The sequence below is a fragment of the Gilliamella sp. Imp1-1 genome (genome assembly GCF_001690415.1).
GTDB lineage: Bacteria > Pseudomonadota > Gammaproteobacteria > Enterobacterales > Orbaceae > Gilliamella > Gilliamella bombi.
This window is the reverse complement of sequence record NZ_LZHK01000095.1, coordinates 1-48,102: the sequence shown is the minus strand read 5'-3', so window position 1 is coordinate 48,102 and position 48,102 is coordinate 1. Positions and strand designations below refer to the sequence as shown.

Genomic DNA, 48,102 nt, shown 5'->3' with positions numbered 1-48,102 from the left:
TATGACAATGCGGTAGCGGAAGCGACATTTAAAACAATTAAAACGGAATTTGTAAAAGGCCAACGTTTCAACTCAACGGCTGAGTTACAACGCGCTTTTTCGGCTTATGCCTATTGGTATAATCATAAACGATTACATTCTTCGTTAGGCTACTTGCCTCCCATTGAATTTAAAAAACACTTACCCCTTAATTTTTTTGTTTGAAAATGTGTTGCCATTCCAACTCGGCATTATGGAGTGGTGCTGGTTATAAGGAGGTTAATCGATTTCGTGTAGGATTTATAGCCGAGTCATTTCGACCTATCACTGGTTTCAAAGGGATTAAGTTTGACTTAATAGGTTCAGGGAATGAACAGTCAAAATACCGTTGTAGACTTGATGCTAGCAATATCAATAATTGGGTAACTTTATCAGGAAACGGAAGGGAAAGGTTGTCAGGTTGTTTATAATAGTCGTCTTAAACCGAAGACTCCATTAACCATTAATATGGAGTACACAGAAGATAACGGTAACAGTTGGAAAAATATTGGTAAAGTGACTCTTCCGATACCTAAAAAATGGGCAATTCTTATTGATCATAATAAGGATGATACAAGTAAAGGTTTTGTTACATGGACAGGTGGTAGCTACCCGGCGTTTGATGAATGTCGTAAAATTATTGATGGTCATGCAATACCAGCAACAACACGAGAACAAGTTAATGATTTTTCTGACGAGGGAAAATCTTGGCGACAAAAATATATGTATAGAAGGAATGAATTAATTAATTCACTTGATGCTGATTTACCAGAAGGTACTGCTACACTTCCTACACCAAGGACATATAGACCTTCCCGTGATTTAGGTACATTTCTAGGAGAATGGGGAGGCGTCTACCGATATCATAACGGTGGGTCTTTTATTTGGACATCTGAAATGTATCGAGCCGATAAGCCTTTTGCTGTTGATGGATCGCCTCTAAAAAGTTGGATTATTGGTGATCAATATATCCTCGATAATGGACAGTCCTCTCAAACATTTTGTCGAGGTGAAAATTTACCATAAAAACTTTATAAATCAAATCGATGTTTAAAATAGGATTATTGCTCTGTTTGTTTTATAGCCATTCATTAATTGATGATTATCTTATTGGTTTATGTGTGTCACTCCAAGATTTGAGGATGTTCAGACGTATTAATAATATTTCATTGTTCACAACCCACAGGGTAGTCTGTGTAGCACCTTAAAAGATAGTGAGTAATGAGTAGTATAGTGTTATAAAATAATTACTAAAACCGTAATGGGCAACTAATGTTGTTGTCTATTACGAGTATTTGAAAATGATTATGCTTTTTATAAAGCCTTTTTCTTATAGATATTAAATCTATTTCTTTATTTTTTCCACAACCAGATTAATTAGCGCAAGTCTTATAAAGCTTAACATAAAAGTTATTTTTTACTTCAACGTCGCATTTTATTTTGATCATATTAGTCTTGGATATTTATCAGTCGTTATGGGTTAAATAAATGCTATCAAATTTAAAAGTCATTTTTAAATTGATAGCTAACTAATAAATGGGAAAACGGTTTTTAATGATCAACTGGACTATGACATTATTGAGTTGAGGGATACAAAAATTTCTGGGTATCTCTATTACATGCTAAAGGTTATCTATAAGGGTGTTATGTCTATCTTTTGATTTCCAGAGATGGTGTCGGTATGTGACCCTCTTAAAAGCGTAGGCGTTAGATTAGAAATTATTCCTATTTTTTCACCGTTACCATTATGGTCATTGTGGCGAAGCATGAATATGCATATACAAGTCCTACATTAAGTTTTGTGTATAGCGAATATTGATTTACCTATATTCTCAAAAATAACCCTAGACCCGATGCTCAGAATCATTACAATATATGCCATCAATTATATAGCAACTGATATGGTTTGCTATTTTTAAACAAAATTAACGGATGATGTTTTATGGCGCAATATGTTTATACCATGAATCGCGTAGGGAAGATTGTTCCCCCTAAACGCTATATTTTAAAAGATATTTCTTTAAGTTTTTTTCCGGGTGCAAAAATTGGTGTACTCGGTTTAAATGGAGCGGGTAAATCCACTTTACTACGAATTATGGCGGGTGTTGATACCGAAATTGAAGGCGAAGCACGCCCACAACCTGATATTAAAATTGGTTATTTACCCCAAGAACCGAAATTAGATCCTAAACAAACTGTGCGTGAAGCCATTGAGCAAGCGGTTAGTGAGGCTAAACAAGCATTGGCTCGATTAGATGAAGTATATGCCGCTTATGCTGATCCTGACGCCGATTTTGACAAATTAGCCAAAGAACAAGCGGAGCTTGAAGCCATTATTCAATCGCAAGATGCTCACAATCTGGATAACCAGTTAGAGCGAGCCGCTGACGCACTACGTTTGCCAGATTGGGATGCGAAAATTGAAAATTTATCAGGTGGTGAACGCCGTCGAGTAGCAATTTGTCAATTATTACTTGAAAAGCCTGATATGTTATTAATGGATGAACCGACCAACCACTTAGATGCCGAATCGGTAGCATGGTTAGAACGATTCTTACATGACTACGAAGGTACGGTTGTTGCAGTAACTCACGATCGCTACTTCCTAGACAACGTTGCAGGTTGGATTTTAGAACTTGACCGTGGTGAAGGCATTCCATGGGAAGGCAACTACTCATCTTGGCTTGAACAAAAAGATCAGCGCCTAGCGCAAGAAGCCTCGACCGAATCGGCACGTCGTAAATCGATCGAAAAAGAACTCGAGTGGGTACGACAAAATCCGAAAGGGCGCCAAGCAAAAAGCAAAGCCCGCCTAGCTCGCTTTGAAGAACTCAACAGTAACGATTACCAAAAACGTAACGAAACTAACGAGCTCTTTATTCCAGCTGGACAGCGTTTAGGCGATAAAGTGATTGAAGTAAGCAATCTAACTAAATCGTATGGTGATCGTGTGCTGATTGATAACTTATCTTTTAGTATTCCTAAAGGGGCAATTGTTGGCATTATTGGTCCAAATGGAGCAGGGAAATCAACCCTATTTAGAATGCTATCAGGCAAAGAACAACCTGATTCAGGCACGATTACTTTGGGTGAAACAGTGCAACTTGCATCAGTTGATCAGTTCCGTGACAGTATGGACGACAAAAAAACAGTTTGGGACGAAATTTCAAACGGTCAAGATATTATGCGTATTGGTAATTTTGAAATACCAAGTCGTGCTTATGTTGGTCGTTTTAACTTTAAAGGTGTTGATCAGCAAAAGCGTGTAGGTGAACTTTCAGGTGGTGAACGTGGGCGTGTACATTTAGCTAAATTATTGCAAGTGGGTGGTAATGTATTACTACTCGATGAACCAACCAATGATTTAGATGTTGAAACGTTACGTGCGCTTGAAAACGCATTATTAGAGTTTCCGGGTTGTGCTTTAGTGATATCACATGACCGTTGGTTCTTAGATCGTATTGCGACCCATATTTTGGATTATCAAGACGAAGGACATGTGGAATTCTTTGAAGGTAACTTTACCGAATACGAAGAATGGAAAAAGCGCACATTGGGTGCTGAAGCATTAGAGCCTAAACGTGCTAAATATAAACGAATCTCCAAATAGAATTAATTTTTATTTTATTCCGCCGATTTATATTGGCGGAATTGTTTTATCTTCTTGATAGCGATTTTAAATATTTTTCAAAATGTAATTATCTAAACTAACCCTTTAGATGAACTAATAATTCTCGAAAAAGTATCCATTAGCAAACGCGGTATAGCGTTTATACCACGTGATTTTGCATCATCACAAATGGCAATCGCAAGATCAGGTTTTGAACTTTTATGAATTGCTTTTTGAATAATTTGATGTACAGGCAGATCAATATGCTGTGTTGTATTATAAGCGGCAAGTTTATAGACATGACTAAAACCATGTTTAAATAAAAAGTTTTCAATGTCTCGCGCAGGTAAAACCGTTAAGTAATCATTAGGATTTTTATCTTCACCACATAACGATTTTACCGTATCGGCATATTTTTTACCCGCCATATCCCCATCGGTAATTACATACCAATGAATTCCCATTTTATTGGCATATTTTATAAGCGGTTTTAAACCACACTGAGCAAACTCAATAAGCTGAACTCCCTCTGAACTCAGATGATAACCACTTTGTTCTGCTAGTTCACGTAACAACCACACTTCGGTTTCGCCCTCGACTAACAACCAACATCGTGCAAATAAGGCATTTGATCGGCGATAAAGAATATGAAACGCAATACGACGATTATCACTAACGCTTAATAAATAAGGTTCAATGTATTTGGCAATAATTTTATCTGGCAGACGAATTAAACGATAAAGGTGTTCTAATGAAAATAACGATACCAGATCACTTGAGTTAGACGTGATAATTTTTTGTGTAGGGAAGTTTTTTAGTAAGCGAAATGCAACGGATAAAATGATTGGATGTAACAAACTTTCAGGCTCTTCTAAAATTAAAATAGGCATTGAACTTTGTGAAAGTGAATAATTCCCTTTAGCATCAATAATAGAGCCGAAAACTCCTAAAAATACCGTTCGTAAATAATCATTATCAAGATTATCCAATACATCATTAATTTGTTCCAAAACATTCCAATCTTCTGCTCTTGGTGTACTTTTGGCATTTTTTTGTTTGTAATGATTGCGGTGTGCTTGATCGACAAAATAATACTCTAATAATGAGCGTGCGGCTTGTAGGCCTCGAGCTAATTCATCTTGGGTTAATTCGGCTGAATGGGCTTTTAGTTGGTTTGAAAGTTGGCTAATGTAGTGTTCGGATAATGGTTCGTTAGTAACAGTTAATTGCTCTGGATTAATTGCGTTTTTAAGTGTCATTACTGGATTTAGTTTGATTAATGTTGCAATTAATAATTTTTCGTTTTCTATATTAAAAGGATTGCCTTGTGCATTGAGCAATTTATGTTGTGTTATAATTTGGTTATTTTGTTTATTGGCAGAAATTTGATAAGTGATACGATGCAGATTATCTTGGTGTGATTGATACGAAACCGAGCGTAATGGTTGATAATCTTGATTATTTAATTCATGTAAGTGTGATTGGCAATAAGTGATTTTAATAATAATATTATCGCCATAACATTGGTATTGATCATGATAAAAATCGGAATCGACAAATTGGTAAAATGTGTTATCTAGTGATAACAATTGCAAAGCGCTGATTAAACTTGACCGCCCCCAACGATTTTCACCCATTAGTACGCTAGAACTTGCATTTAATTTTAAAGATAGTTGACTAATACCTTTAAATCCGGAAATATCAATTTGTTCAATAAACATAGCGTATCCTTATTGTTAAAGATGATACTTTTCTGTCCTTTTACGAATTCGTTCAACTTTTTGATGCGTACTAGTAATTAACTTAGCTTCATTACGCAAAATCGTTTTTAAAGGTTGATTAAAATACACTTTCAAAAAACGCCAAATATCACGATCAGTTAGCCCAATATTCATGGCTGAAAAATAAAGCCCAATTAAATCTTTATCACGCCAACGAACAGGAACGGTTTTACGGATTTGAGCTCGGTGTAAATCAATCACCGATAATTTTATTTGCTGATGATTTTCAAAAAGCAGAATATCAAGCAAAAAGTGACACAAATAACAATCACGATGATTAACCCCAGCGGCATGCATTCGAGCCACCATTTTTGCCAAATAAATAACTAAAGAACGCTTTATATGATAGCTAGGTGGGTTAGTTAACCATGGCTTAGTAAAATCTTCTAAACTCACAGTCGGGTTAAGATCTTTGGTCACAATAAATGAATGACGAGTCAGCGGATTTAGCCCCTTACGACCAAATGCTCGCCCATCCATCGTACTAACGCCAACTTGCTCCAAACGCTCAATCGCATTCCATTCCTGCTTAGCATCCAAAACAGGCAAACGTAACGAAATAAGATTTTTAACAATCTCTTTCACTGTGGTGCCTCGATGAATTTTAATAAAATATGATTCGCCACCAAGCTCAAAATTCAACGTCTTACGTTGCTTAACCGCTCGATAGACTTTGCCTGATATTAACTCAACTTCTGCAAAGGGATCTTTATCAGCCCATAACTGCTCAAAAGGCGATTTTAACTTAATTTCATTCATGATTATCACAACCTAAAATAATCTCTGTGGCACGCTGTGCTAAATGGTATAAATCAGCGGTTTTACCATAATGTATTGCGTTTTGATGCCATGTTAATAACTGATCGTGATTTGTTATAGCATTTTGCAAGGCCTCATTTAGCGCCGATTGTACAAAAGGCTCATCAAGCACAACACCAGCATTGGCATCATCAATATGATAAGCATAGCCCGAAATGCTTGACACAATCACCGGCACCCCAGCGGCTAACCCTTCAATAAGCACCATACCGGCTGCTTCTTGCCTTGCAGGGTGCAATAGCAAATCTGCCGCAAATAAAAAGTCAGGGATATCATTACGCCCTGCAAAAAAACGGACTTGATACTCAATGCCGAGTTGCTTAGCCAGTTTTTGATAAGCTTCGGGATTATCTTGCCCCACCACTAAAAAAGTCACTTTTTGCTTCAAATCGCAAGGTAGTGCGGCAATGGCGGTTAAAGAACGATCCACTCCCTTACGCTTAAAATCTGATCCAATTTGCACAATAACAAAATTGTGCTCATCAATTTGGTTGGCTTGCCTAAATTGCTTACCTTTAGCCGTTGATTGGGAATGATATTGACGATCTTGCGCAATACCGGGTGGCAATAGGTAAAAGCGTGATCGATCAGTATGGTAATAGCGCTCAAAGTCACTAATTTGCTGTTTTGTTAGTACCATAACTTTAGTGTGGCTTTGTTGATTAAATACTGCATCTTCAAAAGCTAAATAGTGCTTACAGCGTTTTGACCATTTATATAAAAAGCCCTTGTGTGACACCTTTTCGGCATAACAAGTATCACCCGCAAAATAAACATCCAAATCAGGCATTTTATTAAAGCCAACCACACAATCAACAGGATTTGCTTGTAAATGAGCTTTCACCCAACGGTAATAAGATTGATTACGGCTATGGTTGGATAAGCCCTTTTTAGGTACCCAAATAATGTCAAACCCACAAGGTACATCGCCTTGCCAATCCATGACATAAACACGAACATTATGTCCTCGATTTTGACAAGCTTTAGCTATTTGCAAAAAATCACGTTGCAAACCACCAAAAGGAAAATATTTATAAATACAAAAAGCCAGTTGCATGCAGATTGTCTCAAGTTTGAAAGGAGTATTATATACTTAGTATTTATTTGGGTGCAAAGTTTGATTTTTATAAAACCAAATTTGCTAGAAAGTTTTGCTCATTGTGACAGTTGATTAAGCATACTGTCATTTGTAAAAATAATTCAAGAGTCTATACCATTATAGTTTTGTTTTATTCTTAGTGTGGGTGCGTTGCGCTATTGATAATCTCCCAAGCTATAATAATTTTAAATAAAATTGTTAACACCATTGAAAACGTAAAAAGAATGACCAAAAACAATAAAGAATAGCAAGGGACAAATAGATATATCTTATTTTTCTATTTTTGATAAAAAATAAACTCAAAATTAAGGGAATGGTAAGGATAAGAAAAACGTCCTCACTATTTCTTCCACCTAATGGTAACGTGCAAAAGTTGTCTGGATCATCTGTAAAAATCATCCATTCATATTTATCGGTTGAAAATAAATTAATAATTATTAATAAAAGGACAAAGTAGATAAATGAAAGAATGCCCTTTTTCATAATCATTAAATCCACTTATGATTTAAAAAAGTAACTATCACCAATAGCACTACCTTGAGCACCAAACTGGCGTAAATTGTGATCAACGGCATTCATCGATTGCCAATGGTTTTCACACCAATCAGGGGCGAGTAAAGTTGGTTTTCTGGCATTAGCTGATATGCGATGATACAAAATATTTGCTGGAGTTTGGCGAATGATATCACCAGCAATATCGACATATTCAGCTAATGACAATACAGCAATCCGCCCAGCTCGCCAAGATTTTGCCATAATACTGCCTTCAACAATATGTAAAGGATGCAGTTTCAAACCATCCACGCCACTTTCAAGTACACGCTCAAGAGTTATAAAATTATCCTGTTTGGTTTCTTTGGGTAAACCAATAATTAAGTGAGTACAGACCTTAATGCCAAGCTTGCGTGCCTTTTGTACGGTTTGATAATAATCATCAAAAGTATGCCCTCGATTAATATCGTGTAAGGTTTTGTTATGAGCAGTTTGTAAACCAAGTTCTAACCAAACTTCATAGCCATTGGATTGATAATGCGCAAGCAAATCAAGCGCTTCATCAGGAACACAATCAGGGCGAGTACCAACACAAAGCCCAACAATCTCCGCACTATTCAGGGCTTCTTCATACATATTTTTTAGAATTTCAACTTCGGCGTAGGTGCTGGTATAAGCCTGAAAATAAGCAAGGTATCGTTTAGATTTTTTCATTTGTTGGGCTTGCGAAGTTAATTGCTCAGAAATTGATTTAACCTGAATAGATTCATCAATGATTGAGGCAACATTACAAAAAGTACAACCACCTTGACCAATAGTGCCATCTCGATTGGGACAGCTAAAGCCACCATGTAAAGTAAGTTTATAGATCTTTTCGCCATAGCGACGTTGTAAATCGGAACCAAATGTATTAACGACTAAATGAAGTTGCATTATAAACCAAATAAAATTTTAATTATTTTATCAATATGTCTTGTAAGCCATATCCTATCCATAATACTACATTTCAACAATATATAAATATTTTTTATAACTCAAAAAAAGATTGAAATTGAGCGCTGATTAAGTAAGGATAATTAGTGTTGTTTTTTTATACTGTAGTGTACGACAACGTTTAAGGTTTGTTGCGATTAATAACTAGGAGTTAACATGTAACTCACCAATAAATATGCTGAAGGTTATTCTGGTAAACGTTATTATAGTGGTTGTGAATATGTTGATGTTGTTGAAAAATTGACAATTGATCGTGCTAAATGTTTCTTTAAATTTATTTACATTTCTTTACAAAAAATTCCGCCAAAAAACTAGCCAACTATTTCTTAAGCGGCTATACTTTAATCGCTTTAGAAAGATAAGCTTATTAAATAAGCGGATAATTATAAAAAAATCGAAATAAAACAAAATATCACTTGACAGGAGGAGCAAAATGTAGTACCATTTTAGGCACAAGCAAACCTATGTCTCAAATTTATCAAATAATCCTATTCGACGAGTTTTTACACGAAACTCATTTATATCATCGCAATTATCACTCGAATTATCATCGAAATTATTCACAAAACTATCTTTAAAAATCCCATTGGCATTAGTGCCGTTGTTGTTATTGCCGTACTCCTTAGAATCGCAGGCATTATCAGCCACAACTTCTGAGCGCATTCACGGTACTGCGCCTTATTTAACCTTTGATGGCGGTGTTACTAAAGTGACTAAAACAGAGGATTTATTAGGTATTAAGTTATCAGATGGTCGAACATTTACATCGCAAAATAATTCTTCATCACCGACAGCGCCAATCAAGTTACCGAATATAGGGGATACTTTGGCTGATATTGAAATGATAGTCCCGCCATCAAGCGACTCAATAAATATAAATGATTTAGTGACCCAAGGTAAATGGGGAGATGATGATGGTGATGGACAGGGTGTAAACGGTGTTGTAGCATCGGGAAGTATATCGGTATTATTTACGGATAAAGATGGTAGTGCCGTTAGTCGTGGTGATGCATTAGATATATGTAAAGCACCTTATAAGGTAACTTTAAGTAGTACTGAAGGGAATTTAGCTACGCAGTATGGTGAGCCAAGAAGTAGTACTTTTAGTGGAGGAACAGCGGAGTATTATATCACTTTACCGTCACCGCCCGTTATTTGTGCGGTCAGGCCGAATTTGTTGTTGGGTGGAACAACTGGCTTGGGTTGGGACGACCAAATCTACGCAGGTCCTGCTAACATATGGGATCCAGCTAAGGGTTTTTTAGTTCAGTCAACAAGTCCATCATCTTACGACAGAAATTTTCCTACTACAGGTTCAGATGGCTTGTATTTTGATTTGGATATAGGTGGGCTTGATGCAAGCCTGTTGGGTTGGACAGTTACCACACGTGGTGATATAACGGCAACGGTGAATTGGAGGTTGCCAGTCTCAGACCAAAATAATTCTGACATTGATAGATGGATTAGGGATAAATCAAAATATGTAACAAGGGTAACGTTGCATGGTCCTAAAGCTGATAGTGCTCAAATAAGTTCAAGTCTTCCAAGTTCACTAGCACGTCCATCTTTTCCACAGACCTTTGAGTTAGTCGGTAGGGATAGAAGTGGTAATGAAGTGAAGTATGGATTTGTCTTAAAGCAGTGGTTCGTTAATCGTGGTGCTCAAAAAACTAACGTTTCTAATCAAACAGCATGGTGTAATAGTTTGGGTTATCGAATGCCTAGGGTAAGTGATTTAACCAATGCGGTCAGAAGAGCTAGTCTTCCTATTTCAGGCGCAGCACCTAGTTCATCAGGTAATTATTACCAGCGTCACATAGGTGCTGGATTTTTCACGGAGTGGGGCAGCATGTACAACTACGCTGATGCGGGCTTCGTCGACGACCTCTACTGGACAAGCGACGCGGCAGGTAGCAATCAGTTTGCTATCACCTCGGGCGACGGCGGCGTCCTCGACGGCAGCGCCAGCTACAGCAATTACGCTGTTTGCACCGCACTTTAGCTTTTAGCGTTTAATTCTTAATCCTTAGGCGCGGGGGGGGGACGGTGCTTGAGAGGATAATATAGACAAGAATAAAGCCCCCGCGTAAGTTGGGGCGTTTCCCTTAGGGTTGCGCCGTTGTGGCACAGCCACAATAGCGCCGCCCCCCGCCGCCGACGCAGAAAGCGCGGCAGGTAGTCCAGTATTACGCTGTGGCGGTTTAAAGCTGTGGTCTATTTTAGTTCGGCAAGGTTTCGGACGTATTGACCTTTGGGGAATAAAATAGCTATCTTGAATACTTCCTAGCAAGGGGAATTAGAGCGAACTCCTTTTGCAATCCCACGCTTTAGCGTATAATGTGTCTACGGCGCCCCTTCGCCGTCGATCGGTCTTAACGCACCGTTTGTGGGATTACTTGTATCATCCTGACACTCGCCTTTTCGAGACCATCTTCGCTTTGGCTTTGCTAAGATGGTCAAATTTGTTTCAGACAAATTTGTCAGACGTAGTGCAAACTCGCCAAACATCCCTGTTTGGCGTGCTAACCTCACTCTGTTGTCGGCACATTCAGACGCCGAAACAAAACAGACAACATAACCTTGAGTGGTTTTTATAAGTTACTTTTTATAAAAAAACAATACAGTGGAATGGCAACACAGTTACCCTCCAAAAGCTGGTTATGTAAACCTATTGATTTTATTGTTTTTTTAAATATGCTAAATAAAATCAGTATTCTTATGACTAGATTTGAATTGTTCAAATGATGCTATTAAGCAATGTTATTTATGTGAGTTATTTCTTTTAAAAGTTGCAGTACTATTTTATTGCAATGTATTAATATTACTTATAACTCATAAAAAAAGATTGAAATCGTTTGGTTGTTAAGTAACCATATAAGTGTAATACCCATTTTTGCAAACGATAAAGCAAAATCTGACAAACTAAATAATTGATGATAAGGATCCAACATGTTTAGTAAAGATATGACTATTGCCGATTATGATGCGGAATTGTGGAATGCTATTAAAGGTGAAGAACAGCGCCAAGAAGATCACCTTGAACTGATCGCATCAGAAAACTACACCAGCCCACGAGTAATGCAAGCGCAAGGTTCGCAATTAACCAATAAATATGCCGAAGGTTATCCCGGAAAACGTTATTATGGTGGTTGTGAGTATGTTGATGTTGTTGAAAAATTAGCAATTGATCGTGCTAAGGCTTTATTTGGTGCTGATTATGCTAATGTGCAGCCGCATTCAGGTTCACAAGCTAATTTTGCCGTTTATATGGCGCTTTTAAATACAGGCGATACTGTTTTAGGTATGAATTTGTCTGAAGGTGGGCATTTGACGCATGGTTCGCCCGTTAGCTTTTCGGGTAAACTTTATCATGTTGTGGATTATGGTGTTGATGAATCAGGGCGTATTGATTATGACAAGTTAGCTAAAACAGCCCAAGAATCTAAACCTAAAATGATTATTGGTGGATTTTCGGCTTATTCTGGTGTAGTGGATTGGCAACGTATGCGCGAAATCGCCGATAGTGTGGGGGCTTATTTGTTTGTGGATATGGCGCATGTGGCAGGGCTAGTTGCGGCAGGTGTTTATCCAAATCCAGTTCCTTATGCTCACGTTGTTACTACTACAACTCATAAAACTTTAGGTGGTCCTCGTGGCGGTTTGATTTTGGCTAAAGGTGGTAGTGAAGAATTATATAAAAAGTTAAATTCGGCTGTCTTTCCAGGAGCGCAAGGTGGTCCTTTAATGCATGTAATTGCCGCTAAAGCAGTTGCGTTAAAAGAGGCGATGGAGCCTGAGTATAAAATCTATCAACAACAAGTGGTGAAAAACGCTAAAGCTATGGTCGAGGTGATTTTGCAACGTGGCTATAAAGTAGTTTCTGGTGAAACACAAAACCATCTGTTTTTAATTGATTTAGTCGATAAAAATATTACAGGTAAAGAAGCTGATGCGGCTTTAGGTAGTGCTAATATTACCGTTAATAAAAATAGTGTACCAAAAGATCCACAAAGCCCATTTGTAACATCTGGTGTGCGTATCGGTACGCCGGCTATTACTCGCCGAGGCTTTAGAGAAGCCGAGTCGCGAGATTTAGCTAATTGGATTTGTGATGTTTTAGATAATATCGATGACGAGCAAAACATCCAAGCTGTGAAAGAAAAGGTGCTTGCAATTTGCTGTCGTTTGCCGGTTTATCAGCATTAATGGTTGTTTCATTTCGCCGACGGTTGTCGGCGAAATGGTTTTTTGATTTTATTTACCAATATTGGCATTTGTGTCAGTTTTGTTTTGGGTTTGTGCTTGTTTGTGCTGTTCGATATAGCGGTCAAGGTAACCTTCATGCCATAACCAGCCTCCTGTAACTCCAATACTAAGTAAAATTGCTAACCAAAAAATAATAACTAATTTGTTGTGACGTTGTTTCATTGGATCGTGCAAATTACGTTTTGCATTGGTAGGGAGCTGGGCTTTGCTAGTGAGCAAGCTTCCTAGCATTAAATTAATTTTGACTTGCCCATTAATTGCCCAACCAGATGCTTCTAGTAATGGCCCAAGCGTTCTTCGACGTAATTTTAACCATGCTAAAATAACAGAAGGTCCTGAAATAATTAGAAATAACCCAATAAAAACTAAAGGTACTTGCCACCAAGCTAGTGCAAAAATGGCTTGGAATATTGTGGCTAATGCTGTGCCGATTGCGCCAATGGCTAAACCAATTGCAGCAAAAATCCCTACACTTTTACCAATATCAAATTTATTAGCTGGATTTTGTAGTGCTTGTTCACTTGATTTTTCAACATCGGCATCTTTGCTGCTTGCCCATTTGTTAATTTGTTCGGTAATCACACGCCCCATACGTTGATAAGGAGCCCAAATTGCTTGTTGGATGCTGATTGGCTTAGTGATTATTTTAACAACATTGGCATCCCAATCGTTACCTTTATTGTCAATAAACACACCATTGCGACCTTCAATTAATAAATCACCTTGTCCTGCTGTCATTGCTGCTGCAATTAGCTGTTTTTCTCCATGTCTAGTGCATTCACAATAAAGTAAACAGAGTTCAGAATAATTTGCCATGGTTGCGTGTTTGGCAATATTATCGACCGCAACGCAAAGTGTTGCACAGCGACCATCAATGTAGAGTTTACCAAGTTGAAATGCTGCTCGTGTTTCAGGCTGGAAGAAGTCTGCAAAAGAGGCAAAGTTAACTAGCAAACGGTAAAGATGTTTATGAAATAGGACTAATTTTTCTAGCACTAGAATATCTGAGGCAGATATTGGTGTTTGATTATCTTGTTCAACCATTTTCTCAAATTCGGTCAGTAAATCATTGTTAGCTAGGTTGGTAATGATGCTAATAGGAATATCATCTATATTGGCCGAAGGCTCAATTTCAACGGTTAATTGTGCCATTTCGGGCTTAGTGCTAATAAGTGTGGTATATGCTTGCAAGCTTTGTTTTATATTTTGCCATTCTTGTTGTGTTAGTTGGTCTGGGTTGGATAATGATGATTCTATTAATGCCTTAAATCGGCTGATTTTAGCTTTCCAAAGTGGATTTAGCCCATTGACTAGATCTAGAGTATCAGTGGTGTCGATTTTGGATAGCGGTAATTCGGCTAATTCTTCTTCAGATAGTAATCCGTTTTGTGTTGGTACAATATATTTTTCGTCGACATTAAGTGCCGTTTGCGCTTGAGGGGCGTATTGTGCTAATTCAGCACGTAAAAAATAATCATCAATTTTGGGTTTTAATAGCTGAATTAGTTTCCAAATTTCTGCGGTATTTTCACCAAATGGGGTTTGCGTATTACTTATTTTTGTTTGCCATTGTAACCACGTTTGTAGATTTTCAACAAAGGTGGTTGCTATGTTTAAATCAATGCCATCTTGCCCACTCATATCTTTTTGTGCACCAGTAGTTTTGATTGCTGTTGTAATAAACATTTGCATGTTTGGTGACAATTCGCTTGATGGAGGAAAGATTAAATCACCATTATAAAGTTTGTCAGCATTGATTTTTATTGATTGTTGTATATCATCTTGTGTTAAATAATCCACATTTTTTTTATTTAAGCTAGCTAAAATGCTTTGTGCGGTGACTGATAATTTTTTTCCTTGCGGGGTCGATGCGTTAATTTGTGATAATAGTAATGTTTCACTTGTACTTAAGATACTATCAAATGAATTGATTTTATCGCAAGTCCAGCTAATGGCATCTAAAATATCAGGTATGCGAATACGTCCGTCATTATCTGAATCGAGTAGAGATAAGGTTCGTTCATCAAAATCCAACCCTGTTGTTGGGCAACTTAAAGCCACCCATAATTTAGGATCTAAATCAGGTAAATTGATAATATCACTGGCACTTTTAAATACGACTTGATCAAGCCCACCAACACGTTGAAATGTCCACATATGGCTCATAATAATCTCCACACAAAAATTTGATAATATCTTTGTTAAAAGAAAACAGTGGGTTGTCTACATTTCATGACTAAAATAACCCTCTAAACACTCATAAGGCTTTTTACTGGATATCGCTTGATGAGATTTAATTGTATTATAATAGCTAATAAATCGCTTAAACTTTTGTTTTCTATTTTTTGAATCTTCGGATATTTGCTGATTATGCCATATCTCCATTAAAGTTCGTACCACTCTTTCTGCTTTTCCATTTATTTATTGGTAGTTAGGTTTAGTGACTTTTTGGTTTATGTGATTATTATGCATTTTAACAAATCGGTGAATGCTACGCTTTCTTTATGATATAGTCGCTGTTGAACCTAGTGAAAAATAAAGCCTAATGGAAAAGGAGATTGTTAAATGAATAAAATAGGAAAAGATGAATTAGTAGTTACCTCACTTTTATCTATACTTTTGGATGATACACTTGAATATTATAAAACTCATTTAAGTGATCCGAGTAAATCCACAAACGACAATAACATTGAATGTTCTAAAGCGACGTTGATTACGGCTACTGTCACTCATAAAATCCATTGACCAACATTCACCTTGTTTATTGGGGACTAATAACCTTTCCGGGCATCGTGGATGAATACGTTTTTTACGCTTTATCCTGAGATTAAGCTTTAATTGGCAATACACCCGATACACCCGTTTATGATTCCATTTATAGCCGAGCTTTCTGATACGATTAAAGCATTTAGGAAAGCCCCAGCGTAAATGCCGGTCTGTGATAGCATTCAACACCGAAATAATCACCGAATCATCCTGTAACTTAGGTTGATAATAGTAAGCACAACGGCTTAAGCCAACGATAGCGCAGCTCATAGCTATAGTAACAGAATGATTTTGTTGTAGTTGCTGTGCCCACGTTTTACGTGCCTTTGTGGGCACTAAAGCTTTTTTATGATTTCTTCCTGAAGCTGGGATTTTAAGCTCAGTTCGGCAAACATCTGCTTAAGCTTGCGGTTTTCATTATGTCAGATATTATATGGATCAAACGCATAATAACTCCCGTAAATTTATTTAGAAATTGATTTAGGAATCCAACAAATTGCTAAAATACCGACAATGAAAGTTAGTGCACTTGCCACAAGGATTGCAATGTGCATTCCATCGACAAAAGCAAACTTTGCCTGATTGATTAATGCAATCGATAAATTCGGATAATCCAGTGTTTCATTTAATGTTCCAGCAACATTTGGTCCAGAAACTCTAAAGTAAAATGCAGCTAAAGAACCCAAGATAGTAATTCCCAATGCATTTCCTATTTCGTTACTTGTTTCTGCTAATGAAGCTGCTGCTCCGGCGTTAGCAGGAGGTACTGCTGAAATAGCTATCTCTGCGACTAGGCTAAAAGATAGTCCATATCCAACACCAGCTATAATAGATGAAATTATTACTGCAATAACTCCGTGTTCTATATTTGTAAATAATAGAATAGCTATTCCCAAGCTAAGGAAAAAATGAGTCATGACTAGAGAATTCTTTTTACCAATACGATCAGCTATTTTATTTGTTACGATACAAGTAATGATTAATACAAACGCACCAGGTAGAGCAAATAATGCAGCTGTAAAGACATCAAATCCTAGAACAGATTGAAGATAAATACCCGTTAAATAGCCCGAAGCAGACCATACGACCAAGGATAATAATCCTGTAGCAATTGCAATTGAAAAAACACGATCTTTAAATAAAGATACATTCAACAGTGGATATTTAATATGATTTTGTCTTCTGACAAACCAAATTAAACTTATGATACCAATCAAACCAATTGTGATTTGTAAAGTAGATATACCATAGGCTGCGGCGTTTTTTATTGAATAAGTGAATAATAAAATTCCTGCAAATGATAAAACTAAACTTAATATGTCTATCTTTCCATAGTTTACTTGCTTAACTTCTTTTAGAAAAATAGGAGAAAAGATCAAAAATAAAATAATTACTGGGATATTAATAAAAAATACAACTCCCCAGTCAAATTTACTTAGAAGAAGTCCACCTATTATTGGTCCAATTGCAAATCCCCCAGCAAATGTAGCAGCAAATATTCCAATTGCTTGTGCAAGCTGCTTTGGATTTAAAAATAAGTTACTTAAAATAGCAAGCCCTGATGGCAGTAATGTAGCTCCTCCTAGCCCCATAATCGCTCGACTAATAATTAACATTTCTGGACTTGATGAAAATGCAGCACAAATTGAACCAACACCAAAAGTTATTGAGCCAAATATAATTAATCGTAGTCTTCCATAATGATCTCCTATGTTTCCAAATACGACTAATAAAGAGCCAACAATAAATCCATAAATATCTAATATCCATAATGACTGATCGGCTGTAGGTAAAATTGAAGATGTAATCTTTGGCATAGCCAAATATAGTACAGAACCATCCATTGAAACCAAAAGTACTAACGCTAATATAGTTATTAACCCAAACCATGCTTTTTTATCTGCTTTCGAGTTAACAATTGAACTGTCTTGATTTTTTTCTGTCATAATTAATTATCCTAAGCTGATAAAGTATTTTTTTTAAAAAGTTAATTCTTGATTATCAATAAGAATATTGAATAAGCTTTTTTTAAATATAGATAGTTTTTTTTTGATACTATAGTCTTTGATAGTAGCGAAATATGTTCTCTTTAAAACAAAACTAGCTCCGATTCCGTTGTTAATTTCATTTGAAATGATACTATCTACAAGATTTTTATGTTCTTTATCACTATTACTGTAATGTTCATTTTCGATAAGTAGATTATGATCTTCTATCATTTCTATTATTTTTGTTTGTTGTTTAATTTTCATTACAACAAGAGGAGTTTCGTCATCAACATATTTGAATCCTTTCTCTTTAATTTGTTTAAATGGGATTAATGCTAATACATCATGTAGTTTATTTTGTTTATAATCGAAAGAATCAAACGAAATATCGTCAAGTGTGTCGTAAGTTGCAAAATTGCCAGTAAATACGTCGACTGTGTTGTTGTCTAATTTCGGTCTATAAACGATAGCAAATGAAGTGGGTTGATCTGAAAGAATTGATTCTAAATTCTCGTTCATATTATTTAGTTTCATTTTCAAAAAAATTTAGAAAAAATGTTGCATATCATGAATTAATAATACTGCTCGAGAGCAATTAATTTTCCAATTTGGTATATTTGAGAATAACTCATCTTTTTTGGGGAATGAGTAATTAATTTTAAATGGTATATATTCCATATCAACGGTCCTTTTAATTATGTTAAAAACCCAAACTGTTATATTAAAGCCATACAAGTGAGATAATTACAATTAAGGTGGCATTTTGCGAACTTTATCACTAAGCGACAATTGTCTATTCATGCAATTTGTCATTAAGTGACATATTAAGTATATGAAAAGTATTGCTGCTTGACAAGAATAATTAGTAAAATACTTAGATTTTCTTACATATCTAATATAGCTTTATACTGTTAGAGTCTGTAACTAAAAGGTATGACATATAAGAATGAAGTACTCAATTTAAATTTTAGTGGAGCATTAATACGTGACAAAAACAAACGACTCTCTTCGAGAAAGAAAAAAAATAAAAATGCGAGAAGAGCTAGTTGAAGCCGCATTCAAGTTATTTGTACAAAAAGGGTTTGATAATACCACCGTAAATGATATCGCAGATCTTGCTGATGTATCATCTAGGACGTTTTTTCGTTATTTTTCCTGTAAAGAGGATGTGGTTCTAGATTATCAGCTAGTCGAATATGATGAAATTATCACATCTTTAGAGTTTAGACCCGCAACTGAATCCATATTACTTGCATTACGAAAATCATCGGTAAATGTAACAAAATGCTGTGAAGAGGGAGCTTACGGAATAGATCCAAATAGATTTAAGACACTAAGAGATTTAATTCGGAATCATCCGTCGATTCGTGCAAAAAATAATGAATTATTACAATCAAAAAAACAACTCCTTACCGAATTAATTGCAAAAAAATTAGGGGTAAACCATTTGCATGATATGAGACCAATGATATTATCGACTCTATTAGAGTTTGTATATAGTGCTGCCTATGATATATGGAAAGAGAAAAAGGACTCTGCACCATTTTATGATGTATTAGATGAAACCTTTGTTCTTATAGAAAATGGAATGAACTATCCCTGCGTATATTAAATACATGATGAAGGCACTACCACTACAATTCATCAAAATGAATGGATCGGCTACACTAAGTAGTACCAGTTTTATAAGGTCATTGTTATGATAAACTAAAAAATAAGAGAAGGTAACAACAGTGGCAATCGATTCCTCGCGCAGAGCAACTAACGAGTTCAAAAAACAAATGGTCATACAACTACTTTAATTTATAAAAATCAGACGGCTCTTAGGTCATTTATATTTATTCGTAACCAGTTAAAAGGTTAGAGAATTCATCAAATGACGAAACTAACTTGGTATTTTCATAGGTTTCAATATCTTCTACTTTTAATAAATCTATACATTTTTTATTTGCTGTCATCAATGGAAAATCTGGACCTGCAATAAACATTGGATGTTCATGAATAAGTAAAAAGATGGCTTTTCCTAACTCTAGATGATCAGAAGGTTTAATAATTTCAATCGACTCTATTATTTCCTTGCTACTCTCTTTGAAGGATAGATATAAGGTACAATGATTGCAAATAATCATATCTTCATAAACTTCATCACCATAATCTAATAAATATTCTTCGTCATTTTTTTTAGTACAATACGAGCTAAACGCATTTAAAACAATATCTTGTGTAACACTGTCATCCACTGCAATGATACTATATTCTATTCCCATGAATCAGTCCTTAAATAGTTATAATTCAAATAAAATATTTACGCACTATAAGTATAACAACACAGTTAAATAAAAATAGTAAGTTGTTTACGTATCTATTCTACTGTTACTGATTTTGCCAAATTACGAGGCTGATCGACATCGGTGCCTTTGATCAAAGCAACATGATACGCCAGTAGTTGTGTGGGTACCGTGTAATATATTGGTGCAGTAAATTCTTCAATATGGGGTAGGCTTATGATGTGCATGGTGTCATCACTAACAAATTCCGCATCTTGTTCAGCAAAAACATACAGTTGACCACCACGCGCTCGAACTTCTTCTATATTAGATTTTAATTTTTCTAGCATTTCGTTGGTTGGTGCCATAACAATCACTGGCATATCCGCATCAATTAATGCAAGTGGGCCATGTTTGAGCTCACCAGCAGCATAGGCTTCAGCGTGAATATAAGATATTTCTTTGAGTTTTAGCGAAGCCTCCATAGCGATTGGATACTCATCACCTCGACCTAAGAATAGCGCATGATGTTTATCAACAAAATAACTAGCTAGTTTTTTAATTTGAGGTTCTGCCGTGAGCACTTGCTCAATGCGGTTTGGTAGAATTTGTAGCGCATGCACAATAGCCTGCTCAGTATTTTCAGCCATATTATTTATGCGTCCTAATTTAACAACTAGTAGCAATAAAACCGTTAATTGTGTGGTAAAGGCTTTAGTTGACGCAACACCGATTTCAACCCCCGCCTTGGTTAATAGAACTAAATCTGCTTCGCGCACTAGTGTTGAGGCAGCCACATTACAGATAGCAAGGGTGCTTAGGTAATTATTTTCTTTGGCTAATCGCAATGCAGCGAGTGTGTCAGCTGTTTCACCGGATTGTGAAAGAGTGATAAATAAACTATTTTTGCGACGAGCTGGATTTCGATAACGAAATTCTGATGCAATCTCGACATCACAAGGAATTCCTGCTAAAGCTTCAAACCAATAACGTGCAACCATACCTGCATTATAAGCAGTACCACAGGCAACAATTTGAACATGCTCAACTTGTTTAAAGATGGTTTTGGCCTCATCACCAAGTTCGGAAAAATCAACTTTACCATGTACCATGCGGCCTTCAAGCGTATTTTTTATTGCATTAGGTTGTTCGTAGATCTCTTTTTGCATGTAATGACTGTAGCCAGCTTTACTGCCAGCATCATATTTTGCATCAGATTCTATACATGGCCTTGTTACTTCTTGACGATTTTTGTCTAAGATTGACACCGTACGGTGAGTAATAAGTGCGATATCGCCTTCTTCCAAATAGATAAATTGGCGAGTGACAGGTAGTAGAGCTAGTTGATCGGATGCGATAAAATTCTCACCTACGCCACAACCAATAACTAATGGACTACCTGAACGTGCTGCGACAAGTATATCTGGATTGCGGGTATCCATAATGACTGTACCATAAGCCCCTCGTAGTTGTGGAATGGCTTTTTGTACAGCGTCAAATAAGGAACAATCTTCTGTTGATATGATGTTATGAATTAAATGGGCAATAACTTCACTATCCGTTTCTGAACGAAATTGGTAACCTTTGGAGATTAGCTTTTCACGCAGTGGTTCAAAATTTTCGATAATGCCATTATGCACAACAGCAATAAAATCAGATACATGTGGATGAGCATTGTGTTCGGCTGGTTCACCATGGGTTGCCCAGCGAGTATGAGCAATTCCTGTAGATCCTTTTAGTGGATGCTGTTCAATGGCATCTTTAAGTGCTTGTACTTTGCCAACACGACGAACGCGTTGTAATTCACCTTGTGGTGAAATAATTGCCAGTCCTGCCGAGTCATAACCCCGATATTCTAATCGTTTTAAACCCTCTAATAATATTTCAGAAATATCACGTTTGGCGATAGCTCCTACAATTCCGCACATATTTTATTCCTCATCAGTTAACTTTGTTGGTCTCTTCCAACCAGTAAGTTGTTTTTGTTTAACTCGACTTACGACCAACTCATTCTCATTTACATTATTGGTAACCGTTGTGCCTGCTGCAATAGTTGCACCTTTACCTACTTTTACAGGTGCAATCAATTGCGTATCAGAACCGACAAACACATCATCTTCAATAATAGTTTTAAATTTATTTGCACCGTCATAATTACAGGTGATGGTTCCTGCACCAATGTTAACGTTACTACCAATTTCGCTATCGCCAAGATAGCTTAAGTGCCCAGCTTTACTTGCTTTGCCTAGGTGTGCTTTTTTTAATTCAACAAAGTTACCAACATGGGCTTGTTCATCAAGCTGTGAACCAGGTCGTAGACGGGCGAAAGGTCCGATAGTGCACTGTTTAGCGATAGTTGAATCTTCAATAATGCTATACGGACTGATTCTTGAATTGTCATCAATTGAGCAATTTTTTAAGACACAGCCTGCACCAATAAATACGTTATTGCCTAGTTTGACATTTCCTTCAATAATTACATTACAATCAATCGTAACATCTTTACCATGCAATAGTGTGCCTCGTAAGTCAAAGCGATTTGGATCAAGCAGTGTTACACCCGCTAGTAATAAATTTTGAGCTTGCAGGTGTTGATATTGTCTTTCTAACATTGCCAATTGTAGGCGATTATTAACACCTTCAACTTCAAATTGTTGAACTGGGTGCGAGGTTAAGATTTCATAACCATCTTGGTAAGCAAAAGCAATAATATCGGTTAAGTAGAACTCTTTTTGCACATTATTATTGGTTAAACGTAATAACCAACTTTTCAATAATTTTCCGTTAACTAGCATTATGCCTGTGTTAATTTCGTTGATTCTTTGTTGTTCTGGTGTAGCATCTTTTTGTTCAACAATAGCAACAACTTTGCCATTTTTGCGTTCTATTCGACCATAACCTGTTGGATCTTCAAGAATAACAGTTAATAAAGCGATACCTTGCTGGGGTTTACTGGCAATTAAAGTTTGTAGTGTTTGAGCCGATATAAGCGGAGTGTCGCCATATAAAATTAAGATATCTTCGTCATCTTGAATGTAAGGGATAGCTTGTTGCACAGCATGACCAGTACCTAGTTGTTCAGCTTGATATACCAGTTGCACATGTTGCTCTTTAAGCGCATCTTTAAGCTGTTGTTTGCCATGTCCATAAACAATATTGATGCGATTTGTATTAAGTTGTTGAACTGTATCAATCACATGTTGTAACATCGGCTTGGCGCCAATTTTATGTAAAACTTTAGGTAGGTTGGAATGCATCCGTGTGCCTTTTCCTGCCGCCAAAATAATTGCACTTAGCTTTGGTGGTGAAATTGCCATAATTGGTTCCGATCTGGTTGAATTAGCGTAACACTATAATCAAAATTTTTAATAAAATCATCCCCAATCTTTTAATTTTTATCATAAAAAAAGTAAAATTGATATTTACCAAAGAGTTTAACAAAAGAGGCAGCAAGTTATGAATTCCGCTATAAAAGTTTTATTACTTTATACCACACATGAAAAACAGACATTTAAGATTATGCAACGCATAAAAACACGACTTAATGGTCAATGTGATTGTGATGTTATTGAACTTTTACCTGATACTAAAATCGATTTGACACAATACCAAGCAGCCTTATTGGGAAGTTCGATTCGTTATGGATTTTATAGCAAAGTGATGAAAGCATTTATCGATAAGAATTATCAGCAGTTAAATAGTATGAAGTCTGGATTTTTTGGGGTAAATATGGTTGCAAGAAAACCCAATAAAAATACACCAGAAACAAATTTATATACTAAAAAGTTTTTAGCTAAAATAGCCTGGAAACCAGCTTTTACTGCTGTTTTTGCTGGTGCGCTTTATTATCCTCAATATAATTGGTTTGATCGCAATATGATCCGCTTTATTATGTGGTTAGGGAAAGGTGATACTGATGTAACAAAACCAGTTATTGAATATACAGATTGGGCAAAGGTAGATGAATTTGCCAAACAGTTTTATACTTAAACGTATAGTTACCTGAAACTTTTTTACAAATAAATTGATATTTTTCTAAAGGTATCAAGTGTTCAACTTCTTTTAAAGAAACTTTGTGATATAGATCAACATTTCGGCTAAAAAGGTGTACAATACTGCGCCTATAGAATCTGTCTCCTAATTGGAATTTTAATTGTGATTGAAAATTTAAGAAATATTGCCATTATTGCTCACGTTGACCATGGTAAAACAACATTGGTTGATAAGTTATTAAAACAGTCAGGTACGCTAGATAATCTACGGGGTGACGATAACGAACGCATCATGGACTCTAATGCGCTCGAAAAAGAGCGTGGTATTACCATTTTAGCTAAAAATACTGCTATTGATTGGAATGGTTACCGAATTAATATCGTTGATACCCCAGGACATGCTGATTTTGGCGGTGAAGTTGAACGTGTTATGTCTATGGTTGATTCTGTATTATTGCTCGTTGATGCAATGGATGGACCAATGCCTCAAACACGTTTTGTAACGCAAAAAGCATTTGCTTATGGTTTAAAACCGATTGTGGTTATCAATAAAGTTGACCGCCCAGGTGCTCGCCCTGATTGGGTGGTTGACCAAGTATTTGATCTATTCGTTAATTTAGGAGCTACTGATGAACAGCTAGATTTCCCTATTGTTTATGCTTCTGCATTAATGGGTATTGCGGGCTTAGATCATGAAAATATGGCTGAAGATATGACGCCACTATTTGAAGCGATTGTTAAACATGTTGAACCACCAAAAGTGGATTTAGATGGTCCATTCCAAATGCAAATTTCTCAACTTGATTATAATAATTATGTTGGCGTTATTGGTATTGGTCGTATTAAACGTGGTCGTGTTAAACCAAATCAACAAGTGACTATAGTTGATAGTGAAGGTAACAAACGTACAGGTAAAGTAGGGCAAGTGCTAGGTCATTTAAGGCTGCAACGTTATGAAGCTGAAGTTGCCGAAGCTGGTGATATTATTGCATTAACTGGTCTTGGTGAACTCGGTATCTCTGACACGATTTGTGATAACAGTTGCGTTGAAGCTCTGCCGGCATTAACTGTTGATGAACCAACAGTAACGATGTTCTTTAATGTTAATAGCTCACCATTTGCTGGTAAAGAAGGTAAATATGTAACATCTCGACAAATTCTTGAGCGTTTAAATAAAGAGCTTGTACATAATGTTGCGCTGCGCGTTGAAGAAACTCCAGATCCCGATGCTTTTAGAGTATCTGGTCGTGGTGAATTGCATTTATCAGTACTAATTGAAAATATGCGCCGTGAAGGTTATGAGTTAGGTGTTTCTCGCCCTAAGGTTATTTTTAGAGAAATTGACGGTAAAAAACAAGAACCATTTGAACAAGTTACGCTTGATATTGAAGAACAGCATCAAGGTTCAGTAATGGAAGCCCTTGGTTTACGTAAAGGTGATCTAACAAACATGTTACCAGATGGTAAAGGTCGCGTACGTTTAGATTACGTAATTCCAAGTCGTGGACTTATCGGTTTCAGAACTGAATTTATGACTATGACTTCAGGTACTGGTTTACTTTATTCTACATTTAGTCATTATGATGATATTCGCCCAGGCGAAATTGGCCAGCGTAATAATGGCGTAATGATTTCTAACGGTACAGGTAAAGCATTGGCTTATGCGTTATATGGTTTACAAGACCGTGGTAAGTTATTCCTAGGTCATGGTGCTGAAGTATATGAAGGGCAAATCATTGGTATACATACTCGTTCAAACGATTTAACTGTTAACTGTTTAACAGGTAAAAAATTAACCAATATGCGAGCATCAGGTACTGATGAAGCAACAACACTTTCACCACCAATTAAAATGTCATTGGAACAAGCGTTAGAGTTTATTGACGATGATGAATTAGTTGAAGTAACACCGTTATCTATCCGTCTTCGTAAACGTCATTTGACGGAAAATGACCGAAAACGTGCATTTAGAAGTGGTAACAAAGACTAATTAATATTAGTCCTATCGTAATATGAAAACCTCGCTATTTAGCGAGGTTTTTTTTGGCTTTTACTCTAGCAATGGCATCGGCGATAGACTGTTTTCGGTCGATCGATGTGCTAGTTTTGTTTGCCATCGGTGTGGTCCGAGGAAACAAAATTGTTGGCGGCACCAATTGGTTGTGATTTAATCGCTGTTGCTTTTTCTCAGTTAGCGCTAACTCTTCTGATTCACTTAATACAGTGCCTAAGGTACTTAATGTAATACAGTCTGTTGGACAGGTATTAATACAATTACTACACGAGGTACATAACTGTGGCAAAATAGTGTGTAATACTTGCTTACTGCCGACAATGGCATCAGTTGGGCAAACACGAATGCATTTGCCACAGCCAATACAGTTTTCTTCGTCAATAAATGCTTTATATTGTTCTTGGGTTTGCATAATCACTTCTTGCATTAACTTAAACCTACAATATTACCATCCTTGTCAATATCAATATGCCTATAAGCAGGATTAGTACCAAGCCCTGGCATGGTCATCACATTTCCAGCGTAAACACGAATAAAGCCAGCCCCTGCTGAAATAGCCAAATGGCTGATATCAACGTCAAAATTAGTTGGTACATTTTTTAAGTTAGCATCGGCACTAATTGACATTGGTGTTTTAGCAATACAAAGAGGCAAATGATCCAGTTTTAATTCTTCGATCTCTTTGATGTTTTCCAGTGCAGTGGCTGATAAATTAGCTTTGTTAGCACCATATTTTTTTACCATGGTTTGAATCTTATCTGCGAGTGGCATATTATCAGGATAAGGCAATTTAATTTCACTTGGCATTTCACACGCTTTAATAACATGTTTTGCTAATTTTTCAGCGCCTTTACCGCCTTGAGTAAAGACTTCACTCACTTCACAGGCAAATGCACCGTGTTCAATCGCATATTTTTGTAAAAACGCTAATTCTTCTTCACTATCGTGTGGAAAGCGATTAATAGCGACAATTACTTGTAATCCATAGCTTTTGGCATTGTTGATATGCCATGCTAAATTGGCAGCACCAATTTTAAGTAATTCAACGTTTGACTCAGAAATTTCTTTTGGAATTGCTTGCCCAGGTTTAATATTATATTTACCACTGTTAGATTTTAAACTACGAACTGTTGCAACAAGAACTACACATGAAGCTTTAATGCCAGCTTGGCGATATTTGATATTAAAGAATTTTTCCATACCCATATCCGAACCAAAGCCCGCTTCAGTCACGACATAATCAGCAAGTTGTAAAGCAATGCGATCGGCAATGACAGATGAGTTACCATGAGCAATATTAGCAAAAGGCCCAGCATGAATAAGTACCGGTGTATTTTCAACAGTTTGCATTAGGTTTGGATTAATCGCATTTTTAAGTAACACAGTCATGGCGCCAGCAACTTCAAGTTGTTCTGCGGTGATCGCCTCGCCTTGGATACTATAAGCTAAAATAATGCGTCCAATGCGCGTACGCATATCTTGTAAATCTGATGCTAAGGCTAAAATTGCCATGAGTTCTGACGCTGCGGTAATTTCAAATCCATCTTGGCGCGTAATACCATTAACGCCACCGCCAACACCGACAGTTATTTTGCGAAGTGAACGATCGTTATGATCTATCACTCGCTTCCACACAATGCGATTTACATCAATGTTTAGACGCGGTAAACCTGTTTGTGCAGTAAATTCATCACCTAAACGTTCTTCATGATAAAGCCTTGAATCTAAAGCAGCCGAAGCTAAATCATGTGCGGCAGTAATGGCATGAATGTCACCTGTTAAGTGTAGATTTAATGTTTCCATTGGCAAAACCTCGGCTTTACCACCGCCAGCAGCACCACCTTTAACACCAAATACAGGACCTAAACTTGGTTGACGGATACAAGCGATTGCTGACTTACCAATATAATTTAAGCCCTCACTTAGCCCGATAGTATTAACTGTTTTACCCTCACCAAGTGGCGTCGGCGTGATAGCAGTAACTAATACCAATTTACCGTTAGGTTTGTTTGGTTTGGTTTTAAGAATGGATAGATCAACTTTTGCCACATGCTTGCCGTAAGGCAGGACAAATTCTTCTGGAATGTTGCATTGTTTAGCTATTTCGGTAATTGGATGTAATGGCATATTAATTCTCATCTAACAGTAATTTGGGTTATCAGTATAAATAATTTGATTTGCCGAATAAAGCGACAATTTTATCTTTATCGTTTTTCGGCACAATTCACAATTATCTTGTTATAATTACTAAATCTATTCAATCAACATATATTTCATTAAAGGATAATAATTAAATGAATTGGTTTTCTGAGTATTCACTTTTTTTAGCTGAAACAGCAACAGTTGTTATAGCAATTTTAGCTGTACTTGTTTTTATATTAAGCCAACGCCGTAAATCAGCAACGGTGGCAGGGCGGTTATCGGTTAAAGATATTAGCCAAGAATATGAACAAGTTAAAGACGACATGTTAATGTCAAGCATGGACGAGTTAGAAGCTAAGCTGTTTATGAAAGATCTTAAAAAACAGAAAAAAAATGAGAGAAAGCAAGCGAAATTAGCAGCTAAACAAAAAAAGAAACAAGCTAAAAATCAAGAAAAATCTGCCGAACAAACTTCGTCAGATTCAGATAATGTAGCGAAACCAGTAGAAAGTAATACAAACCAACAAGTTAAACCTAAATTATTTGTATTATCTTTCAATGGCAGCATGAACGCACACGAAGTTGAAGAATTACGCCAAGAAATCACTGCTGTATTAGCTGTTATTAAGCCTGAAGATAAAGTTGTCATTAAGCTTGAAAGCCCAGGTGGCGTGGTTCACGGTTATGGTCTTGCTGCATCGCAATTATTACGGTTTAGACAGCGTGATATACCTTTCACTGTAGTGGTTGATAAAGTTGCGGCAAGTGGGGGATATATGATGGCTTGTACCGCTAACAAAATTGTGGCAGCACCATTTGCAATTGTGGGTTCAATTGGTGTGGTTGCGCAGATCCCTAATTTTAACCGCTTACTCAAAAAACATGATGTAGATATTGAATTACAAACGGCAGGTGCGTATAAGCGTACATTGACGATGTTTGGTGAAAATACCGAAGAAGGACGTCAAAAATTCAAACAAGAATTAGAAGAAACTCATCTTTTATTTAAAGACTTTGTTAAAGAGTATCGCCCAAATGTTGATATCGAACAAGTTGCAACAGGCGAACACTGGTTTGCAACTCAAGCTAAAAATAAAGGCTTAGTTGACGAAATCAGTACGAGTGATGACTTTATTTTATCTCACTTAGAAACACATAAAATTATCTCAGTTTGCTATCAACGTAGGCAAAAGCTATCGGAAAGAATTTCGAAGAACGTGATGAAAAGTGTAGAAAGATTGTTTTTCAGACAAGAAAACGGGCTGTAATAGCCCTTTTTTATTTAGCAAATACTTATATCCTCTTAGACCTAAAATTCAAAAATCATAAATTAAGCTCACTTTTGACGTAAAAGTTTATCAGCAACTGATTAATTTTTAACGATAGCATTAATTGCCAAAACTGAATATCCATTATTCTAAATAGGTTTAATATATAAGCAATCCATAAAAATTAATGGATAAACTCTTTCCTTTAATTACATTTCTTTATGTTTCTCCTTGAGGACAATTAATATGTTTCAATGGCTTTCAAATTGGGTTTTAGATGGACTTAAACACTCCCCAGAAATTCTATTATTTTTATCGTTAAGTTTAGGGTATTTAATTGGTGGCATTCGAATGGGTAAATTCCAACTCGGTGGTGTTGCCGGTTCGTTACTTGTCGCTGTTGCTTTAAGTGTTTTTGGCGTTACTATTGATGCTGGGGTTAAGTCGATTCTCTTTGCACTATTTATTTATGCTGTGGGTTATGAAAGTGGTCCTCAGTTTTTCCGTTCATTAGGTGTGAAAACATTACGCGAAATATTCTTAGCATTATTTATTGCTGTCGCAAGCTTTGTGACTGTTGTAATTTTAGCTAAAATATTCAATTTAGACAAAGGCCTTGCTGCTGGTTTAGCTGCAGGAGGATTGACCCAATCAGCCATTATGGGCACAGCCTCTGATGCATTAAGTCAGCTTGGATTAAGTGCTGAAGAATTAAGTAAAATGCAAGCTAATGTCACTATTGGTTATGCAGTCACTTATATATTTGGTTCACTAGGTGCCATTATAGTGTGTGTCAATATTCTACCAAAAATAATGGGTAGAGATATTGGCGATGATGCAATTAAAGCACAAGCAGAACAGCTTCATGGTTCGCTCTTATTGGGCAATGATCAAAATTTAGCTTTATCTGATATTAGTGGTCGTTTGTATCGTATTACCAATAAAATCAACCAAACTGTTTCCCATATTGAACAAGCTGTAAATGGTATCAGTATTGAACGTATTAAACGTGGCAATAAAATAATAGAAGCAACCCCTGAAACAGTATTAAAGTCAAAAGATATCATTCTGGTTGTGGGTCATCGTGACGCTATGATTAAAGCACAAGATCTACTTGGTAGCGAAGTAAATTCAGCATCAGGTATGGATGTAGTGATGAACAAACTAGATGTTGAAATGCGTAATAGCCGTTATGTGGATCAAAATCTTACTCAAGTACTTCAATCTGACGAAGTTATGAAATTAAAACATGGAATATACCTTTTGGCTATTCATCGTGATGGACAATCCCTTCCACTTAATAACGATATTAATTTAAAACTTGGTGATGTTATTACTATTTATGGTGCTGATGGTGATCTTCGTCGTGTTGTGGATAAAATTGGTGCTCCAATCACTAAAAGTGAAAAAACTGACTGGATATTTCATGGTTTAGGGCTTGTTGTAGGTCTTATTATTGGTTTAATCGTTATACGTGTTAGCGATATTCCTATTACATTAGGAGCTGGTGGTGGTGCGCTTTTATCAGGATTATTATTTGGCTGGTATCGCTCTGTTCATCAAACTATCGGTAACATACCAACTGGTGCTGTGCAACTTTTAAAAGATTTTGGCTTGGCAGGTTTTGTGGCGGTTGTTGGTTTAAGTTCTGGTCTTCAAGCGATTAATACTATTAAAGAACAAGGTTTATCCCTATTTTTAATTGGTGTTGTTGTTACTTTATTGCCAATGTTACTTGCCATTTATTTTGGTAAATATGTACTAGGCTATAAAAATGTAGCGGTGTTTGCTGGTGCTTTAGCGGGTTCGCGTAGTGCTAATCCTGCTTTTGGTGAAGTGCTAAATAAAGCCGGTAACTCAACACCAACCAACTCTTTTGCCATTACTTATGCTTTAGCTAATGTTTTCCTAACTTTATTAGGACCATTAGTTGTTGCTTTTGTTTAATTGATCCATCAAATTAAGGATACAAATGTATGAAAAACAAAACAGAATACAGTCAATATGCTAATTTAAGTCCTTTTGAATTAAAAGATAACTTAATTAAACTGGCACAAAGTCATACCGATCGCGTAATGTTAAATGCAGGTAGAGGCAATCCCAACTTTCTTGCTACTTGGCCTCGCCAAGCTTTTTTCCAATTAGGTGTATTTGCAACCCAAGAATCCGAAATGTCATTTTCATATTTAAATGAAGGTATTGGTGGCATGCCAATTAAAGCAGGACTAACAGGACGCTTTGAACATTTTATTTGCCAAAATTACAACACTCCTGGTGTTGCCTTTTTAGGTAAGGCATTTTCTTATATTCGTGATCAACTAGGGCTTGACGAAAACGCCTTTTTACAAGAAATGGTAGAAGGTATTTTAGGATGTAATTATCCAGTACCAGATAGAATGCTACATTTTAGTGAAGATGTGGTTAAAGCATATGTTTTACAACAAATGGGTGCTCAATATCTGGATCGTAATGATATAGATTTATTTGCTGTTGAAGGTGGCACAGCTGCCATGGCTTATATTTTTAACTCAATGAAAGAAAATGGATTAATCCAAAAAGGTGACAAAATTGCCATTGGCGCACCTATATTCACGCCTTATCTCGAAATTCCTGAACTTAATGATTACCAATTAGTTGAGGTATTAATCAATTCTGATCCTAACTCAAATTGGCAGTATCCTGAGTCAGAATTGCGTAAATTAGAAGATCCAGCAATTAAAGCCTTTTTTGTTGTTAATCCTTCAAATCCACCATCAGTTAAAATTGATGATAAAAGTTTAAAAATCATTGCTGAGATTGTTAAAAAACGCCCTGAATTGATCATTTTGACTGATGACGTTTATGGAACATTTGCCGATGATTTCCAATCTTTATTTGCAATTTGCCCTCAAAATACTATTTTAGTTTATTCATTCTCTAAATATTTTGGTGCTACAGGTTGGCGTTTAGGTGTTATTGCAACAGCACATGATAATGTAATAGATAAAGCCATTAAAGCGTTACCAAGCAAAACCAAACAGATCTTAAATAAACGATATAGCTCAATTGTTACTGACCCTGAAAATCTAAAATTTATAGACCGCTTAGTAGCCGATAGTCGTGCGGTTGCATTAAACCATACTGCTGGACTATCAACACCACAGCAAGTACAAATGGTATTATTTGCATTATGTGAAATGATGGATAGTGATCAAAGCTATAAAACAGCATTAAAATCGCTAATTCGACGCCGCGCAGCATCACTTTATCAACATTTAGGTCTTAAACATCAAACCGATGAAAACAGTGTAGATTATTACACTCTAGTGGATCTTGAACATATTTGCCGAGAATTATATGACGATAAATTTGCTAAATGGATCCTAAAAAATAAAAATCCATCTGAAATGTTATTCAGAATTGCTGATGAAGCAGGTGTTGTATTACTACCTGGTAAGGGATTTGCTGTAGAACATCCTTCTGCTCGAGCATCGTTAGCAAACTTAAATGAATATCAATATGCCGCAATTGGATTATCAATGCGTAAATTAGCAGAAGAATATTATGCTGAATATAAAGCGAAGAATTAATAGTCAAATATTTAAATCAATAAACTTAATTAATACCCTAGCTAGTCTAGGGTTTTATTCAACCAAAATGTTGTAAATTTTCTACTACCGATGTATCCAAAAGTAACAGTATTACGACAATCTATCTTTTGGGAAAAATATAAAATCAATATACTACCTGAGTTATGTAAAACGAAAAATAGACCTATCTTTATAACGTTTAAAGGTTAATATAACCATTTATACGTGTCGTCAAAATATGCCGACAAATAAGCGTGCATAACATGTCAAACAAGCATTTTGGAGGTGGAAGTGTTAGGTATTTTGTCAAGAATAAAAATATAGCTGATTTGTCAAAATCGAAATAAAGTCAAATATTATCATTCAACTACTTTGATCGTTTTTGATAAGTTAACACTAAACTTCTATCTTTAATTTATATATAATGTTGGCTCAATACTTAGATTGTAGATATCAATTTCGGAGCCTTTCATGCAGCAGTTTCGTCCTATCCGTCGTGCTTTACTTAGTGTGTCCGACAAAACCGGTATTTTAGAATTTGCAAAAGCCTTATCAGAACGTAATGTGGAACTCCTTTCGACTGGGGGAACAGCAAAATTATTAATGGAAAACCAAATACCTGTTATTGAAGTATCCAATTACACTGGTTTCCCTGAAATGATGGACGGGCGAGTTAAAACCTTACATCCTAAAATCCATGGGGCAATTTTAGGGCGACGGGGTATTGATGATGCTATTATGCAACAACACCAAATTGCACCGATTGATATGGTGGTTGTTAATCTTTACCCCTTTGCGCAAACTGTCGCTAAACCAGATTGTACGTTAGATGATGCGGTTGAAAACATTGACATTGGTGGTCCGACAATGGTTCGATCTGCTGCCAAAAATCATAAAGATGTTGCCATTGTAGTTGATTGTGGTGATTATGAAAATATCATCAATATGATGGATAGTAACCAAAACTCGCTTTCATTTAAATACCGTTTTAACCTTGCAATTAAAGCCTTTGAACACACGGCTAAATATGATGGTATGATTGCCAACTATTTTGGGCAATTAGTGCCACCTTACATGGGTGAAACCAATCAACCATCGGGCGAATTTCCTCGAACTTTAAATCTACAATTCATTAAAAAACAGAATATGCGTTACGGTGAAAACGCACATCAGCAAGCGGCTTTTTATGTTGAGCAAGATGTCAAAGAAGCCTCGATTGCAACAGCAAACCAGTTGCAAGGTAAAGCCCTTTCTTATAACAATATTGCTGATACTGACGCTGCGCTTGAATGTGTAAAATCATTTGATGAGCCAGCGTGTGTGATTGTAAAACATGCTAATCCTTGTGGTGTAGCGGTTAGTGATAATATTTTACATGCTTATGAAAAAGCCTTTAAAACTGATCCAACTTCAGCTTTTGGTGGCATTATAGCCTTTAATCGACAACTTGATGCAGATACCGCAAAAGCCATTGTTGATAAACAATTTGTAGAAGTAATTATTGCCCCATCAGTTAGCCAAGAAGCTTTAACCATTACTCAAGCTAAAAAAAATGTGCGTGTACTTGAATGTGGTGAGTGGTCAACACCAGCATCAGTAAGTTTAGATTTTAAACGTGTCAATGGCGGTTTATTAGTGCAAGATCGCGATCTAGGTATGATATCGCCAAATGAATTAACTGTAGTAACCAAACGTAAACCAACTGCTCAAGAGCTTTCAGATGCGCTATTTTGTTGGAAAGTGGCAAAATTTGTTAAGTCAAATGCCATTGTCTATGCAAAAGATAATATGACAATTGGTATTGGAGCAGGGCAGATGAGTCGTGTTTACTCTGCTAAGATAGCCGGAATTAAAGCTAAAGATGAAAATTTAAACGTTGCTGGATCAGTTGTTGCTTCAGATGCGTTTTTCCCATTTAGAGATGGAGTCGATGCCGCTGCTGCCGTAGGTGTGACTTGTGTGATTCAACCCGGTGGTTCGATTCGAGATGATGAAGTGATCCAAGCCGCAAATGAGCACAATATCGCGATGATCTTTACTAAAATGCGTCATTTTAGGCATTAATTGTGTGATCACTTTGTTAGTTTTTTAAAAATTAGTTATCTATATATATCTTTATATTATGAAAGGCATCTTAAAAGGATCTTTTATGAAAGTATTAGTAATTGGTAATGGTGGGCGTGAACATGCGCTTGCTTGGAAAGCAGCACAATCTCCATTGGTTTCTAAAGTTTTTGTTGCACCTGGCAATGCTGGTACTGCGCTGGAACCAAGTTTAGAAAATATTAATATCAAAGCCACCGATGTGAGTGGACTGCTTAACTTTGCCCAGCAACAGCAAGTGGATTTGACCATTGTTGGTCCTGAAGCACCACTGGTTATTGGCATTGTTGATAGCTTCCAAAAAGCAGGATTGAAAATCTTCGGTCCAACAAAATCGGCCGCTCAACTGGAAGGGTCAAAAGCTTTTACTAAAGATTTTTTAGCACGTCATAAAATTCCAACAGCTGAATATCAAAACTTTACTGAAGTTGAACCAGCAATTGCTTATATCCGTGAAAAGGGCGCACCGATCGTGATTAAAGCCGATGGACTTGCGGCTGGTAAAGGCGTTATTGTTGCCATGACACTAAAAGAGGCCGAAGACGCCGTTCGTGACATGTTAGCTGGAAATGCCTTTGGTGATGCAGGTCACCGAGTAGTGATTGAAGAGTTTCTCGAGGGTGAAGAATCTAGCTTTATTGTCATGGTGGATGGTAAACATGTAGAGCCAATGGCAACTAGCCAAGATCATAAACGTGTTGGCGATGGAGATACAGGCTTAAACACGGGTGGCATGGGCGCGTATTCGCCAGCTCCTGTTGTAACTGATGCGGTTTTTGCAAAGGTAATGGATGAAATCATTTATCCAACGGTCAATGGTATGGCGCAAGAAGGCAACGTCTATGTCGGCTTTTTATATGCTGGCTTAATGATTGACAAAAACGGCAATCCCAAAGTTATTGAATTCAACTGCCGATTTGGCGATCCTGAAACACAGCCGATAATGATGCGAATGCAATCAGATTTGGTCAAACTTTGCTTAGCGGCGGTAGAAGGCAAATTAGATACGGTCAAATCAAAATGGGATCCAAGATCCGCATTAGGTGTAGTGCTAGCTGCAGGCGGTTACCCGGGTGAATATCATACCCAAGATATAATTCTTGGACTACCGGCAGAATCAACCGAAGATTGCAAAATTTTCCATGCGGGTACTAGTTTAGAAAAAGGGCGAGTCTACACCAACGGTGGACGGGTATTATGCGTAACCGCACTTGGCAACACAGTACTTGAAGCTCAACAACGTGCTTATCAGCAAGCCAAAGACATCTATTGGCATGGTTGTTTTTATCGCCATGATATTGGCTACCGTGCAATTGAGCGGGAAAAAAATAAATAACCGTTTATGAAAAATTGGTTTATTAAAAAACAATAAATAAAAAGTTCAATAAAATCAATAATCTACCTGAATGTTTTTGCCTTGGGTAGAGTGTTTGATAGCGCTAAGTGCTTTATCATTTTGATATAAAATAGCTTAAATAGTATGATGTCACCGTTGCGATTTGCTACTCTCAAAGCTCAAAATATCAGAATTTTAGCTAAATTTTTAAATAAAAAATGTATCCTAAAAGCTGTCATAATCCTAAAACAATAACACTCACTTTTAACAAAAATTAACCAAAAATTATCTAAAAGCTAGCAAAAATTTACATAAACGGTTATAATTTCATCAATTTAAAATTAGTTAATTTAATTATAAGGTTAATATAGAAACCAATAAACTTAATCGACAGGTGGAACGTAATGCAGTATCATTTTAGACACAAGCAGAGGCAAGCCAATGTCTTAAATTTATTAAATAACCAAGCTAGATGTAGTGTTACACAAATCTTGTTTATCTTATCAAAGTTATCTTTAAAATTTTTATCGAAATCACTTGCTAAATTTCCGTTTTCATTGACACTACTACTATTATTGCCGTATTCATTGGAATCGCAGGCATTATCGGCCACGACTTCTAAACGTATTAATGGTACTGTACCTTATTTAACTTTTGAGGATGGTACTACCAAAGTGATTACAACAGATGACTTATTAAGTATTAGGTTATCAGATGGTCGTACACTCACACCGCAAAACAATTCTTCATCATCAACAAATCCCATTGAGCTACCCGCATCAGGTCAAAGTTTTGAAAATATTGACATGATAGTACCGACATCAACCAATTCTGTGAACCTTAGCGATTTAGTCGCACAGGGTAATTGGGGTGATGATGATGGTGATGGACAAGATGGCGGGGTAATGGCAGAAGGAAGTATAACGCTTAGTATCACAGATAAAAATAACCAAACGGTTAGTCGTAATGAAGTATTAACGATAAGTAATGCACCTTATAAAGTAAAATTAAGTAGTACAGGGGGATCTTTAAGCACACAATACGGGGAACCAAAAGCTAATACCTTCACAGAAGGTAGTGAAACATATTACATCAAACCAAAGGTTACAGTAGGCGTCAATTTCGTAAGACCTAATTTGCAATTTGGAACAGACATTTACGCGGGTCCAGCTTACGAATGGAACCCTGATAAAGGATTTTTAGTTCAACCAACCAATTCAGTATCATACGCGTTAAATTTTCCGACTACGGGTGCTGATGGATTATATTTTGATTTAGACATAGTTGGAGTAGATGCAAGTCAGTTGACTTGGGAGCCAGTCACGCATGAAGGAATAACCGCTACGGTGACAAGGACAACCGCTAGCGATAGTTGGATTCCTAATGGTTCAGAAACAGTAACGCGTGTTACTCTAACGGGTCCAGAGGCTAAAGCACAATGGGATAGTGCTAATCCAGATCCAATTACAATCCCAAATTTACCGAAAGAATTTGAATTAAAAGGCAAGGATAGTAGTGGTAATGTGGTGGTAAAATACGGATTTTCTTTGCAGAAGTGGTTTGTCAATCGAGGAATTAGATCAGATATCTATCCTAATAGCGTATCTTGGTGTAGTAGTTTAGGTTATCGAATTCCACAAATAAGGGATCTTACTAATACATACAGTTCTGCTTGGGGAAATGATTGGCAAGGAGCTGTACCGCCATCCTCTAATAATGGTTCTTACCAACGACGAATAGGGGCTGGATTAGCCACAGAGTGGGGTAACATGATGTATTATACTAATACAGGTTTTGAATACAGCATGTACAACTGGACTAGTGATAGTATAGGAGGAACAGGCTACTATATGTACACAGTGGATTTGTCGAATGGTATTGTTAACTACTCCACAAGCTTCTCTTCTATTGTTTGTGTCACTCCTTAGTTTTTTATATTTAACCTAAACTGAGGACACTCAACCAAAGAACAAGGTCCTGTGTAAGACCAGACGATACGCACAATAGATTTTAAAAGCTTGCGCTTTTTCTAATAAATAGCAAAAGCGCTTTGCAAAAATAAAAAACAAAATTTAACTTAACAAACGAAAGATAATCTATAACTATTTAATCCCATCAAAAAAAATAAAAATTAAATAAAATCAATAGTTTTCCTGAGGTGTTTTTTATAAGGTCATCTTAATAAATATTTTCAATGCTTTTCTTAAAGACTTAATTTTTTTTCTATTCATTATCAAAGTTTTTTGGATCACTATAGGTAATTTATGTATTGTATATAGTGAGCAATTACTTTATCGTCATCATTTTACTAATTCAAACTAATAATAGAAACTAAAGTTTAATTTCTTTATTTGCCAATGAAATAAAACACAATAGCGAAGCAAATGTCAGAATGGTTACAGTGCCCCATACCGTTCGCCATCCGTAGCTATGGGCGATATCAGCAATGATAATAGGAGTTAGAAACGAAGTGATAAATACGGTAGTGCCAATCATACCCAAGGCTGTTCCCGCACGTTCAATGCCCGCTTTAACTGCTACCTCGGTATAAGCAATACCGTGCCACGCATGGCCAAATAACCCCGTTAACACAATAAATATAATGCCGATATATGTATTACTCACCATTAAACAAAGCATTAAAGATGCCATTCCACCAAGTATGGCGTAATATTTTAATAAGGAAATACGATTCTTTTTTTTGTCTTTATAGTAACCTGACCAGATCCTGAGCAGCCCACCACCAATCTGAACACCAATAAGAATAATAGCAATTGATGCTAAATCAATATGTAGGTTATCACGCATATAGATGCTACCAAATGTGAGTACTGCCATTTGAGGTACCGTTAGAAAACCCGCAGCCATAACGACCCTCCAAACTGCCCCAGTTTTTAGTGGGGAGGGGATAGTGAGGGTTGATTTTGGTGTATATTTTGATTCACTATGTTTAGTGTTGATAAACAATACAACTACAAGACCAACGCTAAAGCCTGTGGTAGCTAATACAATAAACATCAGTTCAAATCCATATGAATAGGATAACCAAGGCAGTAGTCCAGTTCCAATCGCACCGCCAACTGGGATTGCGGTTTGACGAACACTCATAGCAAATCCACGTTCACTATCATCAAACCATGACATCACAGTTCTGCCAGATGATGAGTTAATACTACCGCTGAAAGCTCCTGTTACAACTAGTGCTACTCCCAAATGTAAATATTTAACACCACCACCAAGTGAAGCTTCTGGCGTGAGTGATATAGCGATTAAGGCATACATTATAGCTGACGACCATAACCCAAAAATCAAAACCTTTTTGTCACCTAATTTATCTGTCAAGATCCCCCAAATTATCTCTGAAGCTGCAACACCTAATCCCATTGCTCCTAAAACGAAACCAAGTTCGTATAATGAAAAATGATAAGCATCTCGCATTAAAATTCCAGTAATGGGTATGCCAGCAAAACCCATTGCAAATGTTGCTTGTGCCAGAACACCAATTCCAAGCACAAACCAACGATAATTATTTTTTTATCCATTTAATTTTTCCTTACTTAATTGCATACCAATTGGTATGTTTTGATTTGTGGTATTCTATTTATTTGTATAAGTAAAATTAAATAAATTTCAGTGAATTATTTGCATTTATTAATTATTTTAATTTTAATTAGTATATAGGGTGTTTTTTGTGTTACCGTACCAATTAGTATGTTTTATTAATATAATTGGAGGTAATAATGACTAATGTAGCAATTAATGGTTTTGGTCGTATTGGGCGTAGTTTTGTCCGTGCATTGCAGGATTGTTCACACGACATAAAAATTGTTGCGATCAATGATCTGGGTTCAATTGATCAGCTCGCTCATCTTTTAAAATATGACACAACATTTGGACGTTTTACTAAAAGTATTGATGTAAAAAAAGGTTGTTTAATTATTGACGGTCAAGAAATTGCGGTATATCAAGAACGTGATCCTGAGTCTCTCCCATGGGCTAAACATCAAGTTGATGTGGTATTAGAATCAACAGGTGTATTTAATGATGGCACAAGAGCACAGTCTCATATTAAAGCTGGAGCTAAAAAAGTGCTCATTTCTGCTCCAGCAAAAAATGTCGATTTAACTATTGTTCAGGGGGTGAATGAGCATTTATATAACAAAGATGAACACCACATTATTTCTAATGCTTCATGTACAACAAATTGTTTAGCTCCTTTAGTTAAAGTGTTACATGAGAATTTTGGAATTAAATCAGGCTTTATGACAACCATTCATGCTTATACGCAGGATCAAAATCTTCAGGACGCACCGCATAGGGATATGAGGCGAGCACGAAGTGCAGCGCAAAATATTGTTCCAACTTCAACTGGTGCTGCGCAGTCAATTGGACTTGTTTTTCCTGAATTAAAAGGCAAATTAGATGGTGGTTCGGTGCGTGTTCCTGTCATTACTGGATCCATGATAGATCTTACATTAAATCTAGAGAAAGAAGTGACAGTACAATTAGTAAATGATACTATCAAAAAAGCTGTAAACTTGAAAAAAATGGATGGTATTCTTGCCTATACAGAAGATGAAATTGTTTCTTCTGATATTATTGGCAATCCAGCTTCCTCTATTTTTGATTCTAAGCTAACTAAAGTAATGGATGGTACTTTACTCAAAGTTGTCAGTTGGTACGACAATGAATGGGGTTTTTCAAATCGTTTGGTGGATACCATTTTACAAATTAAATAATTAGTTAATTAAACATACCGTCAATTGATGGTGTGTTGAGTTATAGCAATATGAATAACGAACAAAAAACTAAACAAAATTCCAGAGAAAAGCTCATTATTGCTATGGCTGATCTCTTATTAGAAAAAGGTCTAGCAAATACTAGCCCTAAAGATATTTTAAAGCGGTCAGGTGTTGGACAAGGTAGTCTTTACCACCATTTCAACGGTAAAGAAGATTTGGCTTTATATGCTATAACTTATAATGTAGAACAGTTAATAAGCATAAATGCTTCAGTACTAAATACTGATACAAATGCTTATAATAAACTGTCAAATTTGCTATTAAAACCTCGTAATATACAACGAGGCTGTTTAGTTGGTCAAATGGCACGGGATCGGTCTATTATGACAAATCCTCATTTAGCGGCAGAAGTTACACGCGGATTTTTGACAATGAAACAAACGTTAGAAAATCTTATAAGAATGGGAATTTCGGATGGAAGTATTTCTAATATTCTTGCACCGTTAGAAGCAGTAACACTGATCATATCCACTTTGCAAGGCGCTTATATTTCAGCAAAAGGATTGCAAGATGATTCCTATTTTCACCTAACAATCAATCCGCTATTGAAAATATTTACGCCAAAATCATAACTCATTTTTTATTTATTGTTTTTCTCTATTTCACAATGGACATAAACCACTCCACCGTTTTTGGATCCTGATGCGAGAAGAATAAGCTATGACCTGTATCTAAAGCCGCTATACTTGCCATTTCTTGATTTGAAAGTGAGAAGTTAAATACATCAAAGTTTTCTTCCATTCGTTCTTTTCGGGTCGATTTAGGAATGACAACAATACCATTTTGAATCAGAAAACGCAGTGCAACTTGTGCAACTGATTTTTGATGTTTTTTGCCAATTTCAATAAGTACTGGGTTTTCAAAAAAATTGTTTTTACCTTCGGCAAATGGTCCCCATGATATTATTTGTGTATTTAGCTTTTGCATCACTTCGCGTGCTACTTTTTGTTGTTGAAATACATGTGTTTCAACTTGATTAGCCGCTGGTTTTATACGAACAAAATGGTTTAAATCAATAAGGCGATCTGGATAAAAATTGCTAACGCCGATGGCTTTAGCCTTGCCTTGTTCGTAAGCTTCTTCCATTAATCGGTAAGCATAATAGTAGTCATTAAATGGCTGGTGAATTAATAATAAATCAATATAATCTGTTTTTAATTTGCGTAATGATTCTTCTATTGATTGCTTGGCTTTGTAGTTAGCGTTGGTGATCCATATTTTTGTGGTAATAATAGTTCTTGGCGGGGAATGCCACATTTTGTATGGCATTGCCAACCTGACGTATTTTAAAAATTAAGACCTGTTTTAGATGGACGGTAAATCCATCTAACATTCATTATTTAGCCAAATTTAAAATATTAGCAATGACCTGCTTGCTATAAATGTCGCTCATTTGCCAATCAATAGCGTTTTGTGCTGCATTGTCTACGATCAGTTTTAGATCCTGTTGGTTAATATTAAGTTGCTCAAGTGTAGTTGGTGTGCCTATTTTGTCAAACCAGGCTCTTAATGCTTCAATACCTTGTTCAGCCGTTGATAAACCAAAAATCTCTTTAGCAAAACGTTGGAACTGTTTTGGATTACGATCGTGATACCAAGTCATCCAAGCTGGCATAACAACTGATAATCCAGCACCGTGTGGTACATCACAGATTGCACTCATTGCATGTTCGATCATATGGTTGGGGTAGCTAAAGCCAGCTGTACCTAGATAGGTTAAACCATTTAAAGCCAGCGTTGCCGCCCAAGCAAATTCACCACGTGCATCTAAATCATTGGGATTTTGTAGAAGTATTTCGGTGGTACGGATCACGGTTTTTATATTAGCTTCGATTTGTAAATTAATGAGTTCAGGCTGTATCGATGCAGTAAAGTACCCTTCAATGGAATGGGCGATAATATCAGCGGCCGAATACACTAGATAATCACAACTGATTGTGGTTTGAAGTTGAGGATTAATTACCGATACTTTCGGAAATAAACTAAAACCATGAATTGGATATTTTTGTTTAGTTTTTTCGTTTGTGACAACACCACCATTGTTCATTTCACTACCAGTTGCAGCTAAGGTCATTATATCAAATATATTAAGTGCTTTGGTTACTGGGGAGCCAGTAAAGAAGTCCCATACATCTCCATCGTATAAACTACCAGCGGCAATCGCTTTTGCACTATCTAAGCAGGAGCCACCGCCAATACTAAGTACGCTATCGGCGCCAAATTTTTTAGCGATAGTGATCCCCTCTTGAACTTTGCTTAAAATGGGATTACTTTTAATTTTACTACATTCGGTGAATTCAATGCCGTATTCACGCAAGCTTGCTGTTACATTATCAAATAAACCAGATTGTTTGATGCGATCACTACCAAAGACAATTAATACTCTCTTGGCACCAAACTCCTTCATATAGCGACCCATGTTTTTTTCTTTATCGATACCAAATTCTATACGAGTTGGATTTTGAAAACTAAATTCATACATCGTGTTATTCCTTATACTAGACGTTTAATAAAAATTAGTCGGTTAGATCCCACCAAAATTTTGCTGTGGCACCGCCATCAATTAACATATCACTACCAGTAATATAAGCTCCTTTTTCGGACATAATGAGTTCGGCTAGGTTAGCAATTTCATCTGGCGATCCACCACGACCTACTGGTAATTCTTTAAGCATTTTGCGGTAAAAATCTTTACGATCGCCATTGAGTTCTTCATTGGCTAAAGGTGTATGGATAATACCTGCACTAATACAGTTTATTCTTGCACCACGATGCCTCCAGTTGACCGCTTCTGCCTGCACTCTTAAGGCATTTCCTTTTTTGGCTAGTTGATAAGCTTTTAAACTATCATTTACTTCTTTAATAAAAGGTAAATTGAGTAATGCTTCTGTGGGTGTTAAGGCTAGGGCTTTAGTTTGTTCCAATGTAAGCGGGTCTAAGCGATGTGATGATTGTGAACCAATGACCAAAGCCGAACTACCTTTTGCCATTACCCCACTAAATGCATCAAATAACAGGGCGTTACCATATAAATCGACTTCAAAGATTCGCTGTGCAGACGCTTGGGAAGGCGATACACCAGCCGTGTTGACTAAGCCCATTATTTTGCCTAATCCAGTGGCCGTCTCTACCAGTTTATTGACCGATACTCGATTTGATACATCGCAAGCGATAGTATGGGTATTATATCCAGCATTACGCAGTTCTTGAGCCTGTTTTTCAGCATTTTCAATTTTTAAATCGGCTAATAACAGTACCTTACCCACCGCTATACGCCTGGCTATTGCTATACCTATTGCCCCAGATCCACTTAAAACAATAACTTCTTTTGACATTGTAGAGCTCCCTTTTAATTAGTTATATCGCAAATAATTAAACTTTGACTATACCTAAATTTTCACGCATGGCATATCTTAGATTTTTGATTAATTTATTAATTTAATAATAACGTCATTTTAACGAGAGCTTTTATTGAGATAAATGGGTGGTTGTTTTATAGTGTAGTGAATTAAATTCACTAATAAAATGCAATTATGTACAACCTTAATGAGTTAAATTACTTTATTACCGTAGCACAAACCAGCAGTTTTGTTAAAGCAGGGCAACGATTGGGAATTTCCTCATCAGCGTTAAGTCATAGTATGCGAAATCTAGAGACCCGATTAAATTTGCGTTTATTTAATCGTAATACTCGTAATGTATCACTGACTGAAGCAGGAGAACAACTATACCGAAAGCTATCCCCTTTATTTGACTCGATTAATCAAGAGGTGAACGCACTAAACAATTTTATTAATATACCTTCAGGAACGATCAGGATAAACGCGCCAAGTATCGCTGTAGAACATATTATTTATCCAAAATTACGCGATTTTTTACCCCGTTATCCGCTGATTAAGGTCGAAATTCAAGCCGATAATAGTTGGGCTGACATTGTTAAACAAGGTTTTGATATGGGATGTCGTTTAGGAAGTGATTTAGCCAAAGAGATGATTGCTGTAAAAATATCACCGCCCTTAAAAATGGCCTTAGTCGCTAGCCCTGAATATTTAATCGGAAAAGTGATACCGAAACAAATTAAAGAGTTAGATGAACATCGCTTAATTGGTATGAGAATATCCTCACAGCACGGAACTGAATTGCCATGGGAGTTTACGCAAGCAGGAAAGATGATTAAATATCATCCTCATTCACAATTTATAATTAATAATCATTTGCATAAGCAAGCAGCTTTAGATGGTTTAGGCATCACTTGGACGGCTAAAGCCGATGTTGAAAAGGAATTAACATCGGGGTCATTAGTTGAGTTGTTAACCGAGTTTGCTATCACTTATGACTCTTTTTACCTTTACTATCCAAGTCGCAAAGGACATTCAAATGTTTTTAAATTGATTATAGATTTGTTAAAGTGTGAGTAACAGTCTTGAATAGTTACTATAATTCATACAGTTAAATTCATTGTTAGAACATGCATTTCTAATTACAGAATTCATTATTTAAGTTTAATGTCCACGTAAAAAGCTTTATGTGTTCAATAGTGTATTTTTTAGTTACTCTAAAAAGTACACTATTAATAATAAATTATAGACTAGTATTTAATAGCAAAAAAGGGGCGTTTTGTGCCCCCTTTTATAATATTTTTATATATAATTTATAGCTGATTTCTATCAATTCCTCAACGTATAATAGGTAACAAATTAATGTTTGTTAAGTACTTCTAAAAAAGGCATGACACTGCTGTTTGGCATAAAAACTCGATCATTGTTTTTTTCTTTGTCAAGGATAGCTGGATCAATCTCATAACCTAACAGATTAGATAAAATATATTTATTCATAAGCCCACTTAAATAACCATCTGGTCCTCGAAATGATTCAATAAATTGACAATTATATCGTTGATTGGTTGATATAAACATAAAAGGGATTAAAAACTGGTCAATGTTGTCACCTATACCATGCCCAACATTCACAATTTCGCCATGATCCGAAGTGTAAATAATGGTATAGTTGTTACTATATTTATTGATAACATCATATAATGCTTTGATTGTACGGTCGGTGTGATGAATAGTTAAATCATATTCTTCGACATCAGGTAAAGCCAACTTATCAACTTCATCATAGCCTTTATAAGGTTGATGGCTACCGCGCAAATGCACAAAAATAAATTTTTTCGGAAAATTATCTTTTTGTAGCGTTTCTTCTAATAATTGACCTAAACTTATATCCAAAAGATCTTCACTAAAAGTGATAACATCGCTTTTACGTGCAATAAATCCAAATTTAGTATTAAATGTACCTTGAATTTTCTGCCCCTTAGAAGCTAACCAATAGGTTTTGTAATGATTGAATTTAGCCATCTCAATAATCGATTTATTATCAAATAAGTTATCATCACTTTCAGGTACATTGAATGAAAGTGTCATAGGTATAGAATCCCGAGTAAAGGCTGCCGTTGAGTGGCTATTTGAGATAATACATCCGCCATTTTGACTAAAAATATTGGACATAAAAGGCGTAGTTTGCTTATGATAACCGTAAGCGCTATAGCGGGTAACTAAAGATGATTCCCCCATGATAAATACGATCAAGTCGTTATCTGGTTTATTAGGTGGCAAAAGAACAGCCTCATTAAATTTTTCAATTTCATGGGTATTTGAATAAATATCTGTTGAAGCATAACTAGCTAAAAGATAGGATAAATTACCCAATACAGCAGGATAGTATTGACGAATTGTGCTAGCACCAACTTTATAGAAGCCTTGCTTAATATCACTCTTTAATGTTGAGAAATTTAATATATAATAAAGAAGGCAAAACAATATAAATACGTAAGCGGTTATGGGAATAAAAAGTTTAAATTTAATATGAACGAGTTTTTTAAGGATAAATAGAATAAAAAAAGTCACAATAAATGCAGGACCAGCTATAATTAAAACTTGTTTAGACATTGATAATACTTCGTGAGAGTTTGTCTCGACAATTGAATCAATCACTCCGTCTGATATCATTTCTCCATAAAAAATGAAATAATTAACTTCTGATAAAAAAAGGAATAATAATGAAAAGCCAAAGGCAACAATAATCTTATGACAACTACAAATACAATTATGTACTATCATAATAAAAATTAAAGTTGTTACTGTTGTAATATAGAAATACAAATCCCCAAAAATAGATTCAGCAGACTTATCATAAGAGCTATTATTGAAGTAAGACCAGATAGCACTGATAAATGTATATAGCAATAATAGTAACATTAGAGACAGAAATTTTTTTATTTCACATAATTTCATAAAATTTGACCTCATCTATATTTGTGTATTTGCTAGTTAAAGGTGGCGGTTAATTTTGTCACTCCAGTTTCCAAATATTTCTTGAAATATCTCCGAACAGCCCCCAAAATTCAATATAAAATATTTTCTAGCCTTGCGATACGCTTGTCTATTGTAAATTAGGGCTGTATTTAACATCAATTTTTGTAGTTTTTTTCAATGGTTATTTGTTAACATTGTTATAAACATAACGAGTTATTATTGTTAATTTTTGGTCAAATTATATTATAAAAACTCTTTATGTTTTTTTTATTGAAAACCTAGATTACACCATGAAGTGCAATTCTTCTTAACTCCTTAGAATAAAAATCGGCAGGGCTTTTAAACTTATGCCGTTTTCTTGGGCGTGTGTTCAACAGATATTGTATTTTCTTTATCTGTTTGTCGTCAACTAATGAAATGGCCGCTGACTTAGGTATAAACTGACGTATTAAGCCATTGG

The 48,102-nt window shown here is 36.1% G+C and carries 38 protein-coding genes and 3 pseudogenes; 19 read left to right on the top strand and 22 right to left on the bottom strand.

What is annotated here, in order from left to right; all coding sequences use genetic code 11:
- The 4 genes from A9G38_RS08305 to ettA form a co-directional block, all read left to right on the top strand.
- Positions 1–204: IS3 family transposase (locus A9G38_RS08305; protein WP_141671775.1), on the top strand; the 204-nt coding region annotated here is incomplete at its 5' end.
- Positions 201–449: a hypothetical protein gene (locus A9G38_RS12065; protein ID WP_176713251.1), complete on the top strand. Its 249-nt coding sequence runs from the start codon at positions 201–203 to the stop codon at positions 447–449. The genes A9G38_RS08305 and A9G38_RS12065, both read left to right, overlap by 4 nt.
- 37 nt (positions 450–486) lie before the next feature.
- Entirely contained in the window at positions 487–1,044 is a 558-nt protein-coding gene (locus tag A9G38_RS08300; RefSeq protein ID WP_034915192.1) for a hypothetical protein, read from the top strand.
- A 916-nt stretch (positions 1,045–1,960) separates the two neighbouring features.
- Positions 1,961–3,628, top strand: coding sequence for an energy-dependent translational throttle protein EttA (ettA, locus tag A9G38_RS08295; RefSeq protein WP_034915195.1), 1,668 nt, complete (start codon positions 1,961–1,963; stop codon positions 3,626–3,628).
- A 92-nt stretch (positions 3,629–3,720) separates the two neighbouring features.
- On the opposite strand, the gene A9G38_RS08290 is transcribed toward ettA, so the two are convergent.
- From A9G38_RS08290 to A9G38_RS08275, 5 genes are all read right to left on the bottom strand, one after another.
- Positions 3,721–5,349 carry a DUF2813 domain-containing protein gene (locus A9G38_RS08290; RefSeq protein WP_034915198.1) on the bottom strand — a complete coding sequence of 543 codons (1,629 nt, stop codon included), beginning with the start codon at positions 5,347–5,349 and terminating at the stop codon, positions 3,721–3,723.
- Between the two features lie 15 nt (positions 5,350–5,364).
- The gene (gene rfaP, locus A9G38_RS08285; RefSeq protein WP_034915201.1) at positions 5,365–6,168 is read right to left on the bottom strand and encodes a lipopolysaccharide core heptose(I) kinase RfaP; all 804 of its coding nucleotides are present in this window, start codon (positions 6,166–6,168) and stop codon (positions 5,365–5,367) included.
- On the bottom strand, positions 6,161–7,285 hold the full coding sequence (locus A9G38_RS08280; protein ID WP_034915205.1) for a glycosyltransferase family 4 protein: 1,125 nt from the start codon (positions 7,283–7,285) through the stop codon (positions 6,161–6,163). The genes rfaP and A9G38_RS08280 overlap by 8 nt, the downstream gene beginning before the upstream one ends.
- Positions 7,286–7,525: 240 nt before the next feature.
- Positions 7,526–7,810, bottom strand: a complete 285-nt coding sequence (locus A9G38_RS12895) for a DUF2645 family protein (RefSeq protein ID WP_162162668.1) — start codon at positions 7,808–7,810, stop codon at positions 7,526–7,528.
- A 15-nt stretch (positions 7,811–7,825) separates the two neighbouring features.
- Positions 7,826–8,752, bottom strand: coding sequence for a TIGR01212 family radical SAM protein (locus tag A9G38_RS08275; RefSeq protein WP_034915208.1), 927 nt, complete (start codon positions 8,750–8,752; stop codon positions 7,826–7,828).
- 222 nt (positions 8,753–8,974) lie between these two features.
- Here A9G38_RS08275 and glyA (A9G38_RS11765) point away from each other — a divergent pair.
- Together glyA (A9G38_RS11765) and A9G38_RS08265 are read left to right on the top strand one after the other, a co-directional pair.
- A pseudogene (glyA, locus tag A9G38_RS11765) lies at positions 8,975–9,106 on the top strand (serine hydroxymethyltransferase); the annotation flags it as partial.
- A gap of 292 nt (positions 9,107–9,398) precedes the next feature.
- A complete protein-coding gene (locus A9G38_RS08265) occupies positions 9,399–10,814 on the top strand; it encodes a hypothetical protein (RefSeq protein ID WP_141671773.1) in 1,416 nt (471 codons plus the stop codon).
- Between the two features lie 341 nt (positions 10,815–11,155).
- Here the strand turns inward: A9G38_RS08265 and A9G38_RS12060 are convergent, their stop codons facing one another.
- Positions 11,156–11,344 (bottom strand): hypothetical protein, encoded by a 189-nt coding sequence (locus A9G38_RS12060; protein WP_141671772.1) that lies wholly within the window; start codon positions 11,342–11,344, stop codon positions 11,156–11,158.
- Between the two features lie 417 nt (positions 11,345–11,761).
- Here A9G38_RS12060 and glyA (A9G38_RS08260) point away from each other — a divergent pair, with 417 nt between their 5' ends.
- Positions 11,762–13,018, top strand: coding sequence for a serine hydroxymethyltransferase (gene glyA / locus A9G38_RS08260; RefSeq protein ID WP_034915475.1), 1,257 nt, complete (start codon positions 11,762–11,764; stop codon positions 13,016–13,018).
- Between the two features lie 48 nt (positions 13,019–13,066).
- Here glyA (A9G38_RS08260) and A9G38_RS08255 read toward each other — a convergent pair whose 3' ends face one another.
- The 5 genes from A9G38_RS08255 to A9G38_RS08240 all read right to left on the bottom strand — a co-directional run bounded on the left by A9G38_RS08255 (position 13,067) and on the right by A9G38_RS08240 (position 18,351).
- Positions 13,067–15,244: a phage holin family protein gene (locus tag A9G38_RS08255; RefSeq protein ID WP_034915478.1), complete on the bottom strand. Its 2,178-nt coding sequence runs from the start codon at positions 15,242–15,244 to the stop codon at positions 13,067–13,069.
- Positions 15,245–15,301: 57 nt separating this feature from the next.
- Positions 15,302–15,499 carry an integrase core domain-containing protein gene (locus tag A9G38_RS12890; RefSeq protein ID WP_080702394.1) on the bottom strand — a complete coding sequence of 66 codons (198 nt, stop codon included), beginning with the start codon at positions 15,497–15,499 and terminating at the stop codon, positions 15,302–15,304.
- A 231-nt stretch (positions 15,500–15,730) separates the two neighbouring features.
- Positions 15,731–16,180, bottom strand: a complete 450-nt coding sequence (locus A9G38_RS12055; RefSeq protein WP_141671770.1) for an IS3 family transposase — start codon at positions 16,178–16,180, stop codon at positions 15,731–15,733.
- 128 nt (positions 16,181–16,308) lie between these two features.
- Positions 16,309–17,790, bottom strand: a complete 1,482-nt coding sequence (locus A9G38_RS08245; protein WP_051634235.1) for an MFS transporter — start codon at positions 17,788–17,790, stop codon at positions 16,309–16,311.
- A 33-nt stretch (positions 17,791–17,823) separates the two neighbouring features.
- Positions 17,824–18,351, bottom strand: a complete 528-nt coding sequence (locus tag A9G38_RS08240) for a hypothetical protein (protein WP_034912735.1) — start codon at positions 18,349–18,351, stop codon at positions 17,824–17,826.
- Positions 18,352–18,862: 511 nt separating this feature from the next.
- Between A9G38_RS08240 and A9G38_RS08235 the strand changes: the two genes are divergently transcribed.
- On the top strand, positions 18,863–19,444 hold the full coding sequence (locus A9G38_RS08235) for a TetR family transcriptional regulator (RefSeq protein ID WP_051634236.1): 582 nt from the start codon (positions 18,863–18,865) through the stop codon (positions 19,442–19,444).
- Positions 19,445–19,670: 226 nt separating this feature from the next.
- Here the strand turns inward: A9G38_RS08235 and A9G38_RS08230 are convergent, their stop codons facing one another.
- The 3 genes from A9G38_RS08230 to glmU all read right to left on the bottom strand — a co-directional run bounded on the left by A9G38_RS08230 (position 19,671) and on the right by glmU (position 23,416).
- Positions 19,671–20,099 (bottom strand): hypothetical protein, encoded by a 429-nt coding sequence (locus A9G38_RS08230; RefSeq protein WP_034912732.1) that lies wholly within the window; start codon positions 20,097–20,099, stop codon positions 19,671–19,673.
- A gap of 95 nt (positions 20,100–20,194) precedes the next feature.
- Positions 20,195–22,027, bottom strand: a complete 1,833-nt coding sequence (gene glmS / locus A9G38_RS08225; RefSeq protein ID WP_034912729.1) for a glutamine--fructose-6-phosphate transaminase (isomerizing) — start codon at positions 22,025–22,027, stop codon at positions 20,195–20,197.
- A 3-nt stretch (positions 22,028–22,030) separates the two neighbouring features.
- The gene (glmU, locus tag A9G38_RS08220) at positions 22,031–23,416 is read right to left on the bottom strand and encodes a bifunctional UDP-N-acetylglucosamine diphosphorylase/glucosamine-1-phosphate N-acetyltransferase GlmU (RefSeq protein WP_034912726.1); all 1,386 of its coding nucleotides are present in this window, start codon (positions 23,414–23,416) and stop codon (positions 22,031–22,033) included.
- Between the two features lie 139 nt (positions 23,417–23,555).
- On the opposite strand from glmU, the gene hemG reads away from it, so the two are divergent.
- Together hemG and typA are read left to right on the top strand one after the other, a co-directional pair.
- Complete coding sequence (gene hemG / locus A9G38_RS08215; protein ID WP_080702340.1) at positions 23,556–24,089, top strand: menaquinone-dependent protoporphyrinogen IX dehydrogenase; 534 nt, start codon at positions 23,556–23,558, stop codon at positions 24,087–24,089.
- 165 nt (positions 24,090–24,254) lie between these two features.
- Positions 24,255–26,081 carry a ribosome-dependent GTPase TypA gene (gene typA / locus A9G38_RS08210; RefSeq protein WP_034912723.1) on the top strand — a complete coding sequence of 609 codons (1,827 nt, stop codon included), beginning with the start codon at positions 24,255–24,257 and terminating at the stop codon, positions 26,079–26,081.
- A gap of 34 nt (positions 26,082–26,115) precedes the next feature.
- Here typA and A9G38_RS08205 read toward each other — a convergent pair whose 3' ends face one another.
- Positions 26,116–26,532: an RnfABCDGE type electron transport complex subunit B gene (locus tag A9G38_RS08205; protein WP_051634234.1), complete on the bottom strand. Its 417-nt coding sequence runs from the start codon at positions 26,530–26,532 to the stop codon at positions 26,116–26,118.
- Positions 26,532–28,232 carry a formate--tetrahydrofolate ligase gene (locus A9G38_RS08200; protein ID WP_202961566.1) on the bottom strand — a complete coding sequence of 567 codons (1,701 nt, stop codon included), beginning with the start codon at positions 28,230–28,232 and terminating at the stop codon, positions 26,532–26,534. The genes A9G38_RS08205 and A9G38_RS08200 overlap by 1 nt, the downstream gene beginning before the upstream one ends.
- Positions 28,233–28,399: 167 nt before the next feature.
- On the opposite strand from A9G38_RS08200, the gene sohB reads away from it, so the two are divergent.
- The 6 genes from sohB (at position 28,400) to A9G38_RS08170 (ending at position 38,451) form a co-directional block, all read left to right on the top strand.
- Positions 28,400–29,515: a protease SohB gene (gene sohB, locus A9G38_RS08195; protein WP_034912717.1), complete on the top strand. Its 1,116-nt coding sequence runs from the start codon at positions 28,400–28,402 to the stop codon at positions 29,513–29,515.
- 246 nt (positions 29,516–29,761) lie between these two features.
- A complete protein-coding gene (gene aspT / locus A9G38_RS08190; RefSeq protein WP_034912713.1) occupies positions 29,762–31,462 on the top strand; it encodes an aspartate-alanine antiporter in 1,701 nt (566 codons plus the stop codon).
- A 29-nt stretch (positions 31,463–31,491) separates the two neighbouring features.
- Complete coding sequence (locus A9G38_RS08185) at positions 31,492–33,084, top strand: bifunctional aspartate transaminase/aspartate 4-decarboxylase (protein WP_034912710.1); 1,593 nt, start codon at positions 31,492–31,494, stop codon at positions 33,082–33,084.
- 471 nt (positions 33,085–33,555) lie between these two features.
- Positions 33,556–35,148 carry a bifunctional phosphoribosylaminoimidazolecarboxamide formyltransferase/IMP cyclohydrolase gene (gene purH, locus A9G38_RS08180; RefSeq protein ID WP_034912707.1) on the top strand — a complete coding sequence of 531 codons (1,593 nt, stop codon included), beginning with the start codon at positions 33,556–33,558 and terminating at the stop codon, positions 35,146–35,148.
- 85 nt (positions 35,149–35,233) lie between these two features.
- Positions 35,234–36,523, top strand: a complete 1,290-nt coding sequence (purD, locus tag A9G38_RS08175; protein WP_034912703.1) for a phosphoribosylamine--glycine ligase — start codon at positions 35,234–35,236, stop codon at positions 36,521–36,523.
- Positions 36,524–36,927: 404 nt separating this feature from the next.
- On the top strand, positions 36,928–38,451 hold the full coding sequence (locus A9G38_RS08170) for a hypothetical protein (RefSeq protein WP_034912700.1): 1,524 nt from the start codon (positions 36,928–36,930) through the stop codon (positions 38,449–38,451).
- Between the two features lie 403 nt (positions 38,452–38,854).
- On the opposite strand, the gene A9G38_RS08165 is transcribed toward A9G38_RS08170, so the two are convergent.
- Positions 38,855–40,036 (bottom strand): MFS transporter, encoded by a 1,182-nt coding sequence (locus A9G38_RS08165; RefSeq protein WP_051634233.1) that lies wholly within the window; start codon positions 40,034–40,036, stop codon positions 38,855–38,857.
- A 224-nt stretch (positions 40,037–40,260) separates the two neighbouring features.
- Here A9G38_RS08165 and gap point away from each other — a divergent pair, with 224 nt between their 5' ends.
- Together gap and A9G38_RS08155 are read left to right on the top strand one after the other, a co-directional pair.
- On the top strand, positions 40,261–41,262 hold the full coding sequence (gene gap / locus A9G38_RS08160; RefSeq protein WP_034912742.1) for a type I glyceraldehyde-3-phosphate dehydrogenase: 1,002 nt from the start codon (positions 40,261–40,263) through the stop codon (positions 41,260–41,262).
- Positions 41,263–41,312: 50 nt separating this feature from the next.
- Positions 41,313–41,897: a TetR/AcrR family transcriptional regulator gene (locus A9G38_RS08155; RefSeq protein ID WP_034912697.1), complete on the top strand. Its 585-nt coding sequence runs from the start codon at positions 41,313–41,315 to the stop codon at positions 41,895–41,897.
- A gap of 25 nt (positions 41,898–41,922) precedes the next feature.
- Here A9G38_RS08155 and A9G38_RS08150 read toward each other — a convergent pair.
- From A9G38_RS08150 to A9G38_RS08140, 3 genes and pseudogenes are all read right to left on the bottom strand, one after another.
- Positions 41,923–42,587: pseudogene (locus A9G38_RS08150) on the bottom strand (aldo/keto reductase); the annotation flags it as partial.
- A gap of 74 nt (positions 42,588–42,661) precedes the next feature.
- Complete coding sequence (locus tag A9G38_RS08145) at positions 42,662–43,807, bottom strand: iron-containing alcohol dehydrogenase (protein ID WP_034912694.1); 1,146 nt, start codon at positions 43,805–43,807, stop codon at positions 42,662–42,664.
- A gap of 34 nt (positions 43,808–43,841) precedes the next feature.
- Positions 43,842–44,660, bottom strand: a complete 819-nt coding sequence (locus tag A9G38_RS08140) for an SDR family oxidoreductase (protein WP_034912686.1) — start codon at positions 44,658–44,660, stop codon at positions 43,842–43,844.
- Between the two features lie 198 nt (positions 44,661–44,858).
- Here A9G38_RS08140 and A9G38_RS08135 point away from each other — a divergent pair, with 198 nt between their 5' ends.
- Positions 44,859–45,743, top strand: coding sequence for a LysR family transcriptional regulator (locus A9G38_RS08135; protein ID WP_034912674.1), 885 nt, complete (start codon positions 44,859–44,861; stop codon positions 45,741–45,743).
- A 279-nt stretch (positions 45,744–46,022) separates the two neighbouring features.
- On the opposite strand, the gene A9G38_RS08130 is transcribed toward A9G38_RS08135, so the two are convergent.
- Positions 46,023–47,447, bottom strand: a complete 1,425-nt coding sequence (locus A9G38_RS08130; RefSeq protein WP_176713250.1) for a phosphoethanolamine transferase — start codon at positions 47,445–47,447, stop codon at positions 46,023–46,025.
- A gap of 473 nt (positions 47,448–47,920) precedes the next feature.
- A pseudogene (locus A9G38_RS12300) lies at positions 47,921–48,102 on the bottom strand (IS30 family transposase); the annotation flags it as partial.

Coding starts and splice junctions, on each gene's coding strand:
- A9G38_RS08300 (WP_034915192.1), top strand. CDS start 487: ATGGAGTACACAGAAGATAACGGTAACAGTTGGAAAAATATTGGTAAA.
- ettA (WP_034915195.1), top strand. CDS start 1,961: ATGGCGCAATATGTTTATACCATGAATCGCGTAGGGAAGATTGTTCCC.
- A9G38_RS08290 (WP_034915198.1), bottom strand. CDS start 5,349: ATGTTTATTGAACAAATTGATATTTCCGGATTTAAAGGTATTAGTCAA.
- rfaP (WP_034915201.1), bottom strand. CDS start 6,168: ATGAATGAAATTAAGTTAAAATCGCCTTTTGAGCAGTTATGGGCTGAT.
- A9G38_RS08280 (WP_034915205.1), bottom strand. CDS start 7,285: ATGCAACTGGCTTTTTGTATTTATAAATATTTTCCTTTTGGTGGTTTG.
- A9G38_RS12895 (WP_162162668.1), bottom strand. CDS start 7,810: ATGAAAAAGGGCATTCTTTCATTTATCTACTTTGTCCTTTTATTAATA.
- A9G38_RS08275 (WP_034915208.1), bottom strand. CDS start 8,752: ATGCAACTTCATTTAGTCGTTAATACATTTGGTTCCGATTTACAACGT.
- glyA (WP_034915475.1), top strand. CDS start 11,762: ATGTTTAGTAAAGATATGACTATTGCCGATTATGATGCGGAATTGTGG.
- A9G38_RS08255 (WP_034915478.1), bottom strand. CDS start 15,244: ATGAGCCATATGTGGACATTTCAACGTGTTGGTGGGCTTGATCAAGTC.
- A9G38_RS08245 (WP_051634235.1), bottom strand. CDS start 17,790: ATGACAGAAAAAAATCAAGACAGTTCAATTGTTAACTCGAAAGCAGAT.
- A9G38_RS08240 (WP_034912735.1), bottom strand. CDS start 18,351: ATGAACGAGAATTTAGAATCAATTCTTTCAGATCAACCCACTTCATTT.
- A9G38_RS08235 (WP_051634236.1), top strand. CDS start 18,863: ATGCGAGAAGAGCTAGTTGAAGCCGCATTCAAGTTATTTGTACAAAAA.
- A9G38_RS08230 (WP_034912732.1), bottom strand. CDS start 20,099: ATGGGAATAGAATATAGTATCATTGCAGTGGATGACAGTGTTACACAA.
- glmS (WP_034912729.1), bottom strand. CDS start 22,027: ATGTGCGGAATTGTAGGAGCTATCGCCAAACGTGATATTTCTGAAATA.
- glmU (WP_034912726.1), bottom strand. CDS start 23,416: ATGGCAATTTCACCACCAAAGCTAAGTGCAATTATTTTGGCGGCAGGA.
- hemG (WP_080702340.1), top strand. CDS start 23,556: ATGAATTCCGCTATAAAAGTTTTATTACTTTATACCACACATGAAAAA.
- A9G38_RS08205 (WP_051634234.1), bottom strand. CDS start 26,532: ATGCAAGAAGTGATTATGCAAACCCAAGAACAATATAAAGCATTTATT.
- A9G38_RS08200 (WP_202961566.1), bottom strand. CDS start 28,232: ATGCCATTACATCCAATTACCGAAATAGCTAAACAATGCAACATTCCA.
- sohB (WP_034912717.1), top strand. CDS start 28,400: ATGAATTGGTTTTCTGAGTATTCACTTTTTTTAGCTGAAACAGCAACA.
- aspT (WP_034912713.1), top strand. CDS start 29,762: ATGTTTCAATGGCTTTCAAATTGGGTTTTAGATGGACTTAAACACTCC.
- A9G38_RS08185 (WP_034912710.1), top strand. CDS start 31,492: ATGAAAAACAAAACAGAATACAGTCAATATGCTAATTTAAGTCCTTTT.
- purH (WP_034912707.1), top strand. CDS start 33,556: ATGCAGCAGTTTCGTCCTATCCGTCGTGCTTTACTTAGTGTGTCCGAC.
- purD (WP_034912703.1), top strand. CDS start 35,234: ATGAAAGTATTAGTAATTGGTAATGGTGGGCGTGAACATGCGCTTGCT.
- A9G38_RS08170 (WP_034912700.1), top strand. CDS start 36,928: ATGCAGTATCATTTTAGACACAAGCAGAGGCAAGCCAATGTCTTAAAT.
- A9G38_RS08155 (WP_034912697.1), top strand. CDS start 41,313: ATGAATAACGAACAAAAAACTAAACAAAATTCCAGAGAAAAGCTCATT.
- A9G38_RS08145 (WP_034912694.1), bottom strand. CDS start 43,807: ATGTATGAATTTAGTTTTCAAAATCCAACTCGTATAGAATTTGGTATC.
- A9G38_RS08140 (WP_034912686.1), bottom strand. CDS start 44,660: ATGTCAAAAGAAGTTATTGTTTTAAGTGGATCTGGGGCAATAGGTATA.
- A9G38_RS08135 (WP_034912674.1), top strand. CDS start 44,859: ATGTACAACCTTAATGAGTTAAATTACTTTATTACCGTAGCACAAACC.
- A9G38_RS08130 (WP_176713250.1), bottom strand. CDS start 47,447: ATGATAGTACATAATTGTATTTGTAGTTGTCATAAGATTATTGTTGCC.